Annotated in this window: 56 protein-coding genes (1 of these 56 running past the window's edge); 29 read left to right on the forward strand and 27 right to left on the reverse strand. The window is 43.0% G+C overall.

Translation table 11 applies throughout. The features are described from left to right. On the reverse strand, positions 1–1,691 hold a 1,691-nt coding region (locus KPL72_RS16725), incomplete at its 3' end, for a TRAP transporter permease (RefSeq protein ID WP_219703798.1). A gap of 96 nt (positions 1,692–1,787) precedes the next feature. Then, positions 1,788–2,816, reverse strand: a complete 1,029-nt coding sequence (locus tag KPL72_RS16730; RefSeq protein ID WP_219703799.1) for a TAXI family TRAP transporter solute-binding subunit — start codon at positions 2,814–2,816, stop codon at positions 1,788–1,790. A gap of 282 nt (positions 2,817–3,098) precedes the next feature. Here KPL72_RS16730 and KPL72_RS16735 point away from each other — a divergent pair, with 282 nt between their 5' ends. From KPL72_RS16735 to KPL72_RS21465, 4 genes are all read left to right on the forward strand, one after another. Next, positions 3,099–3,719, forward strand: a complete 621-nt coding sequence (locus tag KPL72_RS16735; RefSeq protein WP_219703800.1) for an HAD family hydrolase — start codon at positions 3,099–3,101, stop codon at positions 3,717–3,719. Between the two features lie 87 nt (positions 3,720–3,806). Continuing rightward, complete coding sequence (locus KPL72_RS16740; protein WP_219703801.1) at positions 3,807–4,559, forward strand: class I SAM-dependent methyltransferase; 753 nt, start codon at positions 3,807–3,809, stop codon at positions 4,557–4,559. A 120-nt stretch (positions 4,560–4,679) separates the two neighbouring features. After that, positions 4,680–6,638, forward strand: coding sequence for an acetate--CoA ligase (gene acs, locus KPL72_RS16745; protein ID WP_212915891.1), 1,959 nt, complete (start codon positions 4,680–4,682; stop codon positions 6,636–6,638). A 28-nt stretch (positions 6,639–6,666) separates the two neighbouring features. After that, a complete protein-coding gene (locus tag KPL72_RS21465) occupies positions 6,667–7,314 on the forward strand; it encodes a LuxR C-terminal-related transcriptional regulator (protein WP_212915890.1) in 648 nt (215 codons plus the stop codon). A 2-nt stretch (positions 7,315–7,316) separates the two neighbouring features. On the opposite strand, the gene yidD is transcribed toward KPL72_RS21465, so the two are convergent. After that, a complete protein-coding gene (gene yidD, locus KPL72_RS16755) occupies positions 7,317–7,586 on the reverse strand; it encodes a membrane protein insertion efficiency factor YidD (RefSeq protein WP_219703802.1) in 270 nt (89 codons plus the stop codon). 112 nt (positions 7,587–7,698) lie between these two features. Between yidD and KPL72_RS16760 the strand changes: the two genes are divergently transcribed. The 3 genes from KPL72_RS16760 to KPL72_RS16770 are packed head-to-tail and all read left to right on the forward strand — an operon-like array spanning position 7,699 to position 11,542. Beyond that, the gene (locus KPL72_RS16760; RefSeq protein WP_219703803.1) at positions 7,699–8,565 is read left to right on the forward strand and encodes a prephenate dehydratase; all 867 of its coding nucleotides are present in this window, start codon (positions 7,699–7,701) and stop codon (positions 8,563–8,565) included. 2 nt (positions 8,566–8,567) lie between these two features. Next, positions 8,568–10,622, forward strand: a complete 2,055-nt coding sequence (locus KPL72_RS16765) for a TonB-dependent receptor plug domain-containing protein (protein WP_219703804.1) — start codon at positions 8,568–8,570, stop codon at positions 10,620–10,622. A 17-nt stretch (positions 10,623–10,639) separates the two neighbouring features. Continuing rightward, positions 10,640–11,542 (forward strand): hypothetical protein, encoded by a 903-nt coding sequence (locus tag KPL72_RS16770; protein ID WP_249411599.1) that lies wholly within the window; start codon positions 10,640–10,642, stop codon positions 11,540–11,542. Positions 11,543–11,545: 3 nt separating this feature from the next. Here KPL72_RS16770 and KPL72_RS16775 read toward each other — a convergent pair whose 3' ends face one another. Next, positions 11,546–12,307: an alpha/beta fold hydrolase gene (locus KPL72_RS16775; RefSeq protein WP_219703805.1), complete on the reverse strand. Its 762-nt coding sequence runs from the start codon at positions 12,305–12,307 to the stop codon at positions 11,546–11,548. 113 nt (positions 12,308–12,420) lie between these two features. Between KPL72_RS16775 and KPL72_RS16780 the strand changes: the two genes are divergently transcribed. Further along, positions 12,421–13,026 (forward strand): CDP-alcohol phosphatidyltransferase family protein, encoded by a 606-nt coding sequence (locus tag KPL72_RS16780; RefSeq protein WP_219703806.1) that lies wholly within the window; start codon positions 12,421–12,423, stop codon positions 13,024–13,026. A 25-nt stretch (positions 13,027–13,051) separates the two neighbouring features. On the opposite strand, the gene yfaE is transcribed toward KPL72_RS16780, so the two are convergent. From yfaE to KPL72_RS16800, 4 genes are all read right to left on the reverse strand, one after another. Further along, positions 13,052–13,348, reverse strand: a complete 297-nt coding sequence (gene yfaE / locus KPL72_RS16785; RefSeq protein WP_249411598.1) for a class I ribonucleotide reductase maintenance protein YfaE — start codon at positions 13,346–13,348, stop codon at positions 13,052–13,054. Beyond that, positions 13,332–14,465, reverse strand: a complete 1,134-nt coding sequence (gene nrdB, locus KPL72_RS16790) for a class Ia ribonucleoside-diphosphate reductase subunit beta (RefSeq protein ID WP_212915884.1) — start codon at positions 14,463–14,465, stop codon at positions 13,332–13,334. Before nrdB ends, yfaE begins: the two co-directional genes overlap by 17 nt. A 165-nt stretch (positions 14,466–14,630) precedes the next feature. Continuing rightward, on the reverse strand, positions 14,631–16,895 hold the full coding sequence (gene nrdA, locus KPL72_RS16795; protein WP_212915883.1) for a class 1a ribonucleoside-diphosphate reductase subunit alpha: 2,265 nt from the start codon (positions 16,893–16,895) through the stop codon (positions 14,631–14,633). A 298-nt stretch (positions 16,896–17,193) separates the two neighbouring features. Continuing rightward, positions 17,194–17,919, reverse strand: coding sequence for a heparan-alpha-glucosaminide N-acetyltransferase (locus tag KPL72_RS16800; RefSeq protein ID WP_219703807.1), 726 nt, complete (start codon positions 17,917–17,919; stop codon positions 17,194–17,196). Between the two features lie 25 nt (positions 17,920–17,944). Here KPL72_RS16800 and KPL72_RS16805 point away from each other — a divergent pair, with 25 nt between their 5' ends. Then, on the forward strand, positions 17,945–18,502 hold the full coding sequence (locus KPL72_RS16805) for an alpha-ketoglutarate-dependent dioxygenase AlkB family protein (RefSeq protein WP_212915881.1): 558 nt from the start codon (positions 17,945–17,947) through the stop codon (positions 18,500–18,502). 47 nt (positions 18,503–18,549) lie between these two features. Here KPL72_RS16805 and pdxH read toward each other — a convergent pair whose 3' ends face one another. The 4 genes from pdxH to KPL72_RS16825 are packed head-to-tail and all read right to left on the reverse strand — an operon-like array spanning position 18,550 to position 22,516. Further along, the gene (gene pdxH, locus KPL72_RS16810) at positions 18,550–19,191 is read right to left on the reverse strand and encodes a pyridoxamine 5'-phosphate oxidase (RefSeq protein WP_212915880.1); all 642 of its coding nucleotides are present in this window, start codon (positions 19,189–19,191) and stop codon (positions 18,550–18,552) included. Between the two features lie 2 nt (positions 19,192–19,193). Next, positions 19,194–19,826: a 2-polyprenyl-3-methyl-6-methoxy-1,4-benzoquinone monooxygenase gene (coq7, locus tag KPL72_RS16815; RefSeq protein ID WP_219703808.1), complete on the reverse strand. Its 633-nt coding sequence runs from the start codon at positions 19,824–19,826 to the stop codon at positions 19,194–19,196. A 14-nt stretch (positions 19,827–19,840) separates the two neighbouring features. Beyond that, positions 19,841–20,182, reverse strand: a complete 342-nt coding sequence (locus KPL72_RS16820) for a histidine triad nucleotide-binding protein (protein ID WP_212915878.1) — start codon at positions 20,180–20,182, stop codon at positions 19,841–19,843. 39 nt (positions 20,183–20,221) lie between these two features. Continuing rightward, entirely contained in the window at positions 20,222–22,516 is a 2,295-nt protein-coding gene (locus KPL72_RS16825) for a sensor histidine kinase (RefSeq protein WP_219703809.1), read from the reverse strand. 58 nt (positions 22,517–22,574) lie between these two features. Between KPL72_RS16825 and KPL72_RS16830 the strand changes: the two genes are divergently transcribed. After that, positions 22,575–22,826 carry a hypothetical protein gene (locus KPL72_RS16830; RefSeq protein ID WP_219703810.1) on the forward strand — a complete coding sequence of 84 codons (252 nt, stop codon included), beginning with the start codon at positions 22,575–22,577 and terminating at the stop codon, positions 22,824–22,826. Positions 22,827–22,912: 86 nt separating this feature from the next. Here the strand turns inward: KPL72_RS16830 and purD are convergent, their stop codons facing one another. The 9 genes from purD to dsbD form a co-directional block, all read right to left on the reverse strand. Next, positions 22,913–24,199, reverse strand: a complete 1,287-nt coding sequence (gene purD / locus KPL72_RS16835) for a phosphoribosylamine--glycine ligase (RefSeq protein WP_219703811.1) — start codon at positions 24,197–24,199, stop codon at positions 22,913–22,915. 83 nt (positions 24,200–24,282) lie between these two features. Next, positions 24,283–25,860, reverse strand: coding sequence for a bifunctional phosphoribosylaminoimidazolecarboxamide formyltransferase/IMP cyclohydrolase (gene purH / locus KPL72_RS16840; RefSeq protein WP_212918916.1), 1,578 nt, complete (start codon positions 25,858–25,860; stop codon positions 24,283–24,285). An 87-nt stretch (positions 25,861–25,947) separates the two neighbouring features. Next, positions 25,948–26,226: a DNA-binding transcriptional regulator Fis gene (fis, locus tag KPL72_RS16845; RefSeq protein ID WP_012070668.1), complete on the reverse strand. Its 279-nt coding sequence runs from the start codon at positions 26,224–26,226 to the stop codon at positions 25,948–25,950. Positions 26,227–26,344: 118 nt separating this feature from the next. Then, positions 26,345–27,313, reverse strand: coding sequence for a tRNA dihydrouridine synthase DusB (gene dusB, locus KPL72_RS16850; RefSeq protein WP_212915874.1), 969 nt, complete (start codon positions 27,311–27,313; stop codon positions 26,345–26,347). A 321-nt stretch (positions 27,314–27,634) separates the two neighbouring features. Beyond that, positions 27,635–28,915 (reverse strand): DUF3426 domain-containing protein, encoded by a 1,281-nt coding sequence (locus KPL72_RS16855; RefSeq protein WP_219703812.1) that lies wholly within the window; start codon positions 28,913–28,915, stop codon positions 27,635–27,637. Positions 28,916–28,959: 44 nt separating this feature from the next. Next, positions 28,960–29,850, reverse strand: a complete 891-nt coding sequence (gene prmA / locus KPL72_RS16860; RefSeq protein ID WP_212915872.1) for a 50S ribosomal protein L11 methyltransferase — start codon at positions 29,848–29,850, stop codon at positions 28,960–28,962. A gap of 120 nt (positions 29,851–29,970) precedes the next feature. Continuing rightward, positions 29,971–31,311, reverse strand: a complete 1,341-nt coding sequence (gene accC / locus KPL72_RS16865; protein ID WP_212915871.1) for an acetyl-CoA carboxylase biotin carboxylase subunit — start codon at positions 31,309–31,311, stop codon at positions 29,971–29,973. Positions 31,312–31,331: 20 nt separating this feature from the next. Further along, complete coding sequence (gene accB / locus KPL72_RS16870) at positions 31,332–31,778, reverse strand: acetyl-CoA carboxylase biotin carboxyl carrier protein (RefSeq protein WP_212915870.1); 447 nt, start codon at positions 31,776–31,778, stop codon at positions 31,332–31,334. 247 nt (positions 31,779–32,025) lie between these two features. Continuing rightward, positions 32,026–33,846, reverse strand: coding sequence for a protein-disulfide reductase DsbD (dsbD, locus tag KPL72_RS16875; protein WP_219703813.1), 1,821 nt, complete (start codon positions 33,844–33,846; stop codon positions 32,026–32,028). Between the two features lie 110 nt (positions 33,847–33,956). Here dsbD and KPL72_RS16880 point away from each other — a divergent pair, with 110 nt between their 5' ends. From KPL72_RS16880 to KPL72_RS16890, 3 genes are read left to right on the forward strand one after another with little or no spacing between them, the layout of a single operon-like run. Then, a complete protein-coding gene (locus KPL72_RS16880) occupies positions 33,957–34,769 on the forward strand; it encodes a tetratricopeptide repeat protein (protein WP_219703814.1) in 813 nt (270 codons plus the stop codon). A gap of 12 nt (positions 34,770–34,781) precedes the next feature. Then, positions 34,782–35,798 (forward strand): DUF2333 family protein, encoded by a 1,017-nt coding sequence (locus tag KPL72_RS16885; RefSeq protein WP_212915867.1) that lies wholly within the window; start codon positions 34,782–34,784, stop codon positions 35,796–35,798. A gap of 7 nt (positions 35,799–35,805) precedes the next feature. Beyond that, entirely contained in the window at positions 35,806–36,309 is a 504-nt protein-coding gene (locus KPL72_RS16890; protein WP_219703815.1) for a GNAT family N-acetyltransferase, read from the forward strand. A 471-nt stretch (positions 36,310–36,780) separates the two neighbouring features. Here KPL72_RS16890 and KPL72_RS16895 read toward each other — a convergent pair whose 3' ends face one another. Beyond that, on the reverse strand, positions 36,781–37,665 hold the full coding sequence (locus tag KPL72_RS16895) for a LysR family transcriptional regulator (protein ID WP_249422311.1): 885 nt from the start codon (positions 37,663–37,665) through the stop codon (positions 36,781–36,783). A 136-nt stretch (positions 37,666–37,801) separates the two neighbouring features. Between KPL72_RS16895 and KPL72_RS16900 the strand changes: the two genes are divergently transcribed. Further along, the gene (locus tag KPL72_RS16900; RefSeq protein ID WP_219703817.1) at positions 37,802–39,181 is read left to right on the forward strand and encodes an MATE family efflux transporter; all 1,380 of its coding nucleotides are present in this window, start codon (positions 37,802–37,804) and stop codon (positions 39,179–39,181) included. A 500-nt stretch (positions 39,182–39,681) separates the two neighbouring features. Continuing rightward, entirely contained in the window at positions 39,682–40,122 is a 441-nt protein-coding gene (locus KPL72_RS16905; RefSeq protein ID WP_219703818.1) for a helix-turn-helix domain-containing protein, read from the forward strand. Between the two features lie 579 nt (positions 40,123–40,701). Here KPL72_RS16905 and KPL72_RS16910 read toward each other — a convergent pair. Then, positions 40,702–42,048 (reverse strand): anti-phage deoxyguanosine triphosphatase, encoded by a 1,347-nt coding sequence (locus tag KPL72_RS16910; protein ID WP_219703819.1) that lies wholly within the window; start codon positions 42,046–42,048, stop codon positions 40,702–40,704. Positions 42,049–42,159: 111 nt separating this feature from the next. On the opposite strand from KPL72_RS16910, the gene KPL72_RS16915 reads away from it, so the two are divergent. Further along, positions 42,160–42,465 carry a LysR family transcriptional regulator gene (locus KPL72_RS16915; protein WP_212915859.1) on the forward strand — a complete coding sequence of 102 codons (306 nt, stop codon included), beginning with the start codon at positions 42,160–42,162 and terminating at the stop codon, positions 42,463–42,465. 40 nt (positions 42,466–42,505) lie between these two features. Here the strand turns inward: KPL72_RS16915 and KPL72_RS16920 are convergent, their stop codons facing one another. The 3 genes from KPL72_RS16920 to pabB all read right to left on the reverse strand — a co-directional run bounded on the left by KPL72_RS16920 (position 42,506) and on the right by pabB (position 45,417). Then, positions 42,506–43,240, reverse strand: a complete 735-nt coding sequence (locus KPL72_RS16920; protein ID WP_212915858.1) for a phosphoadenylyl-sulfate reductase — start codon at positions 43,238–43,240, stop codon at positions 42,506–42,508. An 84-nt stretch (positions 43,241–43,324) separates the two neighbouring features. Then, complete coding sequence (locus KPL72_RS16925) at positions 43,325–43,984, reverse strand: NUDIX hydrolase (protein ID WP_212915857.1); 660 nt, start codon at positions 43,982–43,984, stop codon at positions 43,325–43,327. Between the two features lie 8 nt (positions 43,985–43,992). Next, positions 43,993–45,417, reverse strand: coding sequence for an aminodeoxychorismate synthase component I (gene pabB / locus KPL72_RS16930; protein ID WP_219703820.1), 1,425 nt, complete (start codon positions 45,415–45,417; stop codon positions 43,993–43,995). Positions 45,418–45,577: 160 nt separating this feature from the next. Here pabB and KPL72_RS16935 point away from each other — a divergent pair, with 160 nt between their 5' ends. The 5 genes from KPL72_RS16935 (at position 45,578) to KPL72_RS16955 (ending at position 48,862) form a co-directional block, all read left to right on the forward strand. After that, entirely contained in the window at positions 45,578–46,444 is an 867-nt protein-coding gene (locus KPL72_RS16935; protein WP_219703821.1) for an alpha/beta fold hydrolase, read from the forward strand. A gap of 133 nt (positions 46,445–46,577) precedes the next feature. Next, complete coding sequence (locus tag KPL72_RS16940) at positions 46,578–47,105, forward strand: GspH/FimT family pseudopilin (protein WP_219703822.1); 528 nt, start codon at positions 46,578–46,580, stop codon at positions 47,103–47,105. Further along, entirely contained in the window at positions 47,102–47,476 is a 375-nt protein-coding gene (locus KPL72_RS16945) for a hypothetical protein (protein WP_219703823.1), read from the forward strand. The genes KPL72_RS16940 and KPL72_RS16945 overlap by 4 nt, the downstream gene beginning before the upstream one ends. After that, a complete protein-coding gene (locus KPL72_RS16950) occupies positions 47,473–48,354 on the forward strand; it encodes a type II secretion system protein (RefSeq protein ID WP_219703824.1) in 882 nt (293 codons plus the stop codon). Before KPL72_RS16945 ends, KPL72_RS16950 begins: the two co-directional genes overlap by 4 nt. Positions 48,355–48,409: 55 nt before the next feature. Further along, positions 48,410–48,862, forward strand: a complete 453-nt coding sequence (locus KPL72_RS16955; RefSeq protein ID WP_219703825.1) for a hypothetical protein — start codon at positions 48,410–48,412, stop codon at positions 48,860–48,862. Here the strand turns inward: KPL72_RS16955 and KPL72_RS16960 are convergent. Further along, positions 48,846–49,106, reverse strand: coding sequence for a PP0621 family protein (locus KPL72_RS16960; RefSeq protein ID WP_012070646.1), 261 nt, complete (start codon positions 49,104–49,106; stop codon positions 48,846–48,848). The two genes, KPL72_RS16955 and KPL72_RS16960, sit on opposite strands and share 17 nt — an antisense overlap. A gap of 73 nt (positions 49,107–49,179) precedes the next feature. On the opposite strand from KPL72_RS16960, the gene KPL72_RS16965 reads away from it, so the two are divergent. From KPL72_RS16965 to KPL72_RS17000, 8 genes are all read left to right on the forward strand, one after another. After that, positions 49,180–50,817 carry an NAD+ synthase gene (locus KPL72_RS16965; RefSeq protein ID WP_219703826.1) on the forward strand — a complete coding sequence of 546 codons (1,638 nt, stop codon included), beginning with the start codon at positions 49,180–49,182 and terminating at the stop codon, positions 50,815–50,817. A 627-nt stretch (positions 50,818–51,444) separates the two neighbouring features. Further along, entirely contained in the window at positions 51,445–51,861 is a 417-nt protein-coding gene (locus KPL72_RS16970; RefSeq protein ID WP_219703827.1) for a hypothetical protein, read from the forward strand. Between the two features lie 656 nt (positions 51,862–52,517). After that, positions 52,518–53,297, forward strand: a complete 780-nt coding sequence (locus tag KPL72_RS16975) for a hypothetical protein (RefSeq protein WP_219703828.1) — start codon at positions 52,518–52,520, stop codon at positions 53,295–53,297. Between the two features lie 132 nt (positions 53,298–53,429). Then, complete coding sequence (locus KPL72_RS16980) at positions 53,430–55,040, forward strand: AAA family ATPase (RefSeq protein ID WP_212915848.1); 1,611 nt, start codon at positions 53,430–53,432, stop codon at positions 55,038–55,040. Positions 55,041–55,121: 81 nt separating this feature from the next. Further along, positions 55,122–55,415, forward strand: coding sequence for a YciI family protein (locus tag KPL72_RS16985; RefSeq protein WP_212915845.1), 294 nt, complete (start codon positions 55,122–55,124; stop codon positions 55,413–55,415). Positions 55,416–55,564: 149 nt separating this feature from the next. Beyond that, on the forward strand, positions 55,565–55,897 hold the full coding sequence (locus tag KPL72_RS16990) for a hypothetical protein (protein WP_219703829.1): 333 nt from the start codon (positions 55,565–55,567) through the stop codon (positions 55,895–55,897). Between the two features lie 714 nt (positions 55,898–56,611). Next, positions 56,612–57,181, forward strand: coding sequence for a DJ-1/PfpI family protein (locus KPL72_RS16995; RefSeq protein ID WP_205115016.1), 570 nt, complete (start codon positions 56,612–56,614; stop codon positions 57,179–57,181). 160 nt (positions 57,182–57,341) lie between these two features. After that, a protein-coding gene (locus KPL72_RS17000) for a ribbon-helix-helix domain-containing protein (RefSeq protein WP_212915843.1) crosses the window boundary here: on the forward strand, positions 57,342–57,671 show its 5' portion. Its footprint extends 30 nt past the window's final position; the window shows 330 of its 360 coding nt (coding positions 1–330); the start codon lies at positions 57,342–57,344; its stop codon lies beyond the right edge, outside the window.

Consider the following 57,671-nt stretch of genomic DNA (forward strand, 5'->3'; position numbering starts at 1 on the left):
ATCATTGCAACACTCTGAGCGCCTAGGGCTTGATCCATTAACATGCTTTTGAAGTCGTTAGGAACTTGTGCCAATAATGCTTGAGCCTGTTCCATTGGCATGCCTTGCGCTAAAGAAGCGATAGCCGAAGGGTCAACCAACATAAAAACAGCGCTTGCTGCTTCAGGTAAGCTGCCAGATGCCATCATGTCCAAGAGTTGGCTTTCTGCAATGAGATTGAATAGAGCGGGAGCCGATAGTGTTCCTAATACGATGTAAGACGCTGTTACTGGTAAGCCCATACCCAAAATTAAAGAGGCAATGGCGACTAAAACAATAGTAAAGAACAGGCTACCACCAGCCCAATTGGTAATTAACAATGAGAAGGTGTTGCCAACGCCAGTGGTACTAATGACGTTAACCACTAAACCTATACCAACCAACAGAACTGCGGTGGTAGACATGTTCTTCGCGCCTTGAGCCATAGCATCTAGAATTGCTGCTGGTCCCATCCTGTGTTTGCTAGATAAAAACGATGCGGCAATAACGGCCAAAATACTGATGCCCGCAGCGTATGTTGGTGTAAATCCTTGCACCAACAGCGTGACTAAAACACCAAGTGGCACAACATGATGCCAACCATCTTTGAGAACTTGTGAAATATTGACTGCATCATCGCTTTCTGTCGCGATAACCTTACTGCGTTTTGCTTCGACACGTACGAAGAAACTAACAGATAGGAAATACAATAAGGCAGGAATGGCCGCAACGCTGATGATGGTGACATACGATACTTGCGTATAGGACGCCATAATGAAAGCGCCGGCACCCATAACAGGCGGCATTAATTGCCCACCTGTAGACGCTGCAGCTTCTACACCAGCGGCAAAACGTGCAGGAAACCCCGCTCTGCGCATAAGAGGAATAGTGATAACACCCGTTGATACTGTGTTAGCAACGGAAGAGCCAGAAACCGAGCCCATTAGGCCTGAACCTAATACGGCTACAAAGCCGGGCCCGCCTATCATTTTGCTAGCAAGTGAGCGGGATAGATCAATAATAAAGTCACCCGCACCAGACTTAACTAAAAAGGCACCAAATAAAATAAACATGAAGACAAAGCTCCATGAGATTCTAGAGATAGAGCCGAACATACCATCGGTGCTAAAGAAACTGCGGTACAACAAGGTTTCAACACTCAGTCCTGGAAAGTTAAACATCCCACCAAGCCAACGTCCCCACAATACAACATAGGTTAACGCGACGATAATTAGAAAAGGAATAAACCAACCACTAGTGCGGCGAATTAACTCAAGAGATAACAAGACAGCAATACTGGATACTATCCAATCCGAGGTATTGAAGGTTACACCTCTGGCGTAAAGAGCATCCTCAAAAAAAACGATGTACAGCACCATGCTAATTAGGGCGAGCACAATAGCGCTATCAAAAAACAGAGCAACTTTACTGTCTCGCCATTTAGGATTGGCTGGAATGAGTAAAGCACACAAAATACCGAAGCCTGCAAAATGAAACGCAGATACCCAGAGTTCTGGCAGAGTAGCTATGGTATTGATGTAAATGTGGGCAACAGCCAAGAAAATTGAAAGGGCAAACACAAAACGGTTTAGCCAAGGGCCAGAGCGGTGTTTGGTTTCAAAATCTTCAAGAATGATGTCTTGAGGCGCGGTTGGTTGCGATGAAGCAGTCATAGACAGGCTACCTTTATGTGTACAAAAAACGAATTGTGCAAAGACGCAAAGAGGGCGCCGTACTGATGTACGGCGCTAGAACACGAATGAATAATGTTATTTTGCAATCAGGCGATCAGGTATGTTAATACCACGTTCACGGTAGTAACGAGCTGCACCTGGATGCAGTGGAACAGGTAGACCTGCAATGGCTTTTTCAATAGACATCACGGATGTTGCTTTGTGGATAGCGCTTAAATAGGCCAAGTTTTCATAAAGTGACTTAGTTAGTTCATAAACATCTTCTTCTGATAAATCAGCACGTGTTGCAAGGAAGTTCGGCTGAGCCACTGTGTTGATGTCTTTCGTTTGACCTGGGTAAGTATTCGCTGGAATGACGTAACGGGTCCACAACTCATAGTTGCCGTTTGCCTCTTTGATTTGCTTGTCAGTGAAGTCTAATACTTTGACCTTGTCGCCCATAGAAGCATAAAGTCTAGTGACTGCGCTAACAGGAACGCCCGCTGGCGTATTCATGCCGTCAATGTTGCCATTCTGCATAGCGTCGGCACTTGCTCCATAGCCCATGTAAGCAAGAGCGAATTTATCTGGATCAATATTTAGGCCTTTAAGTTGCTGGCGACCTGAGCCTTCTGTTCCTGAGTTTTTTGTGCCGATTGAGAATTTATGGTTTGTTCCTTCAAGGCTTTTTAAATCCGACATTGTGCCTGTTTTAGTTAGATCTGTTTTTAGCACAAAATGCTCAACGTTTTGCCAAAGCATAGAAACGGAGCGCAATTCAGTTTGTTTGCCTGAGCTTTCAAATGGGCCTTCACCGTCCCAAGCCCATGCGCCGTAAAGTCCTTGTAGAATAGCGAATTGTGCTTGGTCTTCACGAAGCAGTTTGATGTTTTCGCCAGAACCCGCTGAGCTGATTGCTGAAACGGATAGGCCAAATTTAGGCTCTAGTTTTACTTTACTTAAGGTAGCAATAGCAACGCCAACAGGATAATAGGTGCCTCCTGTTGATGCTGTTGCTAGGATGTAATTGCGATTATCTGCGGCAGATGCGCTTGATGCTGATAAAGCGATAGCAGCAGCTGTTGCGCTAGTAAGGATAGTTTTAGTAACAAAGCCCAATTTCATATTATTTTTCTCCTATTGATGGGGTTGGTTACATAATCTAAAGCGATTATCATGCCAAATATATAACTTATTGATATATATTGTTTTTATTTTAAGTTTGGTGTTTTTTTACTTTTTTTATACACATATGCGCTATTTATTGCTTATGGTTGACGTTTCGCTATCGGCAATAAATTGCTCATCATGTAAGTGAGTAAAAACCAAGACTAACATGCTATTTTGTAGCATATCGTTTTATAGTATGAGCAAAATGTTGCCGATGGACTCGAGGTGAGAAAAATAATGACACAAGATCATAATATTCGTGTTGTATTGTTTGATTTGGGAAATGTCTTAGTGGATTTAGGCGATATTTCTGAAATGCATGCTATGTTGAATACGCAAGGTGAGGAATCTGAAGTTTGGTTGCAGTGGTTAAAATCATCGACAGTCGCTGCGTTTGACTCAGGTAAAATTACTTTTGATCAGTTTGCCGATCGCTTACTAAAAGAGGTTGGTAGTAATATAGATAAAGAAGCATTTAAAACGTCTTTTAAGGCGTGGCCAAGAGGTTTGTTTGCTGGTGCGCTTGAGTTAGTTGAGTCAGTGAAGCCTGAATATCATCGTGCTATCTTATCTAATACGAATGCCGCTCATTGGCCAAGGTTAATGGATGAAATGGCCTTGGCTGGTAAATTTCACAGTTATTACGCGTCACATTTAGTGGGGCACGTAAAACCAGATGAAGCGATTTATCATCATGTGATTCGTAATTTACAGGTTGCACCCGAGCAAATTCTGTTTATTGATGATAATCAGATCAATATTGATACGGCTAATGCGCTGGGTATGAAAGCATTTCGGGTTAAAGGAATAAAAGAAGCACGTCTTGTGCTTCATCAACATGGGGTGTTGTCCAGCTAGATTATTGGCTGATAACAGCAATAGAATTGCTTGAAGCCTTAAATTAAGCTGTTGAGGTATAAAATGCTATTTGGTCTAGGGGGCTCTATGCGTACTTTTGATGGGCAATCTTCTACTAGTTATTCACGGACTCGGCCTATGTATCCGGCTGAGCTTTATTATTGGTTATCCCAGCAAGTGCCTTCATCAAGTGTCGTGTGGGATTGTGCCTGTGGTACGGGTCAGGCTTCTGTTGACCTTGCTGCGTATTTTGATCGTGTAGAAGCGTCTGATATTAGTGAGTCTCAAGTGACCGCAGCGACGCCTCATCGCAAAGTAAACTATCAAGTTTTTCCTGCCGAAAAGACGCTTTACCCTGATCATTATTTTGATGTTGTGTGTGTAGCTCATGCGCTGCATTGGTTTAATCTAGAGGCTTTCTGGGCTGAACTTAAACGCGTATTAAAGCCGGGTGGAATGTTTGTTTGCTGGGGTTACAATTGGTTGCAAGTAGGGAAGGCTGAAGACAAGGCGATTGCTGAGTCAGTACTACCGCATCTGGAAACCTATTGGCCAGCAGAAAGTCGTTTATTATGGAATCAATATCGCGATATTAAATTTCCGTTTGAATTAATTGACGTTCCAGCATTTGAGCTGAGCTGTCATTGGTCGGTCACGCAAACGCTGGATTTCATTCGAACTTGGTCGGCGTCTCAATTGCGTATACAAGAATGTGGCGATGATTTTCTATTAGATGCATCACCTATTATCCGTGACGCATGGTCTGAGCCTGCGAAGAAACAAGAAATACATCTACCATTTTTTGTAAAAGCAGGGCGTTTTGCTGAGGCGAATAATTAGATGCTTAAATGAATAGTCTCAATAAGGCTTCCCAATAAGACTAAAGTGGAATAGATCGGGACGTCTAGCGGGTTATAGTAGTTCAGCATCCGAATAACAAATTTAACAATGGAGCGGGTTATGAAGTCATTATATAGCGCAACCTCAAATGAGGCGGCAAAAAATGCCAATGTCAGTCAAGCAGAATTTGAAAAACGCTATCAAGAATCGATTGAAAACCCAGACGAATTTTGGGGTAAAGAAGGGAAGCGTTTAGATTGGTTTAAACCTTATACCAAGGTTAAAAACACCTCGTTCAAACGCGGTGAAGTCAACATTAAATGGTTTGAAGACGGTGAGCTGAATGTGGCTTATAACTGCATAGATCGTCACCTAGCCAGCTCAGCAGATAAAGTCGCTTATTATTGTGAAGGCGACAAAGAAAACGACGAGAAAGTCGCGATTACCTATCAAACATTGCATGATGAAGTCGGGCGTTTAGCCAATCTATTAAAGCGTCAGGGCGTCCAAAAGGGCGACCGCGTTGCCATCTACATGCCGATGATTCCACAAGCTGTTTACGCTATGTTGGCCTGTGCTCGCATTGGTGCGATTCACTCTGTTATTTTTGGTGGCTTTTCTGCCCATGCTATCGCTGACCGTTTAAACGATTGTGAAGTGAAGCTTGTTATTACCGCGGACGAAGGTCGTCGTGCAGGCAACACTATTCCCCTTAAACACAATGTTGATATGGCGCTGAATAACAATGCTTGCCCATCGGTTGAAAGCGTTGTTGTTTATCGTTACACCAAAAAAGATGTGCCTTGGTTTGATGGGCGTGATTTGGATTGGGCGGTTGAAGTAGAGAATGAAAGTACTGAATGTCCAGCAGAACGAATGAATGCAGAAGACCCGCTTTTTATTCTTTATACTTCTGGTTCAACCGGTAAGCCAAAAGGTGTGGTGCACACAACAGGCGGATATTTAGTATACGCTTCGTTAACTCATGAATTAGTATTTGATCTCAAACCAGATGATATTTATTGGTGTGCGGCTGATGTAGGTTGGATTACTGGCCATAGCTATATGGTTTATGGGCCACTTGCTAATGGTGCGACGAGCATTTTATTTGAAGGTGTACCAACGTATCCGGATTCTGGTCGTATTGGCCGAGTTGTAGACAAATTTGGCGTGACTCTTTTGTACACTGCGCCAACGGCAATTCGTGCTTTGATGGCAAAAGGTGATGAAGCGACTCGTTCAAGTAAGCGTGATTCTCTGCGAGTATTGGGGAGTGTTGGTGAGCCAATCAATCCAGAAGCTTGGTCTTGGTATTACAACGAAATTGGTAATGCTTCTTGTCCGATTGTTGATACATGGTGGCAAACAGAGACTGGCGGCATGATGATGACGCCGCGTATTGTTCAAGGTGATATCAAACCGGGTTCATGTACTGGTCCTTTATATGGTGTGCAGCCAGCTTTGGTTGATGCACAAGGTGTTTTGCAAGAAGAGCAGGGTGTTTTAGTAGAGGGCGGTTTGGTTATTACGGATTCTTGGCCTGGTCAGGCGCGAACAGTGTATGGTGATCATGAACGTTTCGAACAAACTTATTTTAGTACTTTCGAAGGCATGTATTTCACTGGTGACGGTGCTTCGCGAGATGCGGATGGTCATTATTGGATCACTGGACGTATGGATGATGTATTGAATGTATCGGGACATCGCCTAGGAACTGCTGAAATTGAAAGTGCACTGGTTGCTCACCCTTCTGTCGCTGAAGCGGCTATCGTGGGCTACCCTCATGATATTAAAGGGCAAGGCATTTATGTTTATGTTAGTGCCATTGCTGGTGTGATTCCAGATGAAGAGTTGACTAAGTCATTGAAGCAGTTTGTTCGACAAGAAATTGGGCCTATTGCTACACCAGATCTTATTCAGTGGGCCAGCAAAGGCTTACCGAAAACACGATCAGGTAAAATCATGCGTCGTATTTTAAGAAAGATCGCCGCAAACGAACATGATCAATTAGGTGATACAAGTACATTAGCTGATCCAAGTGTGGTTGATGATTTAATCGAAAACCGTTTAAATGTGTAAAGGTTTACATATTTAAAAAGGATACACAGTGATTTCACTTGTTATCGCGGATGATCATCCCTTGTTCCGTAGTGCGCTATGTGGTGCATTACGGGCAGAGATTGAGGGTATTGTCATAGTCGAATCCCATGATTTGGATTCGACTTTGCAATGTTTAGAAAATGTAAGTGATCTGGATTTGCTGCTGTTGGATTTAAATATGCCCGGTAGTGGCGAATTGTATGGATTGATCCGAATTCGTAAGGACTTTCCTGATGTGCCTGTGGCAGTTATTTCCGGCAGTGAAGACAGTGTGATGGTTGCCAAGGTAATTGATGCTGGCGCTTTGGGCTTTATTCCTAAAACGAGTGAGCCTGCAACTTATGCCAAGGCGATTCATGCTATTTTGGCTGGAGACATTTGGCTACCTGAAGATCTTAGGCAAGCTGTTGCCAACCAACCTAAGCCTGATTTATCAATGCAGCATAAAGTGACAGAGCTGACACCTCAGCAATACAAGGTTCTTTGTTATTTGCATGAAGGTCTGCTAAATAAGCAAATAGCTTATGAGTTGTCTATTTCTGAAGCCACTGTGAAAGCGCATATAACGGCGATTTTTCGTAAGCTAGAAATTAATAACAGAACGCAAGCGGTATTGGTGGCAAGTGATTTGAAGTTGCAGATGACCACAACGTAACATTACTTCTTTTCTTTTTTAATCAGATCTTTTTCTATTTTTTCGTTTTTACAGTGGCATGAGTCTGGAACTGGGTCCATTCCACCTTCGTGCCATGGATGGCATTTAGACAACCTTTTTAAACCTAGATACACACCTTTAACAATCCCAAATCGCTCAATTGCTTGGATCATATAGTGAGAGCAGCTAGGATAAAAGCGACAGTTATTCCCCAGTAATGGACTAATTAAAAGTTGGTAGCCTTTTACTATTAATATGAAGATTCTTTTCATGTGCCACTTGTCTAGTGAATGATTGGATGACTATCGCGTTATGTCATTTTTGTGTAAATAGTAACGTCTATTTGTTACTGTAGCGGAAATATATCACAGAATCGATTCTACTATGCCAGATCAACATCTTACTCTTGATGCAATGCAGATTGTTGCTTATCAAGGCGAGCCCGGAGCCTACTCGCATCTTGCTTGCAAACACACCTTTCCTGATTGGACCAGCATTCACTGTGCGACCTTTGTTGATGCGTTACAAATGGTGGAGCGAGGTGATGCTTATTACGCCATGATTCCTGTTGAAAATTCAACGGCAGGGCGGGTTGAAGAAATTTATCGGGAACTAAAACGCACACAGTTGTATGTAGTGAAAGAGCATTTCGAACCAGTGAATCATTGTTTGATTGCTCGTCACTCTATGTCCATTGAGCAAATTACTCGAATCGGCAGTCACCCTCAGGCGTTGGCGCAATGTGATACTAATATCAAGGCGTTAGGGGCGAAAAGCCAAGCTATGTATGATACCGCTGGGGCCGCCAAGCATATTGCTGAATTTGATGAGCCTGGGTTGGCAGTGATCTCATCTGAATTGGCCGCAGAGCTTTATGGTCTAAATGTCCTGAAAACTTTTTTTAATGACACTGTAGGCAATACCACTCGCTTTTTGGTGTTTGCTCGTCAGCAAAAAATGCCAGTCTATGAAGACGATAAAACCTATATCACTTCTTTTATGTTTCGAGTACGAAACATCCCAGCAGCACTTTATAAAGCAATGGGTGGTTTTGCGACTCAGGGTATTAACATGCTGAAGTTGGAAAGTTATATGGTGAATGGTAATTTCACCGCGACTCAGTTTTACGTGGATGTTGAAGCACATTTTCAATCTTCCTCTATGCAGGCTGCACTAGAAGAATTGCGTTTTTTTTCAGAAGAGGTGCGCATATTAGGAACCTATTTGGCAGATGGGTATAGGTTGAAATAACAATGATGACTCGTTGGTTGTGTGTTGGTCTGTACCTGTCTTTTAGTATGAATGCATGGGCAGAAATGGAAGCTACTTTTTCGTCTTCTAATGATGGTCTTTCTGGTGATGGGTTTGTTAGTGGCAGCTTTTCAGATTTAGGTTCATACGATGGTTTTTTTGACCATATTCCTGTGGTGGTAACTCCGTCTAAAATGCCTCAACCTAGGGTGGATGTGTCGTCTACTTTGTCTGTATTAGACGGCGAATTTATTCGACGTATCAATATGCAGTATGTGGAAGACCTTTTGCAGTTTGTCCCCGGTTTTTCAGTTGCACCCTATAAGTCATCCGGTCAAAAAGAAGCCTCTTATCACGGTACTCAGTTAGATCAATATCGTCGAATTCAGGTGTTGGTAAATGGTCGTTCTGTTTATAGTGTAGGGCTGGCACGTGTTGAATGGGCGACTTTACCACTAAGTATTGAGGATGTGGCTCGTGTGGAGATTAACCGCGGACCGAATGCTGCCAGTTATGGCATTAATTCTTATTTTGCCGTAGTGAATATTATCACTAGATCTCCGTTAGAAACTTTGGGGGATAGTATTACGGCTTATTCAGGCTCTCGTGGGGATTATCGTTTGTATGGTCAGCATAGTGGGTTAAATGATGATTGGAGTTATCGGGCATCGGCTTCTACCAATAATGTGAGTGGCTTTGATAAGGATGCTGATGGTGATAAGCGTCATGATGGTCATCGTTCGACGATGGGGAATGTCTTTATCCAAAAGGAAACCTCAAACAGTTTTTTTGATTTAGACATTGGCGCGAGTAGTTTAAAAGATAAAGTAGAGCCGATGGAATATAGTCTAGGCTCTAATTTGGGCGGGGTGGATACTAATAAGCCTATGCGCTTGGTCGATCGTGAGCACATTAAGGCAAGTTATAGTAAGCAGGTTTCCTCTACCCATGAACTGAAAATTCAGTATTACTATGATCAATCTGACTTAGACGAATACCACGAAGCACGGTTAAGTCGAGTTTTTTATAACTCTGCTTTTGGTGCAAGTGGAGGTTCAGGTGATGTCGATGTTTCTTATTTAATAGACTTGTTAGAGACGAGACATGATATTGAGCTACAAAGCACGTGGGAAGCGTCTAAAAAACTGCGTTTAATTTCTGCGATAGGTTATCGTTGGGATGAAGCCGAATCCGAGAGTTTCTTGTCTGGTAAAGCGAGCGATGAGGTGTTTCGTCTTTCTTCGAATATGGAATATCTAGCGGGCGACCGTTGGGTGGTGAATGCCGGCGCCATGTTTGAACGTAGTCAAATGGGGGGTAAGTTTTTATCGCCTAAATTAGGTGTGACTTATAAATTATCTGAGCAAGAGTCTATTCGATTTAATACGTCAAAAGCGGTGCGAACACCTGATTTGTCAGATCAATATTTCAAATGGCATTATGTACTGTCTAGCGGAGAAGAATCGTTTACGGCTTATGCAGACAAGGGTGAGGAAGAAGAAAAAATTACCTCCTATGAAGTAGGTTACTATCATTATTGGCCAAGTGAGGGGTTGTCACTGGATGTGAAGCTTTATCATGACGAAGTCCAAGATATGGTGCTAAGCCAGAAAAAATTTACCGCTTATCAAGCTGATGCTCCGGTAGAGGAGGGCGTGGTTGAGGATGTGAACATCAATGGCGTTGAGCTTGAACTTGATTGGCGCTTTCGGTCTGGCGCTATTACTCGTTTCACCTATGCTTATCAAGATACTCAAACAGACAATGCCAGCCTTAAAGAAGCCACAACGCCTGTAATGGTGTCTTTCTTTGGTAGTTTGCCGTTGACAGACCGCTGGGCAGTGCAAAGCTATTATTGGTATGGGAAAGAGTTTGGTGGAAATGATTATGAACTTCTCAATGCTTGGTTCTCTTATCGATTGTCTTTGGGAGGCTACTCAAAAGCAACTATGGGTGTTGGAGCAGAAACGCGTTTGGATGATAACGCACTTGTCTCTAAGCACAATAATATGACGGAAGATACGTTTGCTTATGTTTTCACAAACATCACTTTCTAATGTGGATTAATAGAAAAGTGAAAAGGATTTTTACTATTGTTTTTATGTTGCTGGCATCTGTAAATGTGTCAGCAGCTATTTATGTTGTCCATGATATTGAAGAAAGTTCAGTACGTTCTCTGACATTCCAACTTTCCAAATTACTGCCTACGAAGACTCAATTGATTCCAGTGCGCCGTACTTTATTTTTACAAAACGTTTCTGTTATGAAAAGTGATGATGTACTGGTTACCGTAGGAGCAGAAAGTTTTCGTCAGGTTTGCTCGGCGGTATCGGAAGGGGCTGTTATGGCCGTTTTTATCGGTAAAGAGGAATATCTCAGGGTTCGCCCAAAATGTTCTGTTCCAAATAGTGCGGTGTTTTCTGGTGCGCCTTTGGCTAAGCGTTTGGCTTTGCTAGAGGCTGTTTGGTTTGATCGAAAGCCTTTGGCTGTGCTCTACAGCGATAATCTTTTAGTTGATGAGCAAGAGATGATAAATCAAGCTACACAGTATGGTTTTGAGTTTCAATTCATAAAAACAGAAATTGATCGTTTGTCTGTATTGAAGTCGGTTAATTTCGTCTTAGAAGATTCAATGGTGATTTTTTCATTGGTCGATACTGAACTATATAAAAATGGTATAGCGCAGGACATGCTGAAATTACTGTTTCATAAACAGAGAGTGATGATTGGGCCTTCTTTTGCTTTTGTACGCGCTGGCTCGTTGTTTGCTATCTATTCTGACACTGAGGCGAAGTTAGATATATTGGCTGACCGTATTGGTTTGTGGCAAACAAAAGGGGTACTGCTGGATGCTGCGTACCCCGATAAGCTGAGAGTGAGTTTTAATCCATATCTGATTAAATCACACGGTGTTGTATTGCCGTCTCCTTCTTACCTGAAAGACAAGTATGGTCTTTGTTCGGAAACATCCTGTTAGAGATTACTGCAAAAAACGCTTCACAAGACTCGTGAAAGGTAATGGTTTTTCTGCATGTAGCCAGTGTCCTGCACCCGATATAACCTTAAAGTTAGCGTTTGGAAAGAGTGTTGCAATCGCTTCTTGATGCTCTGCTACGATATAGTCTGAGTTTTCGCCTTTGATAAATAGCGTTGGAATATCTACCTTCGCCTCCATCTCTGGTTTTTTCAGAATAGTAGCGTAGCTATCGGCTATGTTGTTCACAGCTAGTTCTAGTTTGAAGCCCTGTTCGCTTCTAACTAGGTTTTTTAATAAGAACTGTCTAACCGCCAAGTTCGATTCGTATTGGGTTAATAATGCATCGGCTTCTTTTCTTGAGGAAGGCTGAGATTCATCAATTACCTTTAACCCTTCTAAGATACGAGTATGGCTAGGCTGATAATCGACAGGAGCGATGTCGACCACGATGAGCTTTTCAATTTGTCCTGTTGTTGCCATTGCCGCCATTTGCATGGCGACTTTCCCACCCATAGAATGGCCGAGTAGGTAGAAAGAGTCGATTTTATTAAGCGCTGTCCAGTCTAGTACGGCTCTTGCCATTTTAGGATAGCTGGTGTCTGGCATACTGTCGGATTTACCGTGATTGGGAAGATCGATACAGTGCACAGTAAAGTGTTCCGATAAGGACTGTGCAATTGAATGCCAGTTGTCAGCATTGCCAAATAAACCGTGTATGACAATAAGATTTGGGCCTGATGAACCATATTTTTTTGCGTGTATCATAGAAACCTTATTATTCTGCTGAGTAAATGGATGGTGTTAGCGAACACCAATATGTTTACATTGTATCAAGTCTTGGAAAGTCCCGTCCCTATAGAATTAAGGTAGTTGTTTGAATGTTAGATACATTTTTTATTAAAAGCCTGAAGTATCCTTTACGCTTAACAGCGTTGGTAATTGATAAGCTAGGTGTAAAAGCGAATTGGATTACCTTGTTGGGCTTTATTATCGGCATGATGGTGCTGCCAGCTTTATATTTTGGTAACACCTCTTTGGCTTTGATATTTGTGGTTATTAATAGAGTGATGGATGGCTTAGATGGTGCGGTGGCAAGAGTGCAAGGGCCAACGGATTTAGGCGGATATTTAGATATCACTTTGGATTTTATTTTTTATTCAGCGGTGATTTTTGGTTTTGCTTTGATGAATCCAGTAGACAATGCGTTAGCGGCGAGCTTTTTGATTTTTTCCTTTATGGGCACAGGTAGTAGTTTTTTGGCGTTTGCCATTATGGCAGAGAAGCGAAAAATAGAACGTTTAGAGTATGGTCGTAAATCTCTGTATTTTTTAGGCGGGTTAGCAGAAGGTACAGAAACCATTGTGTTTCTGATATTGATTTGTTTGTTCCCTAGTTACTTTGCCATCATGGCGTATGCTTTTGGGGTGATCTGTTGGATAACGACAGCAACCCGAATTTATGCAGGCTACCGTACGTTACATTAAAGCAGTGATAAGTCGTTAAAAAAGATCAGTCGAAAAAAGCGATTTCGATGTCGCTTTTGACAATCGCGCAGCAAGCTAATAGATAACCGCTTTGTACCCATGCTAGAGGCTCAAATGGGTAAATGACATTTCCCCATAAGAGCTTGATTGAGCAAGAAGAGCAATACCCTTCACGACACTGATATTCAACGTGAATACCAGCTCGCTCAAGTTGTACTAGTAAAGGTTCATCCTCGGTAACGAGAATTTGCTTTTTCCCTAAAAGTACTCGATGCACTTGATCTTTTTTTTCAGGTACTTTTGGATTAGAGGTCGAAGTCATCGAAGTCTGAATCATCTAAGCTGTTGTCAGTTTGACCCACTAGGTAAGAGCTGATTTCTGCCTCTTGTGGGGCAACTTGAACATTGTCACTTACCAACCAAGCATTAATCCAAGGAATTGGGTTGTGCTTAGTGGCAAAGCACGTATCAAGTCCAACAGCTTGCATACGCACGTTAGTAATGTATTCAACATACTGGCCTAGAATTTGCGCATTAAGGCCGATCATTGAGCCGTCTTTGAATAGGTATGTTGCCCATTCTTTTTCTTGCTCTGCCGCTTCAATGAATATTTGGCGAACTTCGTCTTGGCATTCTGCTGCGATGATCGCCATTTCTGGATCATCTTTACCGGAAGCCATTAGGTTCAACATGTGTTGTGTACCAGTTAAGTGCAAGGCTTCATCGCGGGCGATCAGTTTGATGATTTTAGCGTTGCCTTCCATTAGCGTTCGCTCAGCAAAGGCGAAGCTACAAGCAAAGCTCACATAGAAACGGATCGCTTCTAATACGTTGACAGACGCAATCGTTAGGTAAAGTGCCTTTTTTAGCTTAGGCATAGAAATTTCAATTGGCCCTTTGCCTGGAACCTCAAAGGTTCCCATCCCCATAGTGTTATACAAATTGACCATTTCGATTAGACGGTCATAGTAAATAGAAACACTATCAGCACGCTTGGTGATTTCTTCGTTGGTAACAATGTCATCAAAGATCTTAGTTGGGTCGTTAACAATGTTACGAATGATGTGTGTGTAAGAGCGGCTGTGAATCGTTTCACTGAAAGACCACGTCTCGATCCAGGTTTCTAATTCAGGTAGAGAAACGATTGGTAATAGAGCAACGTTTGGCGAACGACCTTGCACACTATCTAGTAATGTTTGGTATTTTAGATTGCTCAAGAAGATGTGTTGTTCGTGTTCTTCTAATCGTTGGAAGTCTTTGCGATCTGTAGATAGGTCGACTTCTTCAGGGCGCCAAAAGAAAGATAATTGCTTTTCGATTAGTTTTTCAAAAATTGGATGCTTTTGCTGATCATAGCGAGCAACGTTGACATTTTCACCAAAGAACATAGGTTCTTTTGTACTATCGAAGTGCTTACGGTTGAAAGTCGAGTAACTCATGTTTCAGGGTATTCCTCAAAAGCGTAAGGCATGTTCAGTAAGAAGATGCCTTAGTTATTAATAGATTTTAGTATTTCGTTAAAGCGGTAAACGTAGCAGAGCCTCATTGATATGAGGCTCTGTTTGTCAGATCATGCAATAGATCTTTGTACGATGGCTGACTTGTTAGATTTTGCAAGCACCGCCGGCGCAATCATCCATGTCTTCTTGCTTGTCATCGGCACCATCACGAGTGTTGTGATAGTACAGTGTTTTCACGCCAAGTTTATAAGCGGTAAGTAGATCTTTCAAAATCACTTTCATTGGTACTTTTTGAGACTCAAACTTCTGTGGATCATAGTTGGTATTGGCAGAGATTGCTTGGTCGACAAACTTCTGCATGATACCCACTAATTGTAGGTAGCCATCGTTTGATGGAATGGTCCACAACAACTCATAGCTGTCTTTTAGGCGCTCAAACTCTGGAACGACTTGCTTCAAAATACCGTCTTTACTTGCTTTAACAGATACGAAACCACGAGGTGGTTCAATTCCGTTAGTTGCGTTGCTGATCTGAGAAGAGGTTTCAGATGGCATCAATGCAGTTAGTGTCGAGTTACGTAGACCATGAGTAACGATTTCTGTACGCAAGGTTTCCCAATCGTAGAACAATTCGTTAGAAACGATGTTGTCGATTTCTTTTTTGTAAGAATCGATTGGCAAGATGCCTTTAGAGTAAGTCGTTTCATTGAAGGCTAAGCATGGACCAAATTCTTTTGCTAACTTGTTAGAAGCTTTCAATAGGAAGTATTGAATTGCTTCAAATGTTTTGTGAGTTAGTTCGTTTGCACTGCCGTCAGAGTATTTAACGCCATTCTTCGCTAAGTAATAAGCGTAGTTAATAACGCCCACACCTAATGTACGACGTAGTTCCGTTGCACGTTGTGCTGCTGGAATCGGGTAGTTTTGGTAATCCAACAAGCTGTCCAAAGCGCGAACGATAAGCTCTGCTAACTCTTCTAGTTCATCTAGATTTTCAAGCGCACCTAGGTTGAATGCAGACAAAGTACAAAGCGCAATTTCGCCTTCTTTATCATCAATGCTATTCAGTGGCTTAGTTGGAAGCGCGATTTCTAAACACAAGTTACTTTGTTTAACTGGCGCAACTTTTGGATCGAACGGGCTGTGGGTATTGCAGTGATCCACGTTTTGTAGATATATACGACCAGTACTTGCACGCTCAGAAGCAAATAGAGTGAATAGTTCCGTTGCTTTGATTGTTTGCTTACGGATAGAAGCGTCTTGCTCATACATGGTGTATAGGCGATCGAATTCTTCTTGGTCTGCAAAGAACGCATCGTATAAGCCTGGTACGTCAGAGGGGCTAAACAAAGTGATATTGCCGCCTTTGATCAATCGTTGGTACATCAAACGGTTAAATTGTACGCCGTAATCCAAATGACGAACGCGGTTTTCTTCTACACCACGGTTGTTTTTCAGTACCAATAGACTTTCGACTTCTAAGTGCCAAATTGGGTAGAAAACGGTAGCTGCGCCACCACGAACACCACCTTGAGAGCAGCTTTTTACCGCTGTTTGGAAGTGTTTGTAGAATGGAATGCAGCCTGTGTGGAAGGCTTCACCACCACGGATAGGGCTACCTAGAGCACGAATTGCACCGGCGTTTACACCAATACCAGCGCGCTGGCTAACGTATTTAACGATAGCACTTGATGTGGCGTTGATAGAATCTAAAGAATCACCGCATTCAATCAATACACAGCTACTGAACTGACGAGTAGGTGTGCGAATACCAGACATAATAGGTGTTGGTAATGAAATTTTGAATTTAGATACTGCGTCATAGAAACGGCGAATTAGGTTTAAACGTTCTTTTTTGTCGTATTCGGCAAATAAACAAGCAGCGACAAGTATGTAGATAAACTGAGGGCTTTCATATATTGCACCGGTTACTCGGTTTTGTACCAAGTACTTACCTTCAAGCTGTTTCACCGCGGCATAAGAAAAGTCCATATCACGAGAGTGGTCAATAAATGTATTTAGCTCGTTAAAGTCTTCTTCTGTGTACTTTTCTAGCAACTGTGCGTCATAACGCTTTTGTTCAACAAGATTTTTTACGTGTTTGTAAAGGTGTGGTGGCTCGAAATCACCAAAGGCTTTTTTACGTAGGTGAAAGATAGCTAAACGAGCTGCTAAGTATTGGTAATCTGGTGTGTTTTCAGAAATTAGATCGGCTGCAGACTTGATCAGTGTTTCATGGATGTCTGTAGTACGAATACCCTCAAAGAACTGAATTCGTGCTTTTAGTTCTACTTGGGAAACAGAAACATTGTCTAACCCTTCGGCAGCCCATGCGATGACTTTATGAATCTTTTCTAGGTTGATGTTTTCTGTCGTCCCGTTACGTTTAGTAACTGTGAGAGTGCTCATGCAATGACTTCCCATTAGTGCTATATAAAAAAGGAGTTTTACTCTATGTAGTGTGTGTTTTTTTGCTGACACACTATATGTAGTGTTTGGTTATTAATCTGTAGCGAACAATAGTGCTCATTCAGGTGAAAATCAAGGCTTGAAAAAAACTCTTAAATGATAATTGACCACTAGCTAAGTGGTCACTTACTTTAATTCCCTGAAAAAGCGTAAAGTTAGCAATTGGCAATACCATAAGGGCTATTTTTATCTATTTTTTGATGAAAAAAACTAATCTGATTGAACGCACGAAAAGTGATCAAGAAATGAAAGTAAGCACCATTTTGAACGCAGCAACCAGTGAAAATAATACGAGCTGATGGGTCAAGTAAATAGGCAAAGCATAACGCCCCATAAATGCCAAAATCTGGATGGCTAAGTTGTTTGGGGTTGGGCATTTATGCCAATTCAGATAGCCAAGAAGCGGGCCGATTAAAACAACACCAATCCATGGGAAAGGAAATACAATATCGAGTGTTCGGTCTGGAAGTGCTATATAACTTGTTATGGTCGCAAAAGCGTTTGGAAAGTGTAGCCAGTTTGTTGAATGATAGACAAGTATGATGGCTGCGCCAGCTAACGCTGATGGAATAGGCCACTTGGCAATAGGTCTTATGAGCAAAGAGGCTATAAAAATGAAATGTAAAATCCCAAAATAAATCCATTGGTTAGGTATGGTCAGATAAGTAGCCAATGAAATAGCGGCAGCAGAAATAAATAGCTTGATGTCTCGTTTCCAAAAGGACGAGTTGTTAGGTTTACCTAATGTTATATATGTCGACCACCCAATGGCGGTGAGAAACAGTGTTAGGATTAAACTGCGAAAATAGACCCAGAAAGGGTCATAAATGGAATATTCCAAGAAACCAAAGTTTAGTAAATCCCAGCAAAAATGGAATATTATCATTAGTAGCACCGCAGACCCGCGGTATACGTCTAAAAATGCACTGCGTTTGGTTGTCTCAAAAACGGGAGAGGCTTGCATTGAAGTCCAAGGGAAATAATTTTTAATGGGAATTCAGCCATCATACCGATACTCATTTTCTAGCTCAAGCGCGCAGCAGCTTGTGTCGCAGCTTAAGTCGAATCTGTTGTGGGAAAGAGAACGTCTAACGATGTTTGGGCGTGACGTGCTGGTACCGAGACAGGTCGCATTTATTGCGGATGCCGGTGTTTGTTATCGCTATTCAGGCAAGGACCACCATGGTATTGGTTGGCCAGATTGGTTGTTGGCGATAAAAGAAGAGGCGGAGAGTCTTGCTAAGCAGTCATTCAATGCGGTGTTGTTGAATTGGTACCAAGATGGGGGGGAATATATGGGCTGGCATGCAGATGATGAAAAATCACTAGGGCCTGCGCCAGTCGTTGCTATGTTGAGCCTCGGAGCGAGTCGACCGTTTCTATTTCGCCTTAAAGCGAATCACCAAATTAAACACAGTGTGGAATTAGAAGACGCAAGCTGGTTGGTGATGTCTGCTTCAACGCAAGTATTGTGGCAGCATTCTCTACCAGTAAGAAAGCGGATCAAAGCGGAGCGAATAAGCTTAACCTTTCGTCTGCTGCTTTGACTCGCTTCAATGGTGCTACTTGCCGCATTAAATGGCGTATTAAATGACTAGGGTGCTTTGCGTGTTATGAGCCAATCACTGTTATTTTGCGTGTAACAGATCCGGTCATGAAGTCGGCTTGGTCGTCCTTGCCAGAATTCAATAAAACTAGGTTTTAGCACATAGCCGCCCCAGTTCTCAGGGCAAGGTACGTCTTGATCATTAAACGCTTGTTCTTCTGCGTGAAAGGCTTTTTGCAATGCATCACGGCTGGCAATCACAGCACTTTGTTTTGATGTTCTTGCTGCAAGCTGGCTACCACGTGGACGAGTTGCAAAATAGGCCTCAGACGTTTCGCGGGAGACTTTTTCTATAGTGCCCTCTACGCGGACTTGGCGAGAAAGTGCAGGCCAAAAGAAGGTCATGCTGGCTTTGTTATTTTGCGCTAATTGCTGGCCTTTTTCACTGTCATAGTTAGTGAAAAAAGAAAAACCAGCGTCATTACGTTGCTTTAATAATACCACGCGAGAATGCGGCCAACCATCTAGGCCAACCGTGCTTAGCACCATGGCTGTTGGGTCATCTGGGCAAGTTTCGATGGCTTTTTCTAGCCAAGTATCAAATAAAGCAAGTGGATCTTGTCCAGCTTGTTCTTCCAAAAGGTCGTCGAATTGATAGTCACGACGAATAGAATGAAGATCTCTGTTCATGATTAAATCCGGTAAGTGGTTGTGGTCATGACTTTGGATAATTGGGTCATGATAGCCATAATAGGTTGCGGAAACTCGTACCCGCCTGCTTCTAGCGCCATTGCTTTATGTCTGGCTTCATCTATGTGCATTTGTGCCAAAACGGCTTTACTTTTTTCATCTTGTGTTGGCAGGGTTGCCATGTGTTTTTGAAGATGAATGCAAACCTGATCTTCTGTTGCAGCAACAAAGCCTAAACTTAACTTATCACTAATAAGGCCAGCCCCAGCGCCTATGACAAAAGATGCGCCGTAGAACAAAGGATTTAACATACTTGGTTTACTGCCTAGGTCATAAAGACGTTGTTCACACCAGACTAGATGATCAATTTCTTCGTCCGCTGCATGCTCCATCTCTTTACGAACGGCAGCGAGCTTTGCCGTAGTGGCTTGTCCTGCGTAAAGCGCTTGAGCACAGACTTCACCTGTATGGTTGATGCGCATAAGGCCAGACGAGTGCTTGCGTTCGTTCGGATCCAAGTCGGCTTCTTCCAGTTTTTCTGCAGGAGAAGGTCGAGTTGCTTTCGCTGCATTGGGGACAAGTGTTTGCAAAGCGCGATCAAACTGTAATACGGCTTTATCTAGAAAAGAGATCATAGTATTTCCTCTCATTAACCTGGAGGCCATGTCATTGCGCGGCCACCCAATACATGCATATGAATGTGGTAAACAGTTTGTCCACCCATTTCGTTGCAGTTCATCACAACACGATAGCCAGCGTCGCTAATGCCTTTCTGTTTTGCAATTTTTGCAGCGGTGGTTTGTAGTTTGCCAACCACAGGTGCATCTTCATCAGTAAGGTCATTCAACGTGCTAATGTGGCGTTTCGGGATCACTAGGAAATGGGTTGGTGCTTTAGGCATAATATCTTCAAAAGCGATAACATCATCGTCTTCAAATAAAACGTTTGCCGGAATGTCACCTTTTACTATCTTGCAAAATAAACAGTCCATTTCATCTCCTTTGTATTATTCAAGGTTGGTGGTTTTGCTTCAAGGTATTTTGCGCAAAGGGTTGATCCGTGACAAAGATGTGCTCTTTAGTCTGTCTCCCTTTTGGATAAGGCGCGATATTCTTTGTTCTAGGTGGTTGTCTAGTTCAGAGCTGGCTAGTAATTCATCAAAACCAAGCTTTTTAGCATAATCTAGCGACATTTTAACATTGTTGCTGATGAGTAAGCACTGATCTTCATTACGCATTAAAGGGAGTAGTCTTTGTTGCGTAATGTGCGGAATGTGGCCACCGTTATCGAAGACTAAAATAATAGAGCCTGACTCTCTATTGGCCGGCTGCTCCAAATAGTCTAATAGTCTTTCTAGAGCAGTGAAGTGCTCTATTTTATTGATGTGGCTTTGCAAGATGGTTAGCGCTTTTTGTAGGTCGTTGTCCTCTTGGCCGAATAATATGATATCAAAGTGGTGTTGCTGGCTAATATCGTTATTCAAAGGTCGTATGTGTGCGCGTATGGGAAGTTGGATATTAATACTTCGCGTACGGCCATCTTCGGTTATTTGTATCTTGCCTTCTAAATGTTGGACGAGAAGTGTGATGTAGTGCATGCCAAGATCGAAATTGGTTGCAGAAGTGCGAACCTGTGTCGGTAGCGGAAAGCAGCTGAGTTCTAATAAAGTTACGCCATCTCGGTTTATTTCATGGCGGGTAACGTTGATCGTCAATGTTTGGTCGGTGAAATGCTTAAACTCTTGCGCAAGGCTTTCGATAAGGTGCTGTAAAATAGACGCGTTCTGTAAAATCTCAACCTGATCTGTTTTGTAGGTGTTTAGTTCAATTAGTGTGTTGTCTTGGTCTAAGCGTTGGAAATTGTTATAAGCATTATCTATTAATTGATTAAGCGCTAGTGGATACGGCTGATCGGGCGATGTGTTTTCTTTAATGTCGCTGAGTAGATCAATTCGCTCAATTAGATTTTTAAGGTTGTTGTTGGCAGTTAGGCTGCTGGTTAAGAACAGTTTTGTATCGCTTGAAGTTGCTGCTTGCTCAAGATGAGAGAGCGTACCGCCAAGAATATTGATTTGACGACGAAGTCTGTTGGAGAGGTCTGATAAAAGATCGGTCACTTCGGTCGGAGCTTGTTTGCTGTTTTGTGCATGTCTTTGTAGTGGCTTTGTTTGCGCAATTATGCCAGTGAAATGAATCATGGACTCGATAATGATTGTTAAAGTAAGGCCCCATTCAAATAATACTGCGCTGGGAACGATACCATATACTGACATTAGCCAGATAAAGTAACCCAAAAAGAGGGAGAGTCTAGCGACTAAATAATACCCCGAAAAAGGGATGTTTTTCATAAAGGCAACAACAGCATGCACGGTCAAAATGATGAGTGTACTAATCACCAAAAATGAGAGCGCCATGATGCTTATTTGGTCTGGTGAGATGGTGAAAATGAAGGCAAATAGCGCATCAATAGAGCCAATAGAAATTAATAGCTTATCTAATTTTGGCAGATGGTCTTTGGTATCAAGGTAGAGACGGGAGAAAAACACAATGGCGCACAAGCAAGATAGCGCTGTTAGATTGTATATGCGCTCTTGGATGTTGATCAGGTTTGGAAACAGTTGTGAAACTTGATCGTGAAGTGTCAGGTGTAGAATGGCTATACCAATAAGCAAGACACAGTAGATTAAATACATAGGGCGTGATGTTTTGACAAAAAAGAAAACATTACAAACCAGTAAGGTTAACAATATACCAATGAGAACACCTGTGAGCGTTAGATCTTTTTGAGTATCTTGGCTCAGTTGGGAAAGGGTTTTAAGTTCGATTTGTGCGTTGATTGGCAGGTGAGACGATAGCTTAATGTACAAAGTGAAAACAGGCGGTGAGTTAGCTGGAATGGAAAAAATATAGTTTGGTGTTTTAATTTGCTTGTTATTGTAAGGTCGTGCGCCGCCGAATTCTGCTTGAACCTGATTTTCATATAAGTTAGGTAAATAGATATCTAAATATTGAATTCTAGGAGACTTTATTTCCAGTAAAACAGGACTGCTACTGGTGGTTCGTATTGCAACATCGGTACGAATCCAGATGTTGCCTTTTACTAGGCCAAACTGTAAGTAATCTCTATTAATAGGTCGAAATTGTTTTGCATACTCGTCAGATGAGATGTTATCAAATGAGAGGCTTTGGTCTTCATCGATAAAATATGAGCCGCTTTTGCCAATGTTAAATACACTATTTGTATCATCTATGATGGCGATAGTGTTTGAGCTCCAAGCATAGTTGGAGATACTGAGTAAAAGCAGTAAAATTAATCGATAAAACAAAACGCTAGCCTGACTGTATTGTATAAAGGCTATCATTATTAACTAGATAGGGGATCAAATGCTATATCCAATTTTAGTCGAGTATTATGTTTGGTTTAGCATACTGCTACTCGGTGTTACTTGGTTTGCACGACAAGCGAAACCCGCAACGCGAACGAATCTAATGTACGGCTATGGAATGATTGCAGCGTTAGGTTTTGTTCTCGGTTTGGATTGGGTTGCTGGTGTCATTTTCGGTTTATTGGTTTTGGAGTTGGGACGTCTGTTTAAAGCTTGGTTAGACAAAAAAGAGTCGCAGTTAAAAAAGTAAGCACTAAATATTATTCACTATGTAGACATGAAAAAGGCCTCAATTGAGGCCTTTTTCAGCTGATGGCTATTTTGCCAATAGCTGGGTTACTTTTGCTCACGAGCAATGGCGCGATGGCCAATGTCGGTGCGGAAGTAAACTTTATCCCAAGACAGAGTGTTAACAACTTCGTAAGCAGATGCTTGTGCTTGGGCAACCGTATCGCCAAGAGCAACAGCACAAAGTACACGACCGCCATTAGTAACAACTTGGCCATCTTTTAATGCAGTACCTGCTTGAAATACTTTCTGACCTTCAGGAAGTACGGTATCCAAGCCAGAGATAATGTCGCCTTTAGGGTAATCAGCAGGGTAGCCGCCAGCTGCAAGGACAACGCCTAGGCTTGCGCGAGGATCCCAATCCGCTTCAATGGTATCAAGCTTGCCATTGATGGCAGCCAAACACATTTGTGCCAAATCAGAGCGCAAGCGCATCATGATTGGTTGCGTCTCTGGGTCACCAAAGCGGCAGTTGTATTCTAGTGTTTTTGGTGTGCCATCTGGTGCGATCATCACGCCAGCATACAAGAATCCACGGTAGCGATTGCCTTCCGCGTTCATGCCTTTAACGGTTGGCATGATGACTTCGTTCATAATGCGATCATGGATTTCTGGTGTAACAACAGGTGCTGGAGAGTAAGCGCCCATGCCACCAGTGTTCGGGCCCTTGTCGCCATTATCGCGTGCTTTGTGGTCTTGGCTTGTCGCCATTGGCAAAACGGTTTCGCCATCAACCATGCAGATGAAGCTAGCTTCTTCGCCTACCAAGAATTCTTCGATAACAACACGGCTACCCGCATCGCCAAAAGCATTGCCTTGAAGCATGTCTTCAACCGCTTCGATGGCTTCAGCTTCTGTTTGTGCCAAGATAACTCCTTTGCCGGCTGCTAAGCCATCGGCTTTAACAACAATCGGAGCGCCGTGCTGCTTGATGTAAGCAACTGCAGGTTCGATTTCAGTGAAGTTTCCGTAAGCTGCCGTTGGAATGTTGTGGCGAGCTAAGAAATCTTTAGTGAAAGCTTTCGATCCTTCCAGTTGCGCTGCTGCTGCTGTTGGGCCGAAGATAGCCAAGCCTTCTTTTTCAAATGCGTCTACCACACCAATAACCAATGGCGCTTCTGGGCCAACAATGGTTAGGTCGATGTTTTCTTTTTTCGCAAAAGCAACAAGATCGGCGATGTCTGTTACGCCAATGTTAACGTTTTCAACTTTGTTTTCGGTTGCTGAGCCGGCGTTACCTGGGGCAACAAAAACTTTTTCGACTTGGCTGGATTCTGCAGTCTTCCATGCAAGAGCATGTTCACGACCACCGTTACCAATAATAAGAACTTTCATTATCTAATCCTTTGTATTGCAAACCAGAGGCCGCAGCCTCTGGTGACGAACTAAGAAGTCTTGGCTTCTTAGAGACGGGCTTATTAATGACGGAAATGGCGCATTCCAGTGAAGACCATGGCCATGCCTGCTTCATCAGCAGCGGCGATAACTTCTTCATCACGCATAGAGCCACCAGGCTGGATAACAGCTGTAATGCCAGCTTGTGCTGCAGCATCTATACCATCACGGAATGGGAAAAATGCATCAGACGCCATGACAGAGCCAATTACTTCTAGGTTCTCGTCAGCTGCTTTAATGCCAGCGATTTTAGCGCTGTAAACACGGCTCATTTGGCCTGCGCCTACACCAATAGTTTGTTCTGCTTTTGCATAAACAATCGCATTGGATTTAACGAATTTAGCGACTTTCCAAGCAAACAATAGATCTTTTAGTTCTTCTTCGCTAGGTTGGCGTTTAGAAACGATTTTAAGATCGTCTAAAGTAATAACACCGTCATCACGATCTTGGACCAATAAGCCACCGTTAACGCGTTTGTAGTCTAGCGCAGCTGGCTTGTCTTTTGACCATTGGCCGCATTCTAGCAAGCGAACATTTTGTTTCGCAGCAACGATGTCAGCCGCTTCTTTGCTAACACTTGGTGCAATAATGACTTCAACGAATTGACGATCAACAATTGCTTGAGCGGTTTGTGCATCTAGCTCTTGGTTGAAAGCAATGATGCCGCCAAATGCAGACGTTGGGTCTGTTTGGAAAGCAAGATCGTAGGCTTCAAATTGTGTTGCTGCAGTTGCAACGCCACAAGGGTTGGCATGCTTAACAATAACACACGCAGGCTTATCGAAACTTTTGACGCACTCAAGAGCCGCATCAGTGTCTGCGATGTTGTTGTAAGACAAAGCCTTACCTTGGATTTGTTTAGCTGTGCTGATGGACGCTTCTTTAGGATTCGCTTCAACATAGAAAGCGGCTTTCTGGTGTGGATTCTCACCGTAGCGCATTTCTTCTTGTTTATGGAATTGTAGGTTGAAGGTACGTGCGAAGTCTTCGCTACCGCCTTCTACTTTTTTACCTAGGAAATTGGCAATAGCGCCATCATAGTGTGATGTGTGTTCAAAGGCTTTCACAGCAAGATCAAAACGCTGCTCGTAAGTCAAACCACCGTCGGCTTTAAGAGAGGCCAAGATTGCTTCGTAGCTAGAAGGAGACACTACAATCGCTACGTCTTTATGGTTTTTCGCTGCAGAGCGAACCATGGTAGGGCCACCGATGTCGATGTTTTCAATCGCCATTGGTAAATCGCAATCAGGACGTTCAATAGTCGCTTCGAATGGATAAAGGTTAACAACAACCATGTCGATTTCTTCGATGCCGTGCTCTTTCATGATGGCGCCGTCGATGTCACGACGACCAAGAATGCCACCGTGCACTTTTGGGTGTAGTGTTTTAACGCGGCCATCCATCATTTCTGGGAAGCCGGTGTAATCAGAAACTTCAGTTGCTTTAACGTTGCTGTCCAATAAAAGACGGTAAGTACCACCAGTTGAAAGAATTTCAACGCCTTGAGCGGTCAGTTCACGTGCAAATTCGACAATGCCTGTTTTGTCGGAAACACTGATTAACGCTCGTTTGATTGGAGTTACTGTATTTTGATTTGCCATCATGGTTCTCGCAATTAATTTAACACTAAATAAACAAGGGGAAGGTAAGACGAAAAAAAGGGCGAATTCGCCCTTTTTTCTTTGTGCTTATAGCATGCCGTATTGCTTCAACTTCTTGCGAAGTGTTCCTCGGTTTAAACCAAGGATGGTGGATGCTTTTGTTTGGTTATCCTTTGTGTAGCTCATGACAGACTCTAGCAAAGGCGCCTCAACCTCGGCTAAGACTAACTGATATAAGTCTGTTATTGGCTGCCCATCAAGATGAGCGAAATAGTTTTGTAGGGCTTTTTCAACATTGTCACGTAGGGTTTGTGACTGCTCTGAAGAAGCGGCTTGAAACGTATGAGTATGAGTTTGTTCTACCACAGAATGACCTTCTATTTTTAAAGCTAACCATTTATTAATGCACGTTGATCGTCATTGAGAAGGGTGATCTAGGTCTTCTTTTTTGATTTTCAGTACATTAAGTGTAAGGTTCGTTTGCCTATTGGCAAACAAAGAACTCTTCCAATTTATCAAGCTGTTCTTGCGTATTATCAATACGGTTAAACAGACTGCGAAATTGTGTTTTATCCGCTAACGTCTGCAGGTACCAACCAACGTGCTTGCGAGCAATACGCACGCCTAAATAATCACCATAAAATTGGTGTAAGGCGTTCACATGGTTAATAACAAGCTGTCTCACCTCAGATAAAGAAGGAGGTGCTAACAATTCGTTTGTTTCTAAATAGTGGTTTATTTCGCGAAAAATCCACGGTCTTCCTTGGGCGGCTCGGCCAATCATTATGCCGTCTGCTTTAGTGTAATCTTTCACGAACTTTGCTGACTGCGCGTCTTTAATGTCCCCATTCGCAAAAATAGGGATGCTCAAATGATGCTTAATCTCTGCAATTGTGTCGTATTCAACTTGTCCTTGGAATTTACATTCCCGTGTTCGTCCATGAATCGCTAGTGCTTGAATGCCAATATCCTCTGCCATTTTCGCAATCGCAAGACCATTTTTCTGATCAAGGCTCCATCCAGTGCGGATTTTTAGAGTAACCGGAACAGAAACACTATTTACAACAGACTCCAGTATTTCTCGAACAAGTGCTTCATCTTTAAGTAATGCAGAGCCTGCTGCTTTATTGCATACTTTTTTAGCGGGACAACCCATGTTTATATCAATGATTTGTGCGCCTAGCTCAACATTCTGTTGAGCGGCTTCTGCCATCATTTGAGGGTCACCGCCAGCAATTTGAACAGATCTCGGCGAGACTTCCGCGTCGTGAATTAAACGATGACGGCTTTTTGTCGAGTTCCACAGGCGAACATCAGAAGTGACCATTTCTGATACTACTAAACCTGCACCTTGATCATGACAAAGGCGGCGAAAAGGCAAATCTGTTACACCAGCCATAGGGGCAAGAATAACAGGCTTGTCAACGCAATATGGGCCAATAGCAAATGCCATGATGTTCCTGAATACTGGATTGAATGTTAAAGATCGTCGACAGTGTCGAGCGGGCGTGAATAATACCTATGCAATCGTTGTTTTTGAAGTCTTGACAGGCTAAAAACTGACTATTTTTTGTTCTTTTTTTAACCTTTGCACTAAAACAGTGAAAAGAGACCTTTGCACGAAGTCACGAGCGAAGCCAAGACGAGGCAAAAAAAGACGAGAAAGTGGAGTTTATGGGTTATAAATGAGCCCATGTTGTTAAATCCGTAAATAAGCGAGTCTATTTTTAACAAAGTATTGGCGAGCACAGTAGTCGTGCAAAATTCTCAAAAACTAGTAAGAGCGAGTGTCTGTCGGAAAGGCTCTAAGCTGATGAGTGACCGCACGAGCGCCCGGATCTTGTATAGGAATGACCAAGTGGATCGGCGTATTTGGTGGCATATAGGTGATATCAAGAAAGTCTTTATGTAAGTAATCACTTGGTGAAAAGAGTCGCGCAGCTACCGGTAGGCCGTTTAAGTCAAAAAATTCTAAGGCGATTTTTGGCATCGGTTGAGAGAAGTCACTGGTGTTGGTGATGATCGCATTCACTAACAGTATATTTGGTATAGACGGATGACTTTGTATACGCACATGTTGAATGGTAATGGCACTTACATCTTCAAACCCTGGTAGAGCACAGCCTGAGTAAGAGCAAATCGTTTTGTAGATGGCTCTAAAGTTAGATGAGCGACTGCCTTCTTCAAAAAAATGCGAGGCAATTTGTGCGGTCAATAGCGCAATCCCTAATAGAGAGGCAAAGAACCATAGCCAAGGATGTCCTTTTTTCTTATTTGTGAACGATTCACTATCGCCCATTAGTGGGGCCAGGCTTTCTTGAGCGGACAGTTGTTCAAGAATTGTGTGTTGATTCTTTATGTCTGATGGGCGAGTTTGTTCTGCTGCTGTTTGTGCTAAAGAATGCAAGGCAACCATGTAGTCTGGTTCAGGTGTTGCAGGGCTTTCGGTTGGAACTGGTTTAGGTGAAGGTTTTTTTGCTATAGGAGCTTGCTGTGGTGTTGCCTTAAGAGCGGCTTCCACTTCAGCAAGTTCTAGTTCCCATGGCGCAGGTTCATCCTGTCGGGGTGTTTCGGTAGTGGATCTTTTTGCTTGCTCTTGTTTTCGGGCAGACTCTTGATAAGCGTTGTTTATTTCTGCCGTGTCGATTTCTTTGTGTGTGCTGTTATTTTCTGAACTTGTTGTGATTTCGCTTGGTGGCTGCAGATCTTCGTCATCAAATAGTGTGTGCAACCAATCGGGGTTAACAATTTCTTCTGCTGGGGCAAGTCTAGTATCAATGGTCTCGCTTGGCTTTTGCGGTTGGTGAGTCAAATCCGCCTGTATTTGTTTTTTTTGCTCGACCGACTCTGAAGCTAGATCAGTGTTTTTTTGTTGCGGTTGTTCTTTGCTGTTAGCAGGAGTTGTTTTGTTGTTTGCTGCGTCGCTGGCATTGAAAATATGGAAGCACTGACCACATCTGACTTTGCCCTTGGCCATGCTTAATACTTCATCGCTTACTCGAAATGCGGTTGAACATTTTGGGCAGCGGGTTATTAGGCTAGTGGCCGTAGGCATAGGGTTTTATCTTCCTGTGTAAAACTGTACTGGTAAATCGGTTATTATGCGTGCTTAGTGCCTACAATACGAACCCATTCTTCCTTTTCGGTAATGGAATCGATTGTAAACCATTCTTGATATGCCTCAATCACTTCCTGCGCTTGGTTGGCAAGAATGCCAGAAAGGGCTAATTGACCTTCTTTTTTAACTAGTGCGGAAATCGTTGGCGCTAAATGGGCAAGTGGCCCAGCAAGAATGTTCGCAACCACGATATCGGCTTGTAGATCGGATTCGTATGGTGGCAGTTTTACTTCTAAACGGCTTGGGTCGATCTTGTTGCGTTCCGCATTGGCTTCGGTTGCTTGTACAGCTTGCGGATCGATATCGATGCCAACCATGTTGTTTGCACCAAGTAATAAGCCTGCAATGCCAAGAATTCCTGAGCCGCAACCGTAATCTATAATTGTTTTATTTTTGCAATCAATGCTGTCTAACCATTGTAGGCATAATGCGGTAGTAGGGTGGGTGCCTGTGCCAAATGCCAAGCCTGGGTCTAGCATCAGCGTAACCGCATTTGGATCGGGTACTTCGCGCCAGCTTGGACAAACCCAAAGACGTTCGCCAAATTGGATCGGATGATAATTATCCATCCATTCTCTTTCCCAATCTTTATCTTCGACTATCTCTATTTTCATATCGATATCGGTTTCACCAAGGGATTCGGCTTTATGTTCAATTACTGGGCGAATGTGTTCAATATCTGCGTCTGCTTCAAATAGACCAGTCACCTTGGTGTTTTTCCACAGTGGTGTTGTGTTTAGGTCTGGTTCGTATACAGGATCGTCATGTACGTCTTCAAAAGTGACAACCATGGCGCCGCAGTCAAGGAGAGTATCTTCGAAAGCTGGGACGTGATCGGGTGTGGTATGGATACGAATTTGAAGCCAAGGCATAAAGTGAAGTCCAACAAATAAAACAAACAGGAATAGAATAGCGAAGCTTGGAGCGAGAGGCGAGAGGAAAATGATAGCCCCTAGTGATTTATGACGTCACTAGGGGCAAAACTGCAGTCTTTACAGGCCGAGTTTTTTCTCCAAATAATGGATATTAACGCCACCAGCAATGAAATTTGAATCATTTACTAGGTCTTTTTGAAGCTCTATGTTGGTTTTAATACCATCGATGAAAGTTTCATCTAGAGCGCCAGAAAGGCGTTTTAGTGCGGCTGTACGATCCGGAGCATGGCAAATGATTTTAGCAATCATTGAATCATACGTTGGTGGTACTGTGTAGCCACTGTACAAATGAGAATCGACGCGAACACCCATACCGCCTGGTGCATGGAAGTATTCCACTTTACCTGGGCAAGGCATGAAGGTTTTAGAATCTTCTGCGTTGATACGTGATTCAACAGCATGGCCATTTAGCTTGATGTCTTCTTGTTTGAAAGACAATGGCAAGCCGCTAGCAATGCGAAGTTGCTCTTTAACGATATCTACACCTGTTACCATTTCAGTAACTGGATGTTCTACTTGTACACGAGTGTTCATCTCGATGAAGTAGAAGTTGCCGTCTTCGTATAGAAATTCGAAAGTACCTGCGCCGCGGTAGTTGATCTTGATACAAGCATCAACACAAGCTTTTAAACAAGCTTGGCGAGATTCTTCGTTTAACATCGGTGCTGGTGCTTCTTCCAACACTTTTTGATGGCGACGCTGCAAAGAGCAATCGCGGTCGTATAGGTGGACAGCATTGCCTTGACCGTCAGCCAATACTTGAACTTCAACGTGACGTGGATTTTGTAGGAATTTTTCCATATAAACCGTGCTGTCACCGAAGTAAGAACCTGCTTCAGATTGCGTGATACTGATAGATTTTAGTAGGCTGCCTTCGTTGTGAACAACGCGCATACCACGACCACCGCCGCCCGCAGCTGCTTTAACGATAACCGGAAAGCCGATTTCATTAGCAACACGGATACACTCTTCAGGATCAGAAGGTACTGGACCGTTTGAGCCTGGAACGGTTGGTACGCCTGCTTCTTTCATCGCCTTAATAGCAGAAACTTTGTCGCCCATCAGGCGAATTGTTTCGGCTTTAGGTCCGATGAAAGTGAAGCCAGAACGTTCAACTTGCTCTGCGAAATCTGCATTTTCAGCAAGGAAACCGTAGCCTGGGTGGATCGCTGAAGTATCTGTTAATTCTGCAGCACTAATGATAGCTGGAATGTTCAAATAACTTTGAGCGGATGGGTTTGGCCCTATGCAGATAGATTCGTCTGCAAGGCGCACATGTAATAAGTCACGGTCAATCTTAGAGTGAACCGCAACGGTTTTGATACCGAGTTCTTTACACGCACGTAAAATACGTAGCGCGATTTCGCCTCGGTTAGCAATCAATACCTTATCGAGCATGATGAAACCTTTGCGTTGGATTAAATGATAGTAATAAGAGGCTGGTCAAATTCAACTGGCTCGCCGTCTTCAACAAGGATAGCGCCAATTGTACCAGACTTATCTGCTTCAATTTGGTTCATCATTTTCATTGCTTCAACGATACAGATAGTATCGCCAACATTTACTTTTTGGCCTACTTCGATGAAAGGCTTAGCACCTGGCGCAGAAGATTTGTAGTAAGTACCGACCATTGGAGAGTTTACAGTGTGACCAGCGATAGCTGCAGGAGCTTCTGGCGCTGCAGTAGAAGCAGCAACTGGTGCAGCAGCAGGAGCTGCCATCATTGGAGCGGCCATCATAGGTGCTTGAACTGGAGCACCGCCACGGCTAATACGAACAGCTTCTTCGCCTTCTTTGATTTCAATCTCATAGACGTTAGATTCTTCTAAAAGTTCGATTAGCTTTTTGATTTTACGAATGTCCATAATTACTCTCTTCTGTCTGTGTTGGTGTTTCAGTGGTTATGTTATCCACTGACTATTATGAATTCTGTGTACTGCTTGCGTTATCCAACAAACAGGGCTTTTATAAAAAAACGAATTGTAAAAGCTTGTAACGCGAAATTATCGATAAAAAGCGTGATATTGTCCAGTTTTGCGTTAAAAAAACCGAAAAACGTTTCTTGTGGTTTGTTTTTGATCAAAAGTAAACCTGTGTGCTTTTTGGTGAATATTATTGGCCGATAGCACGATTTAAACGATCAATTAAAGTAGATTTGCTTGGTTCTCCCATCAAAGTAAGTGTTTTACGTTCTTCGCCTTTATTGTCTAAAAAAACCAGTGATGGCGGGCCAAATAAGTTGAATTTCTGCATTAAAGCTTGATTTTTTACTGAGTTTTTTGTGACATCTACTCTAATCAGTTGAACCTTATCAAGTAGTGGTAGCACGTCGGGTGAAGTAAACATGTCTTCTAATATTTTGCAGCTGATACACCAATCAGCATAAAGATCTAGCATAATAGGACGAGAGTCTTGATTTGCTATAATTACATCAAGTTCATCTAAATTCGTGATTGTGGCGTCAAATATTGCTTTCTCTTCTTGTGTTGTTGAGGGTGAGGATAGTTTTTTCAAGGGCTGTAGGGGACTGCTGCTACCTATTGTGCCACCAATAAACTCAACACTGCCGATAAGGAAAAAGGCCAAGGCAAAAAACCAGCGAATAGGGTGTGAGGCGATTTGATAAGCTCGATGGATAAAATAGCTGCTTATTGCAATAGAAAGAAGGCTCCAAAGATATAAATGGCTACTTATTGGTAGCCAACGAGTAATTAGCCAGATTGCCATAGCAAGCAAGCCAAAGCCCATCAATACCTTAATGTCGTGTAGCCACTCGCCGCTTTTAGGTAATACTTTCGGGCCAAAAAGACCGACCAGTAACAGTGGAGCCCCCATGCCAAGCGCCATAACAAAAAGCATCATCGCGCCATACCACGCATCGCCTTGACTACTTATATAAAGCAGAGCACCAGCAAGCGGTGCAGACACACAAGGGGAGACAATTAGCGTAGACAAAACCCCAGCGATAAAAATGCTGGTTGTGGATTTCCAAGCCGAGCCTGTTGATTTGGTCGACACTTGAAGGCGTTGTTGCCATGAACTTGGCAGTCTTATTTCATAGACGCCGAACATTGCTAGGGCAAGTAGTACAAAGACAATTGCGCTACCAATTAATAAAATAGGATTTTGTAATTGAGCTTGTAAATTGAGTTGGGTGCCAAAAATACCAACCAATCCACCAATAGCGGCATAGGTTAGCGCCATGGCTAACACATAAACAAAGCTGTAATAAAATGCGCCTAACTTTGAATGACGAGTGCCAACCACAATCGCACTGACAATAGGAACCATTGGGAGCACGCAAGGGGTTAACGACAAAAGTAAACCCAAGCCAAAGACGGCAATAAGTGTTGTCCAAATGTTATCATTGCTAAGTAACTGACTGACGGATTGTGCTTCAGAAGGAGCAAGATCTGCGTTGGAAGATTGGGAGCTTTCTGCTCTAGGTTGTGATTCGGCTAAACGCTTTTCTGGAGACGATAAAGGTTCGGGAACCGTAAATTGAATCGGCATTTTCTGTGGAGCATAACATAGGCCTTTATCAGCACAGCCTTGGTAAGAAAGTATCGCATTTACTTCAGTGCCAGCCGCAAGTTTGATGTCGTAATAAATAGGCAGTGTCAATTTATCTCGATAAACGGTTACTTCACCATAATAAGGATCTTGTTTTGTTTCCCCGGCAGGAAAGGGTGAGAAATGCAGTTTATCCGCCTGTTCTCCAGACAAGATGAATTGTTCTTGATATAAATAGTAACCATCATTGATTTGCCATGTGGCCATTAATTTTCCGTCTTTAGGTGCGGAAATAGATAGCTGAAATGCTTGATCGACGGGTAAAAATTCTGGTTCTGAAAGGCTTGATGTAGGGCCAAACGTAAAAGCATGAGAAATGTTTTGAAAGATCAGCAAAAAAAGTAGAACGAATAGGCGCATAAGTATCTTCAATCAAATTGAGCGTATTGTGTAAATCCATATTTCACCACGCTGGATAGAAGGTGTAGACTATCAATCCACCTTTAAGTTGCCAATCGCAAGGAGACAAATTGAGTAAAAACCTAGTTTCTTTTCTAATTGCTGTAGTTTTCCTGACAGGCTGTCAGGGAAATGTGAAGTCAACAGAGAAAGGTCAGCCTATACAGGACGTAGAAGTCAAAAAAGCTTTGCCTGCTAAGGCTTCTGTTAATCAATCAGTAGATATCGAAAAGCCCGCGACAAAAGCGTCGCAACCTAAAGTAATCAAAGCTCCAACGGCTTTTGAGCGATTAACACAGCGTTTGATCGAGCAAGGCGAAATGGCATTGTCTGAAGAGCGATTTTTAACGCCAGTAGACGACAACGCTAACTTGTATTTTCAAGCAGCACTAGGGCGAGATCCTGGTAACTTTCGTGCAACTCAAGGCATTACTGCCATTGTTGATGTGTATACGCAATGGGCATGGCAAGCGGCTAGAAACGGTGATTATAAGAAGGCTGCAAAATATTTAGATTCTGCACGCTCCGTTAATCCAGAAGATCCTGCCATCATAGAAATGACCTCACGTGTAAGTGATTTAAAAGCAAAACGACAGCAGGCGGCTAAAGTTTCAAAAACAAAGCCAGAGCCGAAAGTGCTAAAGGAAGGTCAGTTTTTATTGCCCGAAACACTTTTTAGTCTAAGTGAAGAAGAGATAATCGCAAAAATTCAGCCTATTATAGATGAAGTGGCAAAAGCAGATCGCCCCGTCGCTATTTACTGGCCAAATGACAAACAAGCACGTTTGATTTATCAAATCATTAATAGCCGTGTTCCCGAATTTCGTGTACGTGCGATGACATACCATCGTGCTGATTACATGGTCGAATTACAACAAGATTAAGGTAGGTCAACAATGTCGTGGTTAGCGAATAAGTTCCAAGGTTTAAAGCCAAGTATTAATTTCTCAAGTGTCGGGAAAGTCGTCGCGTCTGCTGTGCTCATTGCCGCTGTACTATTGAGCTTTTTGGGCATGTATTGGAGCAGCGAACCTGATCAGTTTGATGTTGTGGCTAGTGCAAAAGAACAAGCCACGGAACGCGGTTACTTAAATAACAGTAAAAAACTGGCTGTTGGCTACACGACTGCCAGCACATTGCACACCATAATGGCGACATTACTGGATAAACCAGGTGGCTTCATTAGCAATGACATACTTCCTCCAGGTGTGTTTATGGACAACATGCCAGCATGGGAATTTGGTGTATTGGTTCAGTCTCGCGATTTGGCTAGAGCGTTTCGTAAAGAGTTTAGCCGCTCTCAGTCCCAGTCCACAGAAGACGTGAATTTGAAAATCGCTGAGCCGCAATTCAACTTCGATAACAAAAGCTGGGCCTTGCCGTCTAGTGAAAGTGAATATCGTCGTGGCAATAAAGAGCTAATGGAATACCTTGATCGTTTAGCGGGTCAATCAAATAATAAAGCGCAATTCTACGCCCGTGCAGACAATCTTGCAGACTGGTTGTCAGACGTCAGCACTCGTCTTGGTAGCTTGTCTCAGCGTCTATCAGCAAGCGTAATAGAAGACAAACCTCAGCTAGAATCAGACGAAAATACCCGTTACGTGCGTACGCCTTGGTTGAAAGTGGACGACGTTTTCTACGAAGCTCGTGGTACAAGCTGGGCACTGATTCATATACTACGCGCAGTAGAGGTGGATTTTATTTATACCTTACAAGATAAAAACGCGCTGGTTAGCCTGCGTCAAATCATTCGTGAACTCGAAGCGACCCAAGCCAATGTGTGGTCACCATTCATCTTAAATGGCAGTGGCTTTGGCGTATTGGCGAACCATTCCTTGGTTATGGCTTCTTATATAGCACGTGCAAATACCGCGATTATCGACCTACGTCGTTTGCTTGAACAGGGCTAGCGAGTTAATGTCACCCAGTCATAGCAGGGAAATTCGTCTAGCAGTATTAGACGATGCCCCTGCGATATTAGACATCTTTCAGCATTGCGACCTTTTTGCCAGCACAGGTCATCGACAAGACAATATAGGCTTGATCGACGTCATGGACTGGCTAGAAAGCGTCACCGATAACCACCCTTTGTTAGTCCTAGAAGAACAGGGCAATGTGATTGCTTGGTGCTCTGTCGAACCTTTTTATGGCTTGCCAGCTTTTGATACTGCTTACGAAATCAGCATCTATGTCTCGCCAAACAGGCAAGGAAAAGGAATTGGCACACAGCTATTTCAATACCTAGAAGCGAATAGACCAGAGCTTGGTTTCACTCATCTCGTTGCCTACATCTATGCCAGCAACCTTGATAGCCAAGGTTTCTTAACACGTCAAGGGTTTGATCAATGGGGACTATTACCGAATATTGCTCAGAATGAACAGATTAAAGAAGACGTGTTTATTCTTGGAAGAGAGTTTTAGTTCTTCAGGTATATTTGTTTCCTTTCAAGGGCTTTGCCTTCCTAACCTTTATTCCGCTCTTTAATTCAGGAAAAAGCTGAGCGGGTAACTTTTGCCCTCTGTTTAATTCAGAAAAGTACAAAAGTAACCAAAAGGTCTCTTTAATCGGGCTATCGCCCAAACGTCTCATTCATTTTGTTCTATATTGGTTTGGTAAGACGATTTTTACCGTAAGGCATAGATTGGCTTCTCTGTTTGTGAAAGTCTTTCTGTTAATGACCCTGAAACTCCATAAAGTCGCGCAACTTCGTCGCGTCGAACTGACTTCTTCGTAGCTAATCGTCTACAAATTTATACCCGATACCGTAATACCAGTCGTAGGGCGGATGAGGAAGGTACGACCGTGATCCGCCGGAGAAAGCGGAGCTTTCATTTTCTAAGGTGGTTATCCTTCGGAGCGATAAAAACACCACGGTTAAAATATTTTGTTTTCTAAATAGAGCGATTATCCATTAAGTGACGCATTTGCTCTGTTATCCAATCTGTTAGTTTGTTGTTTGGGCTGTCGAGTCGTTTCACTATGCCTATTTCAATTAATGGATCCGTTAAGAAATCGCTTTTAGCGATTTTTATTTGCTCAAAAAACCAATGAGCTTTGGCAATATGTTCTGGAACAATGGCCCAGCCTTGATTCTGCGTTACCAATTCACAAATCAAATAATAACTGTCTAAATCCCAATGATCTGGGCTTAGAGCATTTTCGCGGTTCTCTCCTGAACGGTTACAGAGTACGAACTGACGGTATTGCTGTAGCTGCGAAAGACTCAGTACGCCTACTTTAGCAAGAGGGTGCTTTTTACCGACAATCAGGATTTTTTTAAAATATCCCAAAGACTGCAAGGTTAACTTTGGTGGCAAGGCACTGTTGCTAATCATAAAACCAATGTCGGCTTTTTTATTAGCAATGGCATTGGCAATATCGTCTTGTGATCCGTTAGTAATAACCAAATGCGTGTTGGGAAATAAATCGCCAACTTGAGAGAAAATAGAGTGAATGGTTTCCAGTGGCAAGGCTTCATCTAGAGCGATGCGCAACGAAATAGGTTCTTTGTTTGCCGCTGATAACGCACGTGAGTCTAAGCGTAAACATTGGTTAAGTACCGCTCGCGCTTCGGGAAGCATTTCTTTGCCAAGAGGTGTCAATACGGGGAATTTAGAGCTGCGATCAAATAATTCAAACCCTAAATCCAATTCTAAATTGGCGATGGCGCTGCTGATGCGCGATTGTGCCTTTTGTAATTGCCTTGCTGCTGCCGAAAAAGAGCCCAGCTCAGCGGCGGTAACAAACGCCAGTAACTGATCCAGTGTCCAATTCATTTCTTTGCTCATAAAATGGTTACTCTCGCGGCATAGATAATGGCTTAATCCATCCTATAAACGGATGGTAACTAACTTTCTTATATCTCAATTGTATATATTATGCCTGCATTCTTACTTTCTGGATATTTAAGTTATGCAAGCCGCTCCACAGGTTCAACCGTCACAATCCGTTGCTCGAACGTTTTGGCGTTTTGCCATTCCTTCCATCGTCGCTATGTTAGTCAGTGGTCTGTATCAGATCATTGATGGCTTCTTCGTTGGTCACTTTGTTGGTGCAGACGGACTCGCAAGCATCAATATGGCCATTCCATTGCTTGGTTTAATCATGGGCTTTGGTTTGCTTGTGGGTATGGGCGGCGGCAGCGTATTGTCTAAATATCGTGGCGAGAACAACCTTGCTGCCACTCAAGCAACACTCGTCACGGCGCTTTTCTTGATCATTTTGATCGGCTTATTGGCCACTGTCGTGTTTATCGTTTTTGGTCAGAGTCTGCTCAATATTCAAGGCGCAACGGGCATCACTCTAGAAATGAGCTGGGGTTATGTGCAAATAATGTCGTTTGGTGCACTGATTTCGATTGGTGCCAGTGCCATGCCGATGCTGGTCCGAAATGATGACAGCCCCAACCTTGCGACAGTATTTATTGTTGCAGGCGCTTTGACGAACATTGTCTTGGACTATGTTTTCTTAGCCCATCTTGATATGGGATTAAAAGGCGCGGCCATTGCCACCTTAATTGCTCAACTGGCGACCTGTATTTTGTGTCTACGTTACTTTACCTCGTCAAAAGCCAAAACCAAGCTAGCGGTTAAACAACTCGATAAAACCATCGCCATTCGTATCGTGCAATTGGGTGCGTCAAACTTAGTGATGTTTATCTATTTTAGCTTCGTCATGGCGTTCCATAACATGCAATTTATGGCCTACGGAGACACTACGCAACTAGCTGCCTTCGCGATTGTTGGCTACTTAGCGAGTTGCTACTACTTCTTCGCCGAAGGCTTAGTTAGCGGCTTGCAGCCACCGGTTAGTTACTACCTAGGCGCCAAGCAATACAAACGCATTACCGAAACCGTAAAACTGGCTTTTTCTGTCACCGTTGGATCCGGTATCGCCTTGGTCATACTGTTTAATATTTTTCCAGAGATCTTTATCAGCATCTTTACCACAGGCAACGACGCATTGCTTGAAGCAAGCAAAAACGGCATTCGCCTACATTTAATGGCACTGTTTTTAGACGGCTTTTTATTTATGGCGTCCATCTACTTTGTTGCCGTCGGTAAAAGCGGGCAAGCCCTGTTTGTCTCAGTCGGCAACATGTTGATACAGTTTCCATTCCTATTCATCTTACCGAAATACCTAGGCATTGATGGGGTTTGGTTAGCCGTTCCTCTATCCAACATCGCCTTCGCATTGATCGTATTGCCGATGCTACTGATCAACCTGAAAGGACTGATGAAAATGCATAGACAGCAGAACAATATAGATGGAGGCGTGGTTGTTTGCCAGTGACATCCCGATAAAGAACACTTTGTTCAAAGTGTTCTTTATTTGCTTCCATTCAAACGCTTTGTATTCCTAACCTTTTTTCCGCTCTGCTGAGCGGGTAACTTTTTGTAAGCGCCCAAAAAGTGACCAAAAATTCGCTTTGTCGGGCTATCGCCCAAACGTCTCATTTACTTAGTTTAATGTTGCGTTTAGCAAGACGATTTTTATCGTAAGGCATAGATTGGCTTTTCTGTTTGTGAAAGTCTTTCTGTTAATGACCCTGAAACTCCATAAAGTCGCGCAACTTCGTCGCGTCGAACTGACTTTTTCGTAGCTAATAGTAGGGTTGTCATGAGCGTAGCGACTCTCTTAATCAAAAAAAACGCTGTTGAAAGCGAAGCTTTCTTGGTTGAGTGCTTTTGATAAAAACAAACAACCTATCAAATTGATATGTTATGGTTCGGTTATGAGAGAAAGTAATGTCATAGTCTTAACTTTAGTTTGGGTTCATTAGGAGTAAAACTATGTATCACTATACAGAATGTGGCTTGCCTAACGTCTATCTAAAAAACGGTTTTACCATTGAGCATATAGACGGCGAAGACTACACCAGCATTGATGATATGAATAACTTACATGTCGCCATCGCGCAAACAATCGCAGACAGTCACACAGCTCTTCGTCCGGCTGAATTTAAGTTCTTACGCATAGAGTTAAACCTATCGCAAAAAATGCTCGGACACCGCTTTGGTGTATCAGAACAAACGATAGCGCGTTACGAAAAAGGACAGTCAGAAATCCCCCGAACGACAGACGCTGCGCTTCGATCTCTATTTATGGAAAAACTAGAGAAAACAAACTCCGTCAGCTACTTTCTAGACCTTTTGTCTGATGCAGAAGCCCAACAAGCCGCAAAGGAAATATTACTGGAAGAAATTGACAACCGCTGGGGGATCGCGGTTTAGCTAGTTGTTGAATTTAAATGTTTGATTCCATTCAAACGTATCCTAGGTCGATAGCTCGGTTCCGCTCTGTTGAGCGGAAAAAAGCTTAGGAGTACAAAGCGTTTGAATGGCGTCTAAATTCCGCGTCGGGCTAAAGCCGCGACCTACTCTAGAGCATGAAAGCTTCGCTTTCATCGGCGCATTACGGTCGTACCTCCCTCATGTCGCCCTACGTTTTTGTTTTCCATCACTGCAATCCCGAAGAAGTCTTTTCGACGCGACGAAGTTGCGCGACTTTATGGAGTTTCAGAGTCAGTGTTTGACTATTCATCTATCACCAAATAAACAATCTATGCCTTTCGACAAAAATCGTTTTGCCAAACTGATAATAAACAAAGCGAATGAGACGTTTGGGCGATAGCCCGATAAAGCGATTTTTTGCTTTCCTTTAGACTGAAGTTTTGCATCGTTTGGCAAAAGTTACCCGCTCAGCAGAGCGGAAAAAAGCTTAGGAATTCAAAGCGTTTGAATGGAACCAAAGTTTGCAACCCCTCCCTAACCCTCCCCTTGGAAGACAAAAGGGGAGGGGATTACCCCTATCTACATTGGCTCAAACACCGAGCCTAAGCTCGGAACAAACAACTTATTGTACATGCGGCTGGCGTAGTCGTCGGTCATGGAGGCCATGTAGTCGCAGATGATGCGAAGTCCGTTTTCTCCGCGTTCTTGGCTTTTTTGCCATTCCTTAGCGATTTCTCTTGGCAGTAGTCGGCTTGGGTCGGCGGAGTAGGCTTCGAACATTTCCAATAACATTTGCTGGCCTTTGTAGACGAGCATTTGCACTTCTGGGCGTTGGATGATGTGTTGCATTTCGAATTGTTTTAACAAGTTTAAGGCTTGTCGTTGGCCTTCTGGCAAGCCGACTTGGAAGCGTAATAGCGGATGTTCAAATTGTGTTTTTTCGATCACTCGACAAGAGGTAATGAACCAGCTAACTAGGCTGCCGATGGCTTCTTTGCGAAGGTGGCTTTGGCGGCTGAACAGTTGGGTGCGAATGTCGTTTAGGTTTTCGGCTAAAAAGGGTGACGCTAATGCGGCGAGTTTGGGTTCTAGGTGTTCTAGCCACATGTCTTTGGTGACCATGCCGAGGACGATGGCGTCTTCTAGGTCGTGAACGCCGTAGGCGATGTCGTCAGCGAGGTCCATGATGCTGGTGTCGAAGCTGGCGTGTTTGGCTTTGGCGTGGCCATCTGGCTCGGTTCGGTTTACTTCTTGTAATAAGCTTTTGTCGGCTTGGCTAAAAGGCTCGATGATCCAATTTAGTAAGTCTTGCTCTTCTTGGTAGACGCATTTTGGTGGCGCCCAGTTAGAAGCTTTGAATTGGCGAAAGTTAGCGGGTTTTTCTGGGTATTTGCCAACCACGCTGGCGTGTAAAACGGGGTATTTTAAAATTCCTAATAAAGTGCGACGTGTGACGTCCATGCCATAAATAGGTGAGTAGGAGCCGCGCTTCCCTAGGATTCTTAATGATTGTGCGTTGCCTTCAAAACCGCCATAAGTTTGCATCATGTAGTTAAGGGCAACTTCACCGCCATGACCAAACGGCGGATGGCCGATGTCGTGACTCAGGCAAACGGTTTCAATTAAAGCATCGTCGGCGAGCCAAGGTTGAAAGTCGGCATCTGCAGGTGAGCTGAATTTAAGTTGGTGAACAATGCCGTTGCCAATTTGGGCGACTTCTAGAGAGTGTGTTAAGCGTGTACGGCTGTAGTCGTTTTGTCGAATGGCAAGGATTTGCGTTTTGGATTGTAAGCGACGAAACGCGGCGCTGTGGATGATTCTAGCTCGATCGCGTTGGTAAGGTGTGCGGTAATCGTTGTCGCGGGATTCTTGATGACCAGATTGTCTTTCGTGCCAAGGTAGCATTGTGTCTTGTGCGGTTGTCATGCTCTTAATCCACTTAGGTTAATAACTTTGAGTCTTTCACGAAAACACGATATAGGTCAATGTTCGTAAAATTAGCATTGGGCATAATGGAATTAACTATAAGGAATCTTTATGCTTAATACACAACATCTCATTACCTTTAAGGCGTTGGTTGAAACGGGTAGTTTTACCAAAACCGCCAAGCAGTTGGGATTAACTCAGCCTGCGGTTAGCCAACATATTCAAAAATTAGAACGAGAAATGGGCGAGCCTTTGTTGATTCGACACGGTCGAACGACGGACATGACACCAGCGGGAGAAGTTTTGCTGCAACACATAAAAGAGCTGGAAGCGTGTTATGAAGGCTTTATGGAATCATGGCATGGTTATCTTGAAAGAAAGTCGAATGGTATTGTTACTGCAATCAAAAGTGCCTGACATTATCAGGCACTTTTGATCTTTTAATAGAAAGAGGCGTTTATTGTTGAGCGGTTGGTATGATATTACCAATATGCAGGCCACATTCTTTGTGTTCAGATTCTTCCCACCACCAGCGACCTTCGCGTTCGTGCTGATTTGGTAGAATAGGGCGAGTACAAGGCTCGCAGCCTATGCTGGTAAAACCTTTCAAATGCAACTCATTGTAAGGTACATCAAACATCTTGATGTAGTTCCAAACGTCTTCAGAAGACCAATTTGCCAATGGATTGAATTTAAACAAATCTTTTTCATCTGTGCTAAATGCGCTGTCTTTTTCGGCAAAAGCTAAGACATTTCGTGTACCTGGGCTTTGGTCTTTGCGTTGTCCGGTTATCCATGCATCTACAGTGGCAAGCTTGCGTTTAAGTGGCTGTACTTTGCGGATTCCACAGCACTCTTTGTGACCGTCTTCAAAAAAGCTAAACAAGCCTTTTTCGCGGGTGAAGTTTTCTAGAGCTTCACGGTCTGGGGAAAGAATGTCTATATTGATCTTGTAGTGTTTACGGACTTGTTCGATAAAACGATAGGTTTCTGCATGTAGACGACCAGTGTCCAGTGAAAATACCTGAATGTCTTTTTTGGCTTTGACAGCCATATCAATTAGAACAACATCTTCTGCACCGCTAAAAGAGATGGCAATGTTGTCGAATTCTTTCATCGCGTTGTGGATGATTTTTTGTGCTTCGTCTTCTTTGTTGTTGGCAATGAAAGACGCTAAATCAAATGCTGACATAGGATGATTTACCATGATCTAGGTTACGATAGCTGTACCATATCAATTTGCGGCGCCGAAAGAAAAGACGAAAGAACACTAACCTTATAATGCTTGACCTATATGGCGTGCTAGCGTTTGGTAAAGTCCATATAAAATGCCCGCTGTTACACCCCAAATGCGAATGTCTTCGTAATCAATTTCAAAATAACCACGAGACGTTGTATCGAGCACTTTCTTTTTAAAACGATAGTTTTGCGGCGTTAGCAAGTAGCGTAATGGTACCCAATGGACGGATTTTACTTCTTCTTCACACAGGCTTAATTCACTTCTACGAGTCATTTCAGCGACGATGGGTTTGATGCAGTAACCCGAGATGGTGCAGTATTCGCCAAGTTCGCCCAATAGGTCGAAACAGTCCGGCGATAGGCCGACTTCTTCTAATGTTTCCCGCAAAGCTGTGTATTGGATGCTGGCATCATCTGGATCATGTTTGCCACCGGGAAAAGCAATTTGACCTGGGTGGTTGCGCATGTGAAGGGCGCGTTGGGTGAGAAGTACATACAATTCGCCATTTTCTGGTTCTCGCCAAATAGGGATAAGCACGGCAGCAGATCGGTAATTCAAATCATAACCGCTGGGGAACATTTCCTCGTCTGGGTTATGGATTTGTTGCGCGTAAGGTTCTCTGTCTAATGCAGCGCGAATATCATCCAAGCTCAGATCAATGGGAGGAGCATTTAAAAACTGCTCAATGTCAGACATGATACGGCCTATTTCAAAAAGTCTTGTTCTAGAGTATGGGTTAATTTGCCCACTTTGGTAAAGGTTTCTTGGTATTCTTCCTGACATTTTGAATCTGCGACCAGTCCACCGCCTGCCCAACAATGCAAGTTGCCATGGTCTGCAACCAGTGTGCGAATAGTGATACTGGAATCCATTTGACCGTTTGCACTGAAGTAAGCGATAGAACCGCAATAGGCTGAACGTTCATGAGGTTCGAGCTCATCGATAATTTCCATCGAGCGAATCTTAGGTGCGCCAGTAATGGAGCCGCCTGGAAAGCTTTGATGAAAAACACGAATTGCTTGATCCGCCTGATCAATTCGACCTTCTACCGTTGAAACCAAATGATGGACGTTGGCATAACTTTCTAAGGCAAACAGTTTTGGCACCTTGATGCTGCCGGTTAAGCAGGTGCGGCCTAAGTCGTTGCGCAGCAAATCGACAATCATTAAGTTTTCAGCGCGATCTTTTTCTGATGCAAGTAACCAATCGGCGTTTGCCTTGTCTTCTTCTGGTGTTTTGCCGCGAGCTACCGTGCCTTTGATTGGTTTGGATTCGACTCTACCTTGATCACACAAGAGGAAGCGTTCAGGCGAATGACTTAGTAAACTTTGCTCTGGCGAAAATTCCATGTAAGCGGAAAACGGTGTCGGGCAAACGTCTCTTAATGCGTGATACGCCGTAAAGGTATCGCCTTGGTAACGAGTGGAAAAACGCTGTGCCAAATTGACCTGATAACAATCACCGGACTGAATGTAATCTTGAACCGCAGCAAATTTTTGCGCGTATGCTTCTTCTGTCATGTTCGAGGTAAAGGGCACTTTTAAAGTAAAAGGCCGTGCTTCATTTAAATCATGTTTTACCAGCACGTCATCACAGGCGCTGGTAAAGCGATTGATTAGATCGGCAACGTCTTCGGAAAGACACCAAGGTGAAATAATCAATTGAGTGTTTTTTTTCTTGTGACAAGTCACCACTGCCCAACCATAGAGTCCAATACTCAAGGTTTCTAGCTGGATGTCGTGCTCTACCGTGTCTGGCAATTGCTCGACAAAGTGACCACTTTCGTAACCGTAATAACCTAATAAGCCGCCAACGAATGGCAAATCTTTTGGGGCAGATTTCGCCCAAGGTTCTTGGCAAATAAGGCTCATTAATTCATTCAACAGGGTCATTGGGTTGTCAGTATTGCTTAGTTCATAAAGCGGTGTGCTGTACCAAGTGATAGGCTGGCTATTTTTAGTTGGATGAATACGGGCAAGTGGATTGGCTACTAAAATGTCGAAGTTGGTATCGGGGAAATGTTCGTGATTGCTGTCGAGTAAAGCGGGATAAGGTAAGTCTCGAACAGCAGAAAAGAAGGGCAGTAACGACGTCTGATAAGGGAGATTTACTTTTTTGATTTCTGACATTTATTTTAATACCTAGTAATATGAGAACTACGCTTATCAATGCTTTGTTAAAAATAGAATTGATTTCGCTCGCAATATAGTGAACAAGGTCTCAATGTATTCGTTTTACTGATCACAGCATTGTATTCTTTTAATAAGGGTCCTCACAGGTTAATTACAAGTGTCTGACATTTTTTTTCTTTCTTTACCCAATGCTCGTATTGCTTACCGCCTTTACGAAAACCCACAGGCAGAAAGTGATCGTGCTTGTCTGTTATTGCATGGCGCAGGTGTTGCCGGTGAAATTACGTATTCTCCTATGTTGCCGTATTTTACCCAGTGGCGTTGGATGCTGGTGCCCGATCTAAAAGGCATGGGCGATTCTTTTCATCATCATGGTGAAGAGGGCGCTGTGTCGATTGCTGAATTGACCGACGAAGTCGAAGCGTTATTAGCTCATGTTAAATGGAACGATTTTGATCTTGTTGCCTATTCTCTTGGCGGTTTGGTTGCGTTGAACTTAAATTATCAGCGTAGCTTGCAAGGCAAAAAGAAAGTCAAAATGGCTTTGTTGGAACCTGCGTCTTTGGATCGTGAAGATTTATCTACCTTGATGGATGTTCGTCAAAAGTATCGGCATGCGTCAAAATTGATTCGTGATACCGGCGATGTGGAATTGGGCGTAGCGAGTTTTATGGATGGCGTGTCACCGAATCGACGCAAGCATCCAGTAGCTGAAGCCACCACACAATCTCGTCTTGCTCATCGACCGTTTGGTTTTGCTTATGCGCTTGATGCGGTAACAGATCATGTGGAAAGTATGGTAAACGAGCCACATATTCGTCAGGCGATGATTGATGCATCCGAACAAGTATTCTTGTTCTCTGGTGAATTAAGTCATGAAGCCTTGCGCCAACACTATGATTTGTTGAGCGAACAGAACGCGGCGTGGCAACATAAAACCATGAGCGCGTGTGATCATTCATTGCCTTTTCAAAAACCTAGACAAATCGCCAATCATATTAATAATTGGTTTTCAGCGCACTAATATCAAATAAGCACTAAGATCAAATAAGCATTAAGATAAAACAAGCGTTACTAAAAAAGGGCAGGAAGCCAGTTTAATTTATGATTTTCTAGAAAGAAAATGTAAAAAAAACAGGAAAACAAGGAGGTTTTCAATGAGCCGTCAACACGGTTTTTCTCTGCTGGAACTACTCTGTGTTCTAGCCATCTTGAGCATTTTAGCTTATGCGGGTTCTGCGCAGTTTCTTAGCGTCAGTCAAAGAACCAAAGATAAAAACACCTTAAAAAATGAAATGAAGCGGCTAGCCGATGCGCTCACTCAAGCGCGTCAATTGGCAGTAATCAGCGGTCAAACGAGCTTCTTGTGCGGCGGCCAAAACTGCAACGGTGGTTGGTCTTCAGGGTTTACACTTTATCAAATCGAGCCTAATAGCGGTGCTGAAAAACACTATCGTCAGATCGTTTTTGATCCTTCCTTGGTGGTATCTTGGCGAGGATTTCCTACCCAGAAAAATCAAATCGAATTTCGATCTAATGGTTTGTCTGGTTATCAAAATGGCACCTTTGAATTCTGTTTGGGAGCATGGCAAGCGGACCTGATACTCAATCAAAGTGGTCGCTTTTATCTCACTGATCCAAAAGGCTCTTATTCTCAGGGAACGAATGGAGGGCAATGCGGATGAATAAATATCGCTTAATGCAGCGATTGTCTAAGCCAAGACAAAAGGGTTGGATCATGCTCGAAGTGATTCTGTGCTTGGCATTATTTGCCGTGGTGTTGCATCTTGTGCAGCGTCAGAGCGAAGTGCAATGGCAATCGGTTCAGCAAGCAGAAGTACAACGTAAACTTGATGAAAATCATCAAAAGCAAGCGGCTATGGTGCAGTTAGCTGGATCGGTTACTTGGCTTGATATGCCGAAGAATTCGCCCGATGAAGGTTATCCTGATTGTCAAAAATGTACAGGCAATGAGCTTAAAAACTGGTTCCATGCTTCACAGCATTTTCTGCCAGAATCGTCGGTATTGAACCTGAGCGAAGAGGGTGAAAAATGAATCAACGACAGAATATCAAAGGCAGTTTGTTGATCGAATTGCTGGTAGCGTGTGGTTTGATTGCCTTGTTTTTACCCTTTTTAGTGATCGCTATTGCGCGTATGCAGGAACGCCATCTTTTGACGCAAACTTACCAAGACCAACAGACTATAAAAGCCGCGATTGATCAACACTTAAAGGCACAATGGGCGCGGCTATTGCCAGCTAGTTGTGCGATAGATGAGTCGTTATTTTTGATAATTGAATCTGGCATGTCACCGCCGATCCGTTTGGCGACACGGCGTATCGACAAAGCCTCAGATTGGGTAAAGGGTGTGGATTATGGTTTGTGTCGTAGCTCAGTCACGGTTCGAAAAAATCCCATGGAAACGACCATGTCTTGCCATTGGAAAGTGGGGGACAGGGCGACTTTTTCGTCTTGCGAATCCCACTACAACGGCCATATTTTTAGTGAGTCTTCGAGTAAAAGCCTGATTCAGCTAGACGATAATTCCGCTATTGGTCAGTCTGGTATTATTCAAAGCGAAGATGGTTTTTATTGGTATGTATCTGAAGGCAAAGACGGTTGGAACGCTTTATGGCGTACGCCAGAGGAAAGCGGTAATTCATTAGAGCTTTGGAATGGTCTTGAGCGCTTTGCTGTTTTCCCTTTGTTGGATGACAGCCAAGATGGTTTGGTAGATACACTGGACACCCAATATGGACGCTTTCCGTTAAAAAATCTACGCGGCTTATGGGTGGAATATCAGTATCGGTTGAGTGATTGCAAAGCCGATCGTGATGCAGAATTTCTACAGGAATACGCTTCTATGCGAGGCGAAAAATGGCATTATTATTCACCTTGTCAGGGCGTGGGTAATCAAATTATTGTGCTGTAATCTGCGTGTTTTTTGACTCTCATGGATGAGATGAAAATCTTAAGGAATAGAGAAAATGAATGGGTTATTGTTTCGTACACAACAAGGTTGGGTGTCTTTGCCGATTATTGCTTTGCTACTGGCGATGTCTAGTTTGTCGATGCATTTTCAGGAAAGGCTCATGGCATCCTATAAATGGCGTGGACAGGTTAACGAGGTGGACGCTAATCTTAAAATATGGGACGACTTCTATCTAGCTTTTGTCATTTCTCCTAGTTTCACATCCGCAAAGGCGAGTGAATGTATTGGCTTCTGTGAGTTAAGCCAACGCTCAAAAGAAAATGGATGGCAAAAAGACGATCAATTTATCTATTATCGCTGGGAAAGTTACGAGTCTCTGCCAGATGAATCTGAAAATACGGATGTTTCCTACCGACTCTGCGCCACACAAAACCAGCAACAATATCGCTGCTGGTGGTGGCGAGAGAGTAGGTTGCTTGCAAACGGTTCAGTTAGTGTTTCTGGTTAAAAGCTTTCAAATGCTCTGCACTGCAAAATGGACGTGCTTCTTGGTCATGAATAGCATGTGAGCGTGGCGTGAAGGTTTTGCATTCTTCACAGCGAACCATACTTTCTTGTGACTCGTCCTTTTTAGAGGAATCCTGCTTTTTTGCTTCCGCAGGCGATTGACTGCGTTTAAAAGCGACAAATTGGCGGTATAACCACCAACCAATAAAGAAAATAGCAACAAAAACGATCAAACGTACGATCATATACTTTACCTAGCTTAGGTTATTCCAGACAATAACGGGCATATTCTAACAGAGTTCACGAGATAGCAACTGTATGACATTACGAATTGCAATGGCCCAGCTGGATATGCTGGTCGGCGACATTACAAAAAACACCCAATCTGTCATCGAAGCGGCAAATAAAGCCCGTGATGAAGAGCGTGCAGATGTAGTGGTTTTCCCAGAATTGACTTTAACGGGCTACCCACCAGAAGACTTACTGCTACGTTCTAGCTTGGATACACGTATTGAATCTGCCTTGGCGAAATTATTAGCCGAGATTCGTGATATCTATGTAGTGGTTGGTTATCCACGTCGTATTGATGGCGAACTATTTAACTGCGCTGGCGTGATTTACCAAGGTAAATTATTGGTAGAGTATGCCAAGCAGAAACTGCCTAACTTCCTAGTTTTTGATGACAAACGCTACTTTAGCGAAGGCCGCGAAGCGGGCCTTGTGGATATCAAAGGCGTAAAAGTTGGTTTAAGTATTTGTGAAGATATTTGGCATCCAGAGCCGATTGCCCAAGCTAAAGCGGCTGGTGCAGAACTGATTCTGAACCTAAATGCCTCGCCTTATCATATTGAAAAAATGGGCGAGCGCGAAGAGCTACTTCATCAGCGTGCGACAGAAGTGACCTTACCTATTGTCTATGTGAACTACATGGGCGCGCAGGACGAATTAGTCTACGAAGGCGGCTCTTTTGTGGTCAACGCCAAAGGCGAGAAGATCATGCAAGCGCCTTGGTTTGAAGCTGGTCTGTACAGCATTGACATGATTGTCGATGAAAGCCAGCCCAATAAGGTTGAGCCAGTTGCTGGTGTTATTGCTCCAGCGCTAGGAGTGGAAGCCAGCGTCTATCAAGCCATGGTGCTTGGTTTACGTGACTACATCACCAAGAACCGTTTCAAAGGTATAGTGCTGGGCTTGAGTGGCGGTATTGACTCAGCCTTGTCTCTGGCTGTCGCAGTAGATGCCATCGGCGCAGACCGCGTTCAAGCCATCATGATGCCTTATACTTACACCTCTTCCATCAGCTTGCATGATGCCGAAGAAGAGGCAAAACTGCTTGGTGTGAAATACAGTGTCTTACCCATTGAATCCATGGTATCCGCTTTTACAGATGTGCTAGCGCCAGAGTTCGAAGGTTATGGTAAAGACACCACAGAGGAAAACCTACAAGCCCGTACCCGTGGCGTCACCCTAATGGCGATTTCTAACAAGAAAGGCTACATGGTATTAACCACAGGCAACAAGAGCGAAATGGCTGTTGGTTATGCCACTCTATATGGCGACATGGTCGGCGGCTATTCCGTCCTAAAAGACGTCTTCAAAACCTTGGTATTCAAACTTTGCCGCTACCGCAATACCTTGGGCTACGTCATCCCTGAGCGTGCCATCACCCGACCACCTTCAGCGGAACTGGCACCAGACCAAAAAGACGAAGACTCTTTGCCAAGCTACGATATTCTCGATGAAATTTTACGCATGTACATCGAAGAAGATCAAAGCGCCGAAGCCATTCTTGCGACCAAGAAATTCGACCGAGAAACCGTATATCGCGTGCTTCGCCTTGTCGACGTGAACGAATACAAACGTCGCCAATCTCCGACTGGTGTTCGTATTACCGCTCGTGGTTTTGGACGAGATCGTCGTTACCCGATTACCAATGGTTGGCACATCGGCGAGTAGCGCTTTTAAAAAAGCGTTCAAAACTTGTCCTTTTCTCGCTCTGCTGAGCGGGGCTTAGTTCCTTCCCCTTTTGCCTTCCAAGGGGAAGGTTAGGATGGGGTTGTTTCTTTGGGCTTAAAGTGTGTTTGTTACTTCTCAATAGCTTTGTATTCCCAACCTTTATTCCGCTCTTTAATTCAGGAAAAAGCTGAGCGGGTTACTTTTGCCAAACGACGCAAAAGTAACCAAAAAATCTTTTATCGGGCTATCGCCCAAACGTCTCATTTGCTTTTTTATGTTGCGTTTAGCAAGACGATTTTTGTCGTAAGGCACAGATTGTTTTTGCTGGTGGAGGGAAGGGTTTTTAACTGACCCTGAAACTCCATAAAGTCGCGCAACTTCGTTTCGTCGAACTGGCTTCGTCATAAAGGCCGATTATCGTAGGGCGCGATGAGGGAGGTACGACCGTGATCCGCCGTTGAAAGCGATGCTTTCATTTTTAAGGTAGGTCGCCTCTAGGCCGAAAATCAGCTGTTCTTGAGTTAATAATGAAAATGTATTTTATAACGCTGAATGGACGCTGAGCTGTTTATAATGGACTAACAAGACACCCATTTCAATGGACTTTAGCTTTCACAGGAGTGTAATTTGAGATTCACGATTTTTTGTATTTTTATTCTGGTTGCAACCCATGTAATGGCTGAGAATGATATTACGTATGAGCATTCTGGCACTGTAGGTACTTCAGTAACTGCTACAAGCCAAGAAGGGTTTAACTGCGCAAAAGCCGCTGGCAAGGTTTATCTTCTTTCAGAGCTTCCAGTATTTTTCTCAGCAGAGTTTGGCAAAGCAGGCCTGCTCAGAAAAGAACATTCAGGCAAATATAAATTGGCACTAGTTATCGATGAAAACTCAGATATCATAGGCTACCAAGTGGCTGAGAATACAGACAAAAACTCACTTTTAGTTAAAACAATCCTAAACTTAGGCTCATTACCACCACTTAGCACATCAAATTCATGTGTTGCCGGTAAGCCTTTTATTTTTGAGTTTACCATCACGTGAAAAGCTAACAAGTCAATCAACTACGCGCCTGCGGCGTCGGAAGCAGCAAAGCTGCGCTGGTTGTGACTTAATGAGACACTCATAGAAACTTAATGATAAAAAAACTTAATAAGATACCCATCATAACTTGACGATTTTTTTATACGAACTTTTAGTGTGGATGTCTTTTAAAAGGATCGATAGCGAACTCAATAATAGGCACCAAAGAACGTAGGTCAGATGAGACGAGGTACGAGGCGTAATCTGACGCTGAAAGCGACGCTTTCATTGTGGGTCACGGCTTTGGCACAACAAACAACGGATTCAGAGCGAATAAAAAACTGTATTTTCTGTCTGTATATACAGTTTATTTTTTAAATGGTTACTTTCTTGCGCGTTTAGCTATTTGAAAATAACTAATTGTGTGCGATTTGTACTAGCAGGAAGAAAGAAAGTCTCCTAATATCAATGAATAAGAATCTACCGCACAGAAATAACGCGCTGTGGATAATAGGAATAACGCGCATACTCGTTTTTCCAGTTTTGATTTTTGTGGATATCAGTTAAAAAGTATCATTCTTCAGAAAGTTAAAAGGATTTTTGAGTGAAATTAAAAATGTGCAAACACACATGCGCACTATTAAAATGTTAGGCAACCCTTAAGTTTAGAGTAATCAATGAGCACAATAAAAAAGATACACGATGCATCGAACAGTGCATTGCCATCATTTATGGATAATGAAGTATATTTGGATAGTGACCTAGGTCTATTTGAATTAATAGACCCAAATAATAAGAAAAAATTATTTGTTGATGTACCAATTCGAAATGTTGTCGCCTTAGGAAGAGCTGATTTTTGGGAGCAGGGTAATAACTGGAGAGACGTTACCAAGCATCTTCACGGAACAGGTTGGACAGACGATGTATTTGAATATTTTGAAAACGAAATAGGAGAGAATAACTTTCTAGCACCTCAAAGTCTTGGTGAATTACGACTGCTATGTATTGGTGGGGCTTGTGAATGTGGGAATGGAAATCATAGATTAGTCGCCGCTAAAAGTTGGCTTGCAAATAAGTTTGGGGAAGATGCTACATTAAAAAGTGTAAAAGTTTCTCACTATCCAATTAATAAAATAATTCGGAAATTACTAGTAAAAGCCAAAGAGCAAAATTCTAATTTATATATTTCAAAAGTTGATTATTACGAGCGTAAAAGACTTGCTGTTAACGACGTAGAAGTAACTGCGTATATCCAACTTAGTACTGAAGCTGATCGAGTCTACGCATGGATAGAGGATGAATTGAAAGAGATCCCAATAAAAAAAACTACCTTATGGGAAAAGTTATTTAGTAGAAACACTCAAAGTTGGTTTGATAAGCGAGTTAAAATTACCATTCCCCAAAATATTATTGACGCTTTGCTAGATGATTCTTGGCTTTCAGGAAAAGTTGCCTAACAAGTCAATTCAGCAGGACAAAAAAAAGCTGGTTTTTGCTCGTGCCTCGCTAATTTTAACCAGCTATTTTGTTGCCTCTGATTGAGGCGTTAGCACCTCGGTTCGCCCACCGATTTAGAGGTATAGGAAATAATGAGAATTAAGAAACTCCAGCTAAAAAATGGTTACAAGAGGTTCCATGAGCTGACAATCGACTTAGGAGATGACCCTAAACGTATTGTCGCGTTAGTTGGGCCTAACGGTTGTGGAAAAAGCAGTGTATTAGATGGGATGCTATTTCATAATAACGCACACAATCGCATTGGAGATAAAGGCAAAAAGAATCATGAATATCATTCGATGAACCAAACGCCGAACTATAATTATCAGAACGTAGATATTGAGTTTGTTGATGGTAACTACCGAAAAATCCGAGAGGAAAAAGCAAGTACTGGAAAAGAAAATACTATTTTTTCATTCCGTAGCCCTTATAGGTACAACAGTAATTTGAAGGTTACGCAATCAAAGGCTACAAACGAGATTAGATTGAATGGCTACGGAGCTTCTTCAGCATCTGATCTTGATGATAAGATGGAGGAAAATTATCGGCGCTTATATGTAAAATTCAATAAATATTTACATGAAACGGACTGCAAGCCCAGTGAGGCAAAAACTAAAATAATCGGTGATTTAAACTCTTCAATATCAAAATGCCTCGACTTAGAAATATGCAGCATTGGCGATATTGAAGCTTCACAAGGAACTCTTTACTTTCAAAAAAAAGATCACCCTAACAGGTTTGAGTTTAATGTTCTTTCATCCGGAGAAAAAGAAGTCGTTGATATCCTTCTGGATCTATATCTGAGAAAGGATGAGTATAGCGATACCGTATTTTTATTGGACGAACCAGAACTACATATTAATACATCAATACAAAAAAACCTTCTATTAGAAATTAATCGATTGGTCGGCGATGACTGCCAAATATGGATAACCACGCACAGTATCGGTTTTTTGAGGACGCTCCAGGAAGAGCTAAAGAACGATTGTCAGGTTATCCAGTTTAAAAGTGAATACGATTTAGCCTCCAAGCCATACACCTTGACACCAATGAAAAGCTCAAAGGCTAGCTGGAAAGATATTTTCTCCATAGCTCTTGATGATTTAGCTAATCTTGTCTGCCCTAGACGAATTATATACTGCGAAGGAAGAGATAGCCCTGGAAGGAATGGTACTGAAAGAGGCTTGGATGCAAATGTATTCAATAATGTATTTTCTGAGCAGCATCCTGATGCCCTATTTGTTTCTAGTGGTGGTAATACTGAGCTAGACCAAAGAAGTGATATTGCCATAGCGATCCTTAGCAAAGTATTTTCAGATTTAGATATCTTTGTCTTAAAAGACAGAGACATGGCTTCAGGAAGAGATACTACTGAGAATGATCGGCAAGTATATCTACAGAACAACCCCAATAACCATAGAGTACTTAGGAGATGGGAAATTGAAAACTATTTATACGACAAAGAAGTATTAGCTAGCTACTGCAATGGAAACAATTTGACATTTAATGAACAGGCATATGATCAATTTGTAACGGATATAGTAAATCAAAATCTTAAGGATGAAACTGGAAGAATTAAAAACTTCTGCGGTATTACTTCAAGTATTAACGCTGAAAAGTTTAAAATCACGCTCTCAGAATATCTCACTGAAAATATGGCTGCTTATCAGGATCTTGCTTCATGTGTATTCGAGCGCGGATAGCAAGTGTGCTAACAAGTCAAAGCACTCGGACGCAGCGAAGCTGCGCCGGTGTTTGAGGCGCTATATGAAAAGGAGAGTTTAGTGTTCGTAGTATCTCTAACCTACAAAGTAGAATTATCAGAAGTAGATAAACACATAAATGAGCATATTACGTATCTAGAAAAGTATTACGGGCAGGGGAATTTTATCGCTTCCGGCCGCAAAGTCCCAAGAACCGGAGGAGTGATACTTGCTCATGCAGAAAGTCGGGAAAAACTGAATGCTATATTGCAAGAAGATCCTTTTTACAAGGCTGATGTTGCAAGTTACGAAGTGACCGAGTTTGTTCCAAGTAAGGTAGGGCAAGATTTTGAATTGCTGGCAAAGCTCATATAACAATCAGCTGCTGCCGGACAGTCAAAGCTCCAGCCCAAAGCTGTCTCCTCTTTTGCCTACCACAGAGACAGGCGTTAGCATCAGCTCACGGAAATGGATGTCTATCGGATTGTCCTGATAGAGTTATGGACAAGTTAGGCACTTTAATTATGAATCTTACTAAAGGAAGTAAAGTGGTAGTTGTATTAGCGGTGCTTTCTATAGTGTTGTTTTTATACATGCTTTATTTTCGTGCTTTCATATATGCGGACATGTATATCGCTCCAGATGAACCCTACGGGATATCAGACATCATTGAGCTTTTGCTTGGAGCGGTGTTTATTCTGTTATCACTTGTTTCGGTGGTTGTCTCTTTAGTGTTATTTATTCGTGGTACCACGCAATCCAAAGTTTGGGCTGTCGGTCTAGTTGTCACTCATGCAATTATGTATTTATCGTTTGCTTCAATGCATTCTATGGCAGCAAGCTATGGTTCAGCGTAAGAGGATTAGGCAGCCTTACCTCAGCAAAAACGGGCAGCTCGCTTCGTTCTGTGTCGGCCTAAAGGCGCGACTTACAAAATGAAAGCTTCGCTTTCAGCGTCAGATCACGCCTCGTTCCTCGTCTAATCAGACCTACGTTCTTTGGTTTTCCAGCATCGGGTTTCCAAAGCTGTCCCTTCGACGCAATCCCGATTGCGCGACTTTATGGAGTTTCAGAGTCATTGTTTGACGGTCTATCTCCCACCAAATAAACAATCCATGCCTTATGATATAAATCGTCTTGCTAAACGTATCCTGAAACAAAGCAAATTAGACGTTTGGGCGAAAGCCCGACAAAGAGACCTTTTGGTTACTTTTGCGTCGTTTGGCAAAAGTTACCCGCTCAGCAGAGCGGAATAAAGGTCGGGAATACAAAGTCATTGAGAAGAAACAAATATACCTGAAGAGCCAAAGAACAACCCCATCCTCCGCCTTCCCCTTGGAAACAAAAGGGGAAGGGACCTTAGCCCCGTTCAACAGAGCGGAATAAAGGCGCGACTTACAAAATGAAAGCTTCGCTTTCAGCGTCAGATTACGCCTCGTTCCTCGTCTCATCAGACCTACGTTCTTTGGTTCCCAAAAGGGTAGGACTGAATGTAATAACCCCTTAATACCTTTTCTCTTTCTCTAGCTGTTACAACATAGGACGCTTTAACTAAAACAGGAGAAGGTGTCATGTCGAATAAAAAAATCTTAATGATCACGGGTGATTTTACGGAAGATTACGAAACGATGGTGCCGTTTCAGGCGTTGATGAGTGTCGGTCATACGGTGCATGCTGTGTGTCCAGATAAGAAGTCTGGCGATACGGTGGCGACGGCGATTCATGATTTTGAAGGTGATCAAACCTATACGGAAAAGCCGGGGCACCGTTTTGCGTTGAATGCGACCTTTGCTGATATCAAGGTTGAAGATTACGATGCTTTGGTGATTCCAGGTGGTCGAGCGCCTGAGTATCTTCGTTTGAATAAAGCCGTGGTTGCTATGGTTAAGCATTTCTTTGATAGCAATAAGCCGGTGGCGGCGGTGTGCCATGGCGCGCAGTTGCTTGCGGCTGCTGGTGTGTTGGAAGGCAGGAAGTGTTCTGCTTATCCTGCGTGTCAGCCCGAAGTGGAGCTTGCGAAAGGGGAATTTATGGATATTCCCGTGGATCAAGCGGTGACGGACGGTAATTTGGTTACAGCACCAGCATGGCCAGCTCATCCAGCTTGGCTTGCTCAGTTTTATGTTTTGCTAGATAAATAACAAGCTGAGAGTTGATGAGTCTATTAGGGCGAATTTGATTTTGTCATGAGACAGTAAAAGTTAAATTCGTCCGACTATTTTTTCGCATCTTCGGCTAGACTGTTTGCATTGAGTCATTTCATTCCAATAATAAAAAAAGTCATTTAGTAGGGAAAATACAATGTGTAAGCTCTTTGTGAATTCAGATCCTAGCCTATGGGAAAATGTCACTCGTTCTTTGCGTATTGATGGCATGGTCACCAGTATTCGATTAGAAAGTTTCTTTTGGTTTACTCTGGAAGAGATAGCTCAAAGAGACAAGTTGTCTCTGTCGCAGATGATCGCCAAGCTCAATCATGAAGCCTTGGATGCCGGTCATAACTTGGATAATTTCACGTCTTTTTTACGAGTTTGTGCGATGCGCTATTTGCATCTGCAAACCATTGGGATGTTGCCGCATTCCCATGAAGTGAGCATCGCGTCTCTTAATACAGATCGTATTCTTGAACAG

Origin of the sequence: Marinomonas lutimaris (assembly GCF_019426345.1) — a bacterium.
Lineage (GTDB): Bacteria > Pseudomonadota > Gammaproteobacteria > Pseudomonadales > Marinomonadaceae > Marinomonas > Marinomonas lutimaris.

Coding starts and splice junctions, on each gene's coding strand:
- KPL72_RS16995 (WP_205115016.1), top strand. CDS start 56,612: ATGTCGAATAAAAAAATCTTAATGATCACGGGTGATTTTACGGAAGAT.
- KPL72_RS16760 (WP_219703803.1), top strand. CDS start 7,699: ATGCCAGATCAACATCTTACTCTTGATGCAATGCAGATTGTTGCTTAT.
- KPL72_RS16980 (WP_212915848.1), top strand. CDS start 53,430: ATGAGAATTAAGAAACTCCAGCTAAAAAATGGTTACAAGAGGTTCCAT.
- KPL72_RS16740 (WP_219703801.1), top strand. CDS start 3,807: ATGCGTACTTTTGATGGGCAATCTTCTACTAGTTATTCACGGACTCGG.
- pdxH (WP_212915880.1), bottom strand. CDS start 19,191: ATGAACAGAGATCTTCATTCTATTCGTCGTGACTATCAATTCGACGAC.
- KPL72_RS16800 (WP_219703807.1), bottom strand. CDS start 17,919: ATGCAAGCCTCTCCCGTTTTTGAGACAACCAAACGCAGTGCATTTTTA.
- KPL72_RS16955 (WP_219703825.1), top strand. CDS start 48,410: ATGAATGGGTTATTGTTTCGTACACAACAAGGTTGGGTGTCTTTGCCG.
- nrdA (WP_212915883.1), bottom strand. CDS start 16,895: ATGAGCACTCTCACAGTTACTAAACGTAACGGGACGACAGAAAACATC.
- KPL72_RS16950 (WP_219703824.1), top strand. CDS start 47,473: ATGAATCAACGACAGAATATCAAAGGCAGTTTGTTGATCGAATTGCTG.
- KPL72_RS16945 (WP_219703823.1), top strand. CDS start 47,102: ATGAATAAATATCGCTTAATGCAGCGATTGTCTAAGCCAAGACAAAAG.
- KPL72_RS16965 (WP_219703826.1), top strand. CDS start 49,180: ATGACATTACGAATTGCAATGGCCCAGCTGGATATGCTGGTCGGCGAC.
- KPL72_RS16885 (WP_212915867.1), top strand. CDS start 34,782: ATGTCGTGGTTAGCGAATAAGTTCCAAGGTTTAAAGCCAAGTATTAAT.
- yfaE (WP_249411598.1), bottom strand. CDS start 13,348: ATGACTTCGACCTCTAATCCAAAAGTACCTGAAAAAAAAGATCAAGTG.
- KPL72_RS16765 (WP_219703804.1), top strand. CDS start 8,568: ATGATGACTCGTTGGTTGTGTGTTGGTCTGTACCTGTCTTTTAGTATG.
- purD (WP_219703811.1), bottom strand. CDS start 24,199: ATGAAAGTTCTTATTATTGGTAACGGTGGTCGTGAACATGCTCTTGCA.
- KPL72_RS16895 (WP_249422311.1), bottom strand. CDS start 37,665: ATGAATTGGACACTGGATCAGTTACTGGCGTTTGTTACCGCCGCTGAG.
- KPL72_RS16830 (WP_219703810.1), top strand. CDS start 22,575: ATGCTATATCCAATTTTAGTCGAGTATTATGTTTGGTTTAGCATACTG.
- prmA (WP_212915872.1), bottom strand. CDS start 29,850: ATGCCTTGGCTTCAAATTCGTATCCATACCACACCCGATCACGTCCCA.
- KPL72_RS16780 (WP_219703806.1), top strand. CDS start 12,421: ATGTTAGATACATTTTTTATTAAAAGCCTGAAGTATCCTTTACGCTTA.
- KPL72_RS16975 (WP_219703828.1), top strand. CDS start 52,518: ATGAGCACAATAAAAAAGATACACGATGCATCGAACAGTGCATTGCCA.
- KPL72_RS16990 (WP_219703829.1), top strand. CDS start 55,565: ATGAATCTTACTAAAGGAAGTAAAGTGGTAGTTGTATTAGCGGTGCTT.
- pabB (WP_219703820.1), bottom strand. CDS start 45,417: ATGTCAGAAATCAAAAAAGTAAATCTCCCTTATCAGACGTCGTTACTG.
- KPL72_RS16735 (WP_219703800.1), top strand. CDS start 3,099: ATGACACAAGATCATAATATTCGTGTTGTATTGTTTGATTTGGGAAAT.
- accC (WP_212915871.1), bottom strand. CDS start 31,311: ATGCTCGATAAGGTATTGATTGCTAACCGAGGCGAAATCGCGCTACGT.
- KPL72_RS16730 (WP_219703799.1), bottom strand. CDS start 2,816: ATGAAATTGGGCTTTGTTACTAAAACTATCCTTACTAGCGCAACAGCT.
- KPL72_RS16900 (WP_219703817.1), top strand. CDS start 37,802: ATGCAAGCCGCTCCACAGGTTCAACCGTCACAATCCGTTGCTCGAACG.
- KPL72_RS16905 (WP_219703818.1), top strand. CDS start 39,682: ATGTATCACTATACAGAATGTGGCTTGCCTAACGTCTATCTAAAAAAC.
- KPL72_RS16805 (WP_212915881.1), top strand. CDS start 17,945: ATGGGAATTCAGCCATCATACCGATACTCATTTTCTAGCTCAAGCGCG.
- dsbD (WP_219703813.1), bottom strand. CDS start 33,846: ATGCGCCTATTCGTTCTACTTTTTTTGCTGATCTTTCAAAACATTTCT.
- KPL72_RS16915 (WP_212915859.1), top strand. CDS start 42,160: ATGCTTAATACACAACATCTCATTACCTTTAAGGCGTTGGTTGAAACG.
- KPL72_RS16775 (WP_219703805.1), bottom strand. CDS start 12,307: ATGATACACGCAAAAAAATATGGTTCATCAGGCCCAAATCTTATTGTC.
- KPL72_RS16960 (WP_012070646.1), bottom strand. CDS start 49,106: ATGATCGTACGTTTGATCGTTTTTGTTGCTATTTTCTTTATTGGTTGG.
- dusB (WP_212915874.1), bottom strand. CDS start 27,313: ATGGCATTTGCTATTGGCCCATATTGCGTTGACAAGCCTGTTATTCTT.
- coq7 (WP_219703808.1), bottom strand. CDS start 19,826: ATGATCTCTTTTCTAGATAAAGCCGTATTACAGTTTGATCGCGCTTTG.
- KPL72_RS16925 (WP_212915857.1), bottom strand. CDS start 43,984: ATGTCTGACATTGAGCAGTTTTTAAATGCTCCTCCCATTGATCTGAGC.
- KPL72_RS16920 (WP_212915858.1), bottom strand. CDS start 43,240: ATGTCAGCATTTGATTTAGCGTCTTTCATTGCCAACAACAAAGAAGAC.
- nrdB (WP_212915884.1), bottom strand. CDS start 14,465: ATGAGTTACTCGACTTTCAACCGTAAGCACTTCGATAGTACAAAAGAA.
- purH (WP_212918916.1), bottom strand. CDS start 25,860: ATGGCAAATCAAAATACAGTAACTCCAATCAAACGAGCGTTAATCAGT.
- KPL72_RS16820 (WP_212915878.1), bottom strand. CDS start 20,182: ATGGACTGTTTATTTTGCAAGATAGTAAAAGGTGACATTCCGGCAAAC.
- KPL72_RS16855 (WP_219703812.1), bottom strand. CDS start 28,915: ATGCCTACGGCCACTAGCCTAATAACCCGCTGCCCAAAATGTTCAACC.
- accB (WP_212915870.1), bottom strand. CDS start 31,778: ATGGACATTCGTAAAATCAAAAAGCTAATCGAACTTTTAGAAGAATCT.
- KPL72_RS16910 (WP_219703819.1), bottom strand. CDS start 42,048: ATGACAACCGCACAAGACACAATGCTACCTTGGCACGAAAGACAATCT.
- yidD (WP_219703802.1), bottom strand. CDS start 7,586: ATGAAAAGAATCTTCATATTAATAGTAAAAGGCTACCAACTTTTAATT.
- KPL72_RS16940 (WP_219703822.1), top strand. CDS start 46,578: ATGAGCCGTCAACACGGTTTTTCTCTGCTGGAACTACTCTGTGTTCTA.
- acs (WP_212915891.1), top strand. CDS start 4,680: ATGAAGTCATTATATAGCGCAACCTCAAATGAGGCGGCAAAAAATGCC.
- KPL72_RS16890 (WP_219703815.1), top strand. CDS start 35,806: ATGTCACCCAGTCATAGCAGGGAAATTCGTCTAGCAGTATTAGACGAT.